Source organism: Achromobacter sp. UMC71, assembly GCF_014170305.1.
In the GTDB taxonomy this organism is placed as follows: Bacteria; Pseudomonadota; Gammaproteobacteria; order Burkholderiales; family Burkholderiaceae_B; genus Achromobacter.
The window spans coordinates 57672-112466 of the sequence record NZ_LZZT01000031.1 but is presented as its reverse complement, the minus strand read 5'-3'; the positions used below and the strand labels follow the sequence as shown (position 1 = coordinate 112466).

The 54795-nt window shown below is 64.9% G+C and carries 58 protein-coding genes and 1 pseudogene (2 of these 59 running past the window's edge); 19 read left to right on the top strand and 40 right to left on the bottom strand.

The annotated features are described in order from the left end of the window. The 4 genes from A9974_RS14685 to A9974_RS14670 all read right to left on the bottom strand — a co-directional run. A protein-coding gene (locus A9974_RS14685) for a dihydrodipicolinate synthase family protein (protein ID WP_183004903.1) crosses the window boundary here: on the bottom strand, positions 1-12 show its 5' portion. It extends 897 nt beyond the left edge of the window; the window shows 12 of its 909 coding nt (coding positions 1-12); its start codon is at positions 10-12; its stop codon lies beyond the left edge, outside the window. A gap of 10 nt (positions 13-22) precedes the next feature. Then, entirely contained in the window at positions 23-994 is a 972-nt protein-coding gene (locus A9974_RS14680; RefSeq protein ID WP_183004902.1) for an alpha/beta hydrolase, read from the bottom strand. Positions 995-1007: 13 nt separating this feature from the next. Continuing rightward, the gene (locus A9974_RS14675; protein WP_183005203.1) at positions 1008-1577 is read right to left on the bottom strand and encodes a VOC family protein; all 570 of its coding nucleotides are present in this window, start codon (positions 1575-1577) and stop codon (positions 1008-1010) included. An 81-nt stretch (positions 1578-1658) separates the two neighbouring features. Then, the gene (locus tag A9974_RS14670) at positions 1659-2585 is read right to left on the bottom strand and encodes a fumarylacetoacetate hydrolase family protein (RefSeq protein WP_183004901.1); all 927 of its coding nucleotides are present in this window, start codon (positions 2583-2585) and stop codon (positions 1659-1661) included. A gap of 163 nt (positions 2586-2748) precedes the next feature. Between A9974_RS14670 and A9974_RS14665 the strand changes: the two genes are divergently transcribed. Then, entirely contained in the window at positions 2749-3720 is a 972-nt protein-coding gene (locus A9974_RS14665; protein ID WP_183004900.1) for an NAD(P)-dependent oxidoreductase, read from the top strand. 55 nt (positions 3721-3775) lie between these two features. On the opposite strand, the gene A9974_RS14660 is transcribed toward A9974_RS14665, so the two are convergent. Together A9974_RS14660 and A9974_RS14655 are read right to left on the bottom strand one after the other, a co-directional pair. Then, positions 3776-4249: a VOC family protein gene (locus tag A9974_RS14660; protein ID WP_183004899.1), complete on the bottom strand. Its 474-nt coding sequence runs from the start codon at positions 4247-4249 to the stop codon at positions 3776-3778. Between the two features lie 50 nt (positions 4250-4299). Continuing rightward, positions 4300-5364 (bottom strand): porin, encoded by a 1065-nt coding sequence (locus tag A9974_RS14655; RefSeq protein ID WP_183004898.1) that lies wholly within the window; start codon positions 5362-5364, stop codon positions 4300-4302. A gap of 423 nt (positions 5365-5787) precedes the next feature. Between A9974_RS14655 and A9974_RS14650 the strand changes: the two genes are divergently transcribed. From A9974_RS14650 to A9974_RS14640, 3 genes are all read left to right on the top strand, one after another. Next, positions 5788-6444 (top strand): GntR family transcriptional regulator, encoded by a 657-nt coding sequence (locus A9974_RS14650; RefSeq protein WP_183004897.1) that lies wholly within the window; start codon positions 5788-5790, stop codon positions 6442-6444. A gap of 86 nt (positions 6445-6530) precedes the next feature. Continuing rightward, positions 6531-7256 carry a hypothetical protein gene (locus tag A9974_RS14645; protein WP_220805952.1) on the top strand — a complete coding sequence of 242 codons (726 nt, stop codon included), beginning with the start codon at positions 6531-6533 and terminating at the stop codon, positions 7254-7256. Positions 7257-7466: 210 nt separating this feature from the next. Beyond that, complete coding sequence (locus A9974_RS14640; RefSeq protein ID WP_183004895.1) at positions 7467-8612, top strand: alpha-hydroxy acid oxidase; 1146 nt, start codon at positions 7467-7469, stop codon at positions 8610-8612. On the opposite strand, the gene A9974_RS14635 is transcribed toward A9974_RS14640, so the two are convergent. Further along, a complete protein-coding gene (locus A9974_RS14635; protein WP_183004894.1) occupies positions 8613-9482 on the bottom strand; it encodes a LysR family transcriptional regulator in 870 nt (289 codons plus the stop codon). It abuts the gene before it with no gap. 111 nt (positions 9483-9593) lie between these two features. Here A9974_RS14635 and A9974_RS14630 point away from each other — a divergent pair, with 111 nt between their 5' ends. Together A9974_RS14630 and fhuE are read left to right on the top strand one after the other, a co-directional pair. After that, on the top strand, positions 9594-10622 hold the full coding sequence (locus A9974_RS14630; protein WP_183004893.1) for an NADP-dependent oxidoreductase: 1029 nt from the start codon (positions 9594-9596) through the stop codon (positions 10620-10622). Positions 10623-10737: 115 nt separating this feature from the next. Next, a complete protein-coding gene (gene fhuE / locus A9974_RS14625; protein WP_183004892.1) occupies positions 10738-12933 on the top strand; it encodes a ferric-rhodotorulic acid/ferric-coprogen receptor FhuE in 2196 nt (731 codons plus the stop codon). A 3-nt stretch (positions 12934-12936) separates the two neighbouring features. Here fhuE and A9974_RS14620 read toward each other — a convergent pair whose 3' ends face one another. After that, positions 12937-13356: a hypothetical protein gene (locus A9974_RS14620; protein ID WP_183004891.1), complete on the bottom strand. Its 420-nt coding sequence runs from the start codon at positions 13354-13356 to the stop codon at positions 12937-12939. A gap of 99 nt (positions 13357-13455) precedes the next feature. Between A9974_RS14620 and A9974_RS14615 the strand changes: the two genes are divergently transcribed. Beyond that, positions 13456-15369: a radical SAM protein gene (locus A9974_RS14615; RefSeq protein WP_183004890.1), complete on the top strand. Its 1914-nt coding sequence runs from the start codon at positions 13456-13458 to the stop codon at positions 15367-15369. A 29-nt stretch (positions 15370-15398) separates the two neighbouring features. Here A9974_RS14615 and A9974_RS14610 read toward each other — a convergent pair whose 3' ends face one another. Together A9974_RS14610 and A9974_RS14605 are read right to left on the bottom strand one after the other, a co-directional pair. After that, a complete protein-coding gene (locus A9974_RS14610; protein ID WP_370539639.1) occupies positions 15399-15935 on the bottom strand; it encodes a YSC84-related protein in 537 nt (178 codons plus the stop codon). Between the two features lie 160 nt (positions 15936-16095). Beyond that, positions 16096-16524 carry a VOC family protein gene (locus A9974_RS14605; protein WP_183005202.1) on the bottom strand — a complete coding sequence of 143 codons (429 nt, stop codon included), beginning with the start codon at positions 16522-16524 and terminating at the stop codon, positions 16096-16098. Positions 16525-16762: 238 nt separating this feature from the next. Here A9974_RS14605 and A9974_RS14600 point away from each other — a divergent pair, with 238 nt between their 5' ends. After that, the gene (locus A9974_RS14600; protein ID WP_255468174.1) at positions 16763-17218 is read left to right on the top strand and encodes a hypothetical protein; all 456 of its coding nucleotides are present in this window, start codon (positions 16763-16765) and stop codon (positions 17216-17218) included. Between the two features lie 315 nt (positions 17219-17533). Here the strand turns inward: A9974_RS14600 and A9974_RS14595 are convergent, their stop codons facing one another. Beyond that, the gene (locus tag A9974_RS14595; RefSeq protein WP_183004888.1) at positions 17534-17845 is read right to left on the bottom strand and encodes a hypothetical protein; all 312 of its coding nucleotides are present in this window, start codon (positions 17843-17845) and stop codon (positions 17534-17536) included. Positions 17846-18861: 1016 nt separating this feature from the next. Here A9974_RS14595 and A9974_RS14590 point away from each other — a divergent pair. Next, positions 18862-19944 (top strand): hypothetical protein, encoded by a 1083-nt coding sequence (locus A9974_RS14590; protein ID WP_370539635.1) that lies wholly within the window; start codon positions 18862-18864, stop codon positions 19942-19944. A gap of 88 nt (positions 19945-20032) precedes the next feature. On the opposite strand, the gene A9974_RS14585 is transcribed toward A9974_RS14590, so the two are convergent. Next, positions 20033-20692, bottom strand: a complete 660-nt coding sequence (locus A9974_RS14585) for a hypothetical protein (protein WP_183004887.1) — start codon at positions 20690-20692, stop codon at positions 20033-20035. A 224-nt stretch (positions 20693-20916) separates the two neighbouring features. Here A9974_RS14585 and A9974_RS14580 point away from each other — a divergent pair, with 224 nt between their 5' ends. Next, positions 20917-21126: a hypothetical protein gene (locus tag A9974_RS14580; protein ID WP_025136111.1), complete on the top strand. Its 210-nt coding sequence runs from the start codon at positions 20917-20919 to the stop codon at positions 21124-21126. Between the two features lie 96 nt (positions 21127-21222). On the opposite strand, the gene A9974_RS14575 is transcribed toward A9974_RS14580, so the two are convergent. The 6 genes from A9974_RS14575 to A9974_RS14550 form a co-directional block, all read right to left on the bottom strand. Further along, positions 21223-22080 carry an SAM-dependent methyltransferase gene (locus tag A9974_RS14575; protein ID WP_183004886.1) on the bottom strand — a complete coding sequence of 286 codons (858 nt, stop codon included), beginning with the start codon at positions 22078-22080 and terminating at the stop codon, positions 21223-21225. A gap of 72 nt (positions 22081-22152) precedes the next feature. Beyond that, entirely contained in the window at positions 22153-22887 is a 735-nt protein-coding gene (locus A9974_RS14570) for a transporter substrate-binding domain-containing protein (RefSeq protein ID WP_183004885.1), read from the bottom strand. Positions 22888-22964: 77 nt separating this feature from the next. Beyond that, positions 22965-23735, bottom strand: coding sequence for an MBL fold metallo-hydrolase (locus tag A9974_RS14565; RefSeq protein ID WP_183004884.1), 771 nt, complete (start codon positions 23733-23735; stop codon positions 22965-22967). 4 nt (positions 23736-23739) lie between these two features. Next, entirely contained in the window at positions 23740-24723 is a 984-nt protein-coding gene (locus A9974_RS14560) for a tripartite tricarboxylate transporter substrate binding protein (protein ID WP_183004883.1), read from the bottom strand. A gap of 29 nt (positions 24724-24752) precedes the next feature. Continuing rightward, positions 24753-25862, bottom strand: coding sequence for an Ldh family oxidoreductase (locus A9974_RS14555; protein WP_255468172.1), 1110 nt, complete (start codon positions 25860-25862; stop codon positions 24753-24755). 35 nt (positions 25863-25897) lie between these two features. Beyond that, a complete protein-coding gene (locus tag A9974_RS14550; RefSeq protein ID WP_183004882.1) occupies positions 25898-26893 on the bottom strand; it encodes a tripartite tricarboxylate transporter substrate binding protein in 996 nt (331 codons plus the stop codon). A gap of 110 nt (positions 26894-27003) precedes the next feature. Between A9974_RS14550 and A9974_RS14545 the strand changes: the two genes are divergently transcribed. After that, positions 27004-27903 (top strand): LysR family transcriptional regulator, encoded by a 900-nt coding sequence (locus tag A9974_RS14545; RefSeq protein ID WP_183004881.1) that lies wholly within the window; start codon positions 27004-27006, stop codon positions 27901-27903. Positions 27904-27984: 81 nt separating this feature from the next. Here the strand turns inward: A9974_RS14545 and A9974_RS14540 are convergent, their stop codons facing one another. The 9 genes from A9974_RS14540 to A9974_RS14500 all read right to left on the bottom strand — a co-directional run bounded on the left by A9974_RS14540 (position 27985) and on the right by A9974_RS14500 (position 38577). Further along, entirely contained in the window at positions 27985-29154 is a 1170-nt protein-coding gene (locus tag A9974_RS14540) for a CMD domain protein (protein WP_183004880.1), read from the bottom strand. Between the two features lie 20 nt (positions 29155-29174). Next, entirely contained in the window at positions 29175-30488 is a 1314-nt protein-coding gene (locus A9974_RS14535; RefSeq protein WP_183004879.1) for an acyl-CoA thioesterase/bile acid-CoA:amino acid N-acyltransferase family protein, read from the bottom strand. A 4-nt stretch (positions 30489-30492) separates the two neighbouring features. Continuing rightward, on the bottom strand, positions 30493-32064 hold the full coding sequence (locus tag A9974_RS14530) for an ABC transporter substrate-binding protein (RefSeq protein ID WP_183004878.1): 1572 nt from the start codon (positions 32062-32064) through the stop codon (positions 30493-30495). 77 nt (positions 32065-32141) lie between these two features. Beyond that, positions 32142-33212, bottom strand: coding sequence for an ABC transporter ATP-binding protein (locus tag A9974_RS14525; protein ID WP_255468171.1), 1071 nt, complete (start codon positions 33210-33212; stop codon positions 32142-32144). Continuing rightward, the gene (locus A9974_RS14520) at positions 33209-34243 is read right to left on the bottom strand and encodes an ABC transporter ATP-binding protein (RefSeq protein ID WP_183004877.1); all 1035 of its coding nucleotides are present in this window, start codon (positions 34241-34243) and stop codon (positions 33209-33211) included. Before A9974_RS14520 ends, A9974_RS14525 begins: the two co-directional genes overlap by 4 nt. Continuing rightward, positions 34240-35151, bottom strand: coding sequence for an ABC transporter permease (locus A9974_RS14515; protein WP_183004876.1), 912 nt, complete (start codon positions 35149-35151; stop codon positions 34240-34242). The genes A9974_RS14520 and A9974_RS14515 overlap by 4 nt, the downstream gene beginning before the upstream one ends. Further along, positions 35148-36122, bottom strand: a complete 975-nt coding sequence (locus tag A9974_RS14510; RefSeq protein WP_183004875.1) for an ABC transporter permease — start codon at positions 36120-36122, stop codon at positions 35148-35150. The genes A9974_RS14515 and A9974_RS14510 overlap by 4 nt, the downstream gene beginning before the upstream one ends. After that, on the bottom strand, positions 36119-37603 hold the full coding sequence (locus A9974_RS14505; protein WP_183004874.1) for an NAD(P)/FAD-dependent oxidoreductase: 1485 nt from the start codon (positions 37601-37603) through the stop codon (positions 36119-36121). Before A9974_RS14505 ends, A9974_RS14510 begins: the two co-directional genes overlap by 4 nt. Continuing rightward, complete coding sequence (locus A9974_RS14500; RefSeq protein ID WP_183004873.1) at positions 37600-38577, bottom strand: LysR family transcriptional regulator; 978 nt, start codon at positions 38575-38577, stop codon at positions 37600-37602. The genes A9974_RS14505 and A9974_RS14500 overlap by 4 nt, the downstream gene beginning before the upstream one ends. Before the next feature lie 473 nt (positions 38578-39050). Here A9974_RS14500 and A9974_RS14495 point away from each other — a divergent pair, with 473 nt between their 5' ends. Then, positions 39051-39242: a hypothetical protein gene (locus A9974_RS14495; RefSeq protein ID WP_183004872.1), complete on the top strand. Its 192-nt coding sequence runs from the start codon at positions 39051-39053 to the stop codon at positions 39240-39242. 27 nt (positions 39243-39269) lie between these two features. Here A9974_RS14495 and A9974_RS14490 read toward each other — a convergent pair whose 3' ends face one another. The 4 genes from A9974_RS14490 to A9974_RS14475 form a co-directional block, all read right to left on the bottom strand. Next, entirely contained in the window at positions 39270-39560 is a 291-nt protein-coding gene (locus tag A9974_RS14490; RefSeq protein WP_370539634.1) for a GNAT family N-acetyltransferase, read from the bottom strand. 47 nt (positions 39561-39607) lie between these two features. Then, positions 39608-39994 (bottom strand): hypothetical protein, encoded by a 387-nt coding sequence (locus A9974_RS14485; protein ID WP_183004871.1) that lies wholly within the window; start codon positions 39992-39994, stop codon positions 39608-39610. An 88-nt stretch (positions 39995-40082) separates the two neighbouring features. Continuing rightward, positions 40083-40355: a hypothetical protein gene (locus A9974_RS14480; protein WP_183004870.1), complete on the bottom strand. Its 273-nt coding sequence runs from the start codon at positions 40353-40355 to the stop codon at positions 40083-40085. A 67-nt stretch (positions 40356-40422) separates the two neighbouring features. After that, the gene (locus A9974_RS14475; protein ID WP_183004869.1) at positions 40423-40632 is read right to left on the bottom strand and encodes a hypothetical protein; all 210 of its coding nucleotides are present in this window, start codon (positions 40630-40632) and stop codon (positions 40423-40425) included. A gap of 86 nt (positions 40633-40718) precedes the next feature. Between A9974_RS14475 and A9974_RS14470 the strand changes: the two genes are divergently transcribed. Further along, the gene (locus A9974_RS14470) at positions 40719-40958 is read left to right on the top strand and encodes a hypothetical protein (RefSeq protein WP_183004868.1); all 240 of its coding nucleotides are present in this window, start codon (positions 40719-40721) and stop codon (positions 40956-40958) included. Between the two features lie 256 nt (positions 40959-41214). Here A9974_RS14470 and A9974_RS14465 read toward each other — a convergent pair whose 3' ends face one another. Together A9974_RS14465 and A9974_RS14460 are read right to left on the bottom strand one after the other, a co-directional pair. Then, positions 41215-42180 (bottom strand): 2-hydroxyacid dehydrogenase, encoded by a 966-nt coding sequence (locus tag A9974_RS14465; protein ID WP_183004867.1) that lies wholly within the window; start codon positions 42178-42180, stop codon positions 41215-41217. Between the two features lie 11 nt (positions 42181-42191). Then, a complete protein-coding gene (locus A9974_RS14460) occupies positions 42192-43187 on the bottom strand; it encodes a tripartite tricarboxylate transporter substrate binding protein (protein WP_183004866.1) in 996 nt (331 codons plus the stop codon). Positions 43188-43419: 232 nt separating this feature from the next. On the opposite strand from A9974_RS14460, the gene A9974_RS14455 reads away from it, so the two are divergent. Continuing rightward, the gene (locus A9974_RS14455; protein ID WP_183004865.1) at positions 43420-44298 is read left to right on the top strand and encodes a LysR family transcriptional regulator; all 879 of its coding nucleotides are present in this window, start codon (positions 43420-43422) and stop codon (positions 44296-44298) included. A 39-nt stretch (positions 44299-44337) separates the two neighbouring features. Here the strand turns inward: A9974_RS14455 and A9974_RS14450 are convergent. The 3 genes and pseudogenes from A9974_RS14450 to A9974_RS14440 form a co-directional block, all read right to left on the bottom strand. Beyond that, a pseudogene (locus A9974_RS14450) lies at positions 44338-44544 on the bottom strand (hypothetical protein); the annotation flags it as partial. 5 nt (positions 44545-44549) lie between these two features. Then, complete coding sequence (locus A9974_RS14445; RefSeq protein ID WP_183004864.1) at positions 44550-44933, bottom strand: DCC1-like thiol-disulfide oxidoreductase family protein; 384 nt, start codon at positions 44931-44933, stop codon at positions 44550-44552. Positions 44934-44974: 41 nt separating this feature from the next. Then, complete coding sequence (locus A9974_RS14440; protein ID WP_183004863.1) at positions 44975-45619, bottom strand: DUF2239 family protein; 645 nt, start codon at positions 45617-45619, stop codon at positions 44975-44977. A 207-nt stretch (positions 45620-45826) separates the two neighbouring features. Between A9974_RS14440 and guaB the strand changes: the two genes are divergently transcribed. Together guaB and guaA are read left to right on the top strand one after the other, a co-directional pair. Then, entirely contained in the window at positions 45827-47287 is a 1461-nt protein-coding gene (gene guaB, locus A9974_RS14435; protein ID WP_175192159.1) for an IMP dehydrogenase, read from the top strand. Between the two features lie 120 nt (positions 47288-47407). Further along, on the top strand, positions 47408-49000 hold the full coding sequence (gene guaA / locus A9974_RS14430; RefSeq protein ID WP_183004862.1) for a glutamine-hydrolyzing GMP synthase: 1593 nt from the start codon (positions 47408-47410) through the stop codon (positions 48998-49000). A gap of 120 nt (positions 49001-49120) precedes the next feature. Here the strand turns inward: guaA and A9974_RS14425 are convergent, their stop codons facing one another. Continuing rightward, positions 49121-49885 carry an AraC family transcriptional regulator gene (locus A9974_RS14425; protein WP_183004861.1) on the bottom strand — a complete coding sequence of 255 codons (765 nt, stop codon included), beginning with the start codon at positions 49883-49885 and terminating at the stop codon, positions 49121-49123. Between the two features lie 91 nt (positions 49886-49976). Here A9974_RS14425 and A9974_RS14420 point away from each other — a divergent pair, with 91 nt between their 5' ends. The 3 genes from A9974_RS14420 (at position 49977) to A9974_RS14410 (ending at position 52133) form a co-directional block, all read left to right on the top strand. After that, a complete protein-coding gene (locus tag A9974_RS14420; protein WP_183004860.1) occupies positions 49977-50693 on the top strand; it encodes a class I SAM-dependent methyltransferase in 717 nt (238 codons plus the stop codon). Positions 50694-50783: 90 nt separating this feature from the next. After that, positions 50784-51302 carry a lipocalin-like domain-containing protein gene (locus tag A9974_RS14415; RefSeq protein WP_183004859.1) on the top strand — a complete coding sequence of 173 codons (519 nt, stop codon included), beginning with the start codon at positions 50784-50786 and terminating at the stop codon, positions 51300-51302. Between the two features lie 210 nt (positions 51303-51512). Continuing rightward, positions 51513-52133: an alpha/beta fold hydrolase gene (locus tag A9974_RS14410; RefSeq protein ID WP_183004858.1), complete on the top strand. Its 621-nt coding sequence runs from the start codon at positions 51513-51515 to the stop codon at positions 52131-52133. A gap of 163 nt (positions 52134-52296) precedes the next feature. Here the strand turns inward: A9974_RS14410 and A9974_RS14405 are convergent, their stop codons facing one another. The 3 genes from A9974_RS14405 to msuE form a co-directional block, all read right to left on the bottom strand. Then, a complete protein-coding gene (locus A9974_RS14405; protein WP_183004857.1) occupies positions 52297-53325 on the bottom strand; it encodes a methionine synthase in 1029 nt (342 codons plus the stop codon). Between the two features lie 28 nt (positions 53326-53353). Then, complete coding sequence (locus A9974_RS14400) at positions 53354-54337, bottom strand: DUF1852 domain-containing protein (protein WP_183004856.1); 984 nt, start codon at positions 54335-54337, stop codon at positions 53354-53356. A gap of 77 nt (positions 54338-54414) precedes the next feature. After that, positions 54415-54795, bottom strand: the 3' portion of a protein-coding gene (gene msuE, locus A9974_RS14395; RefSeq protein ID WP_183004855.1) for an FMN reductase. The gene runs 201 nt beyond the window's last position; only the last 381 of its 582 coding nucleotides appear in the window; its start codon lies beyond the right edge, outside the window — the gene reads right to left on this strand; its stop codon occupies positions 54415-54417.

Sequence of the window (54795 nt, the reverse complement as noted above, 5' to 3'; positions counted from 1 at the left end):
AGGATGTGACATGGAAGGTTCCTCAGGACGAGCGTCCCGGCGCGAAGGCAGCGGGCGGGGAAGGGGGCAGGGCGGCCGTGTGGGCCGCAACGAAATCCAGCAGCGTCGCGTCGAAGCCGCCGTCGGCGCAGCCCAGGTGCGCGACGATGGACGTGTGGTTGTGCTTGGGCACCTGGACGAAGCGCGGCATCCGGCCCGCGGCGGTCACGCGCGCCGCGTACTGCAAGGCGTACAGATCCAGATAGGGGTTTTCGTGTTCGGCCACGGCGATCATCAGCGGCACGGCCATGGCGCCGGCGTGCGCCATCGGCGCATGGCGGCGCTGCTGCGCCGGATCCGCGCCGTAGTAGGCCACCACGCCCGCGGCATTGGGGTTGCCGGGCAGCGTATCGGCGTCCAGCCGGGCGCTGATCAGCACCGCGGCCGCCACGCCGTCGGCCTGGCCCTGGAAACGCGGATCGGTCAGATAGGTGGCGACGTGGCTGCCGCCCGCGGAATGGCCGATCAGCACGATGCGCCGCGGGTCGCCGCCCCAGGCAGCGGCGTGCCGGCGCAGCCAGTCCACCGCCGCCGCCACGTCTTCGGCGCCGGCGGGATAGGGCGCCTGCGGTGCCAGGCGGTATTCGAGGTTCACGCCGATGCAGCCGGCGCGCGCAAACCGCTTGGGCACGTTGGCGTAGATGTGCGGCGTGGCGTCCTTGCTGCCGCGCAGGAAAGCGCCGCCATGCACGAAGACCACGATGGGCCGCGCGGCGCCGTCGCCGGGCGGCAGGTACAGGTCAAGCTGCTGACGCGGGTCGTCGCCATAGGCTTGCGCGGGCACGGCGCGCAGACCATGCGCGGGCAGGGCGTCATGGACGGCGTCGTAGATCTCGCAGACCTGGCGCCGGTTGCCCTGGATATCGCCGGCCCAGTCCGGGCCCAGCGCCAGCATGGCGGCGCGCTGCGCGGGATCCAGCTCCGGAAACGGCGTCAGAAGGGAAAGGGGAGTCATTGTGCGCCTTGGGTCATTCCGGCTTGTCTTTCTTGCCGGGCGCGGGCCGGCCTTCCTTGGCCGCTAGGATGGCCGGGGACGGCTGCACCACGAAATGCGCCAGGCGGTGCCGGTCGAACGATTCCAAATCGCGGGCCCAGATCTGCGGTTCGTGCTTGGCGTCGGCGGCGATCTGTTCCATGTCGGTGTAGATCTCGACGTTGTTGCCGTCCGGGTCCTTGAACACCAGGAACCAGTTGCTGCCTGGCCCATGCTGGCCGATGCCGCGCTCGATCTGCACGCCCTGCGCGCGCGCTACGTCGACGGCGCGCTTCATTTCTTCCACCGATTCCACGTAATACGAGAAATGCTCCAGCCCGGGCCGCGTATAGCGCGGCAGGTCGTCGCGGTCGGGCGCGTCGGCCGGCAGGCGCGACAGGGCCAGATCGTGGTGGTCTTCGCCGGCGCGCAGGAAGACCATCTGGTCGGCGATGCGGTCCGATACTTTCAGGCCCATCACCTCGGTATAGAAGCGCGTCGACGCTTCCAGGTCACGCACCATCAGGACCAGGTGCCCGAGCTTGCGGGTCCGGATCGGCGGGATGCGTTGTGTTTCTGCGGCATTCACGGTTGTCTCCTCGCGGGGCTGTCCGCCCCGTCGTTATCAGGGTTGCGCGGTGGGGGCCTATCGGCCTTCCAGGGCGACCGGGTTTTCGATGGCGCCTATGCCTTCGACCCAGGCCAGCATCGTATCGCCAGGCTTGAGATACACGCCACGGCCCATGCCCACGCCGTCGGGCGTGCCGGTGGCGATCAGGTCGCCGGGCTGCAGCGTCAGGATGCGCGACAGGTAGGCGATCTGTTCGGCCACCGAGAAAATCATCTGCGAGGTGTTGCCATCCTGCATCGGCTCGCCATTGACGCTGAGCGTCATGCGCAGGTTCTGCGGATCGGCGATGCAGCCCGCAGGCACCAGCCACGGCCCCATCGGCCCGAAGGTGTCAAAGCTTTTGCCGCGGAACCAGTCGTGCTTGAAGGGGTAGTCGGTGCGGCGGTTCAGGTCGCGGGCGCTGATGTCGTTGAACACCGTGTAGCCGGCGATGACCGACAGCGCGTCTTCCACGGACACGTGGCGGCAGGTCTTGCCGATGACCACGCCCAGCTCGACTTCCCAATCCAGCTTTTCGGTTTCCGCAGGCATCAGCACTGTTGCCTTGGTGGGGATGGCGCTGGTCTGCGCCTTCATGAAGACGTAGGGCTGGCTTTCGGCGCGCGCCGCCAGTTCGGTACCCATTTCGTCGGCGTGCTCGTAGAAGTTCGACGCGACCCCGAAGATGCGGCGCGGCCGATAGGGAATGGCGTAGGCCGCCCCCTCGATGGCAGCCAGACGGCCTTGCGCGGCCAGGCCGGGCGCCTGTTCGGCCAGCGAGGCCAATTGCGGGTTGGCCAGGTCCCAGGCATCCAGCATCGCGCCCACGCTGGCGGCGCCGGCTGGCTGTTCCGCCTGGCAGGCGCGAGCCAGTTGCGCCAGGTCATACAGCGTGTTGTCGACCACCAGGCCGGGCTGCTCGGCGCCATTCAGTTCATAAGTTGCTAGACCGTGCCAGATCACGGGGATCTCCTTGTTGTTATGACGATGGAATTGCGAGGCTTCGGAAGATGTGTTTAGTTTCTTCGTTATGAATACTTTAATGGTTAAGTGTATACACGTAAAGAGGTTTGTGATAATTTTTGCCTCCCTGGTTTCACCCCCCTTGAGGAGGCAAAGCGCCGCCATGAACGGAACACCAAAAGAGAACGACACCCAGCAAGGCCGCGCGGGCGTGCCGCTGGTATTGACCCGCGTGCCGCTGGACGCGGACTGGCTGGCCCTCATGGCGCCTTGCTATCAGGTGATGCCCTGGGCGCAGGCCGACGCCGCCGCCCGTGACCGCGCCCGGGCAGTGGTCACCAACGGCTCCACGGGACTGAGCGCGGACGAGTTTGCGACGCTGCCCGCCCTGGAGTTGGTCGCCAGCTTCGGCGCCGGTTTTGAAAAGATCGATCTGCGCGTGGCGCAGGCGCGGCAGGTACGCGTCTGTCATGCGCCGGATGCCAACGGCCAGGTGGTGGCCGACCATGCATTGACCCTCATGCTGGCGCTGGCGCGCGGCATACCCGAGCTGGACCGCGGCGTGAAGGCCGGCGGCTGGGAGGCCCTGCGCGCGGCGCGGCCCGGCCTGCGCGGCAAGACACTGGGCATCGTCGGCCTGGGCAATATCGGCCACCGGCTCGCCAAGCTGGGCGCGGCCGTGGGCATGCAGGTGGCTTACTTGCAGCACGAAGGCACGCAGGGCGGCGAGTACGCCCCGTACGGCGACGCGGTGTCGCTGGCGGCCGCCTCCGATGTGCTGGCCTTGACGTGCCCAGGCGGGCCGCAGACGCATCATCTGGTGAATGCGCGCGTGCTCCAGGCGCTGGGACCGGCGGGGTTTCTCGTCAATGTGTCGCGCGGCACGGTGGTGGACACCGGCGCGCTGATCGAGGCGCTGACGCATGGCGTCATCGCCGGCGCTGCGCTGGATGTGCTGGAAACCGAACCGCTCGTGCCCGACGCGCTGCGCACGATGGATCAGGTCATCCTGACGCCGCACCTGGCCGGCCGCTCGCCCGAAACGCGCATTGCACAGCACGAGGCGCTGGCGCATAACCTGAACGGGTGGTTCGCGCAGGGCGCGCCAGCCCATCCCGTCCGTTTGCCGGCCTGATACCCGGCGGCAGGCCGGCGATGCCCCGCCGGGACATCGCCGCGCGGAGCCGGCCTCAGAGACCGCCGCGATCGGCCTTCAAGTCGGGATTGCGCAGGGCCGGGCCGGCCTCGCTGTCGCTGCCGCTGCGCGATGCGCCGCCCCAGCCGTGGTCGGTCAGGTCGATGATGATGCCGTTCGGGTCGCGGTACTTCACCTCATAGAAGATGTTGCCTTTCACCGGCACCTCTCCCATGTAGTAATTGCCGCCAGCGGCCTCGACCGTCTTGCGGGCCTGCACGATGTCTTCGACCCAGACGCCGATATGGTGCAGGCCGACGAAATCCTTGCCGCGGTCTTCGCCCGCCGCATGGTCGCTCTTGTAGTTCAGCAGCGCGATGCTGATGGTGCCGTCCGTCAGATAGACGCCGCGCGCAAGCGACGAATCCGTTTCGCCAACCTTGCGAAAGCCGAAGGCGTTCTGATAGAACTCCGCGGCCGCCCAAGGGTCGGGCACGGACAGGGCGATGTGGCGCAGTTTGTTGCTCATGGAGATGCTCCTGGTTGGAACCGGGTGGATGAAAGCGGTGGCGGGCGGCATCAGAACTTGTGCGTGATGCCCACCCCGAAGGCGGTCGCGGCATCGCCCGCCGTCAGTTGCGGCAGGGGATTGCCGGACAGGTTGTAGCGAGAGGTCTCGCCATTGACGAGCCGCGTGAACGACGTCCAGACCTCGGTGCGCTTGGACAGCGTGTAGCCGTAGCCCAGCGAAATCTGCCAGGCGCTGGAACCCGAGCCGGGCACGCCGATGCCGCCCACCGCCTTGGTCGTGTCGCCGTGCGCGTCGGCGCCATAGGTGTACGAGGCGCGCAGCTGATGCGGACCGAAGCTGTGGGTGGCGGCCAATTGCCAGGCATCCCGGTACACCGACTGGCCCGGTGTGGGCTGGTAGCGCAGGCGCTCGTAGGCGCCGCGCAACTTGGTGCCGCCAAACGTGTAGGTCACGGCCAGGCGGTCGGCATGGTCTGCCGATCCGTCGTAGAAATAGTCGCGGTGGTACTCGTGGCCCCAGGCCACGAACCAGTCGCCGCTGGCGTAGCTGGCCAGCCCGGACCACGCCATGGGATTGCCCGTGGGCATGCGTTCGGGCAGGGTCACGCCCATCTTCAGGCTGAAGCCGCGCCAGTTCGGCGTGGTGTATTGGAAAAGGTTCTTCTGGCGCCGGTCGAACGAGTGGGGCGCCATGCCATTGCCGGCCGTCGTGAAGCCGTTGCCCATGATCGAGTTCGACGCGAACACGCCCGCCGTGAATGGATCCACCGTATAGACCGACGCGAAACGCAACGGCATTTCCCATTGCCCCATCAGGAATTCGCCCCAGGGGCCACGCAGCCCCAGCCCCGAATTGCGGTCGGAGATTTCGGACGTGCCGCCGCCTGTCATGCGCAGATTGGTCTCGATCTGGAAGAACGTTTCCAGATCGCTGTTGATGCGCTCTTGTCCGCGAAACCCCAGCACCGACAGGTCGTTCGCCAACCGCGTGAGGGTTTCACTGCGGCCATTGCCCGACAGCCTGACCGTTTCCACGTCTTCCTTGATGAAGCCGTAGATCTGGACGCTGCTGCCCGACTGGGCCAGCGCCGGTCCGGCGGTGGCCGCCAGCATTGCCGCTACCACGACTTGTTTTTGCGCGGTCTGCCGACGCCTTGCTTGGCGTGGCCGGCGGGTCCTTGCGCACTGCTTTGAAGTGGGTGTCATGCCGTTGTCTCCCCTTGCCCTTTTGAAGTACATGATTTTTTCGAAGTGTACATTGATAGTTAAATGTATACATCAACGATTTAAAGAATTCCCTTTGGGGAGAACCCGGACGTTGGTTGGGCAGGAGAGGTTCGGCCGAAGTGCTTTGGCGAAGGACTGGCATGGCATGCCGGCGCCGGCTGTGGCATCACGCCATGGCGGTTGGATGTGTACAAAATAAGAGATATGAGCGCAGATGATTCGGACGGAACATCTTTCGTCCCTATTTCGTTCAAAAAATGGGGGCGTGTATAATTTTTTGCACTTTCGCCACGGATCCGAAGGACTTCAGTGCCTACCATCGCCGCCCAAATCAGCCAACAGCTCGCCGAAGACATCATCTCCGGCGTCCTGCCGCCCGGCGAGAAACTCGAAGAGCCCGCCCTGGCGCAACGATTCCAGGTGTCGCGTACTCCGGTGCGCGAAGCGCTGCGCCTGCTGGATGCGCGTGGCCTGATCGAACTGGTGCCGCGGCGCGGGGGCGTGGTCATCAACACCAGTCCCGAGCAATTGGTCGACATGCTCGAAGCCTTGTGCGAGCTGGAATCGCTCTGCTGCCGCATCGCGACGCAACGCATGAGCGCCATGCAGCGCCGCCAACTTGAGCTCCTGCACGAAGAGGCCGAATCGGTGGCCGACAAGCGCGATGCCGACGCCTATCTCGAGCTGAACTCGCGCTTTCATCAACTGATCTGCCAGGGCACGCAGAACGCCACGCTGGTGGCCGCCGTGGAAAGCCTGCGTGAACGGCTCGCGCCGTTCCGCGCGGCCCAGTCCGGCGTCGAGCGCCGCTTCGAGGTATCGCACCGCGAGCACCAGAAGATCGTCGAGGCCATCCTGGCCGGCCAGCCCGAACAGGCCTACCTGGCCATGCGCAGCCACACCACGCGTCTGACGCTGAATGTGATGGAACTGATCCAGGCGCAGCGCGCCGGCAAGGCAAGCTAGTGCGCTCTGCCGCGGCGCAAGTCCCCGCGCAGCCACAGGCTCCCGCCGGCCTTGAAGGCTTCTGGTTCGAGGCTGCCGAACCCTCCTTGGGTCTGGAACGATCCGGCAATACGGTCAGGCTGACGCAAGCCGTGCCGCCCTGGATCGTCGTCGATCAATCCATTGCCACCATCACGATCGGCAGTCATTGGCCCGGCCAGTTGTGGCGCGTGCGGGTCACGCAGCTGGGCGACATGTCGGGCCTGGTGGCGCAACCCGGATATTGGCGCGCCGCCGCCATTGAACTGCGCGAGGCCCTGCCGCTGTCGGCCCTGTTCGGCCCGGATGGCGCCGCGGTCGCCGGCCTGCTGGCGCAGATCGGCAATCTGTCGCGCGCCCAGGCCGCGCAGCTGGCCGCGGGTCTGCCGCCGCAGGCATGGCAGGCCTACGGCCGTGCATGGATGCGCTGGTCCGAAGACCGCGACGCGCTGGCGCCGCCCGTAACGGACACCGCGCAAGCCGAGTCCCTGCAAGCCTGGCGCGGCGTGCTCGCCGCAACGCGTCGCGGCGACAAGGCGCGGTCGCCTGTTCATTCCGGCTTGCTCCTGATCCACACCCTGCTGCGCCAGCGCGCCCAGGCCGTGGATGGCGACGACGCCTTCGTGCTGATCGAAGACGACGGTGAAACCGAGCAATGGCTGGCGCCGCTGTGGCGCGATGCCGCGGATGCCTTGCTGTACGCGGCCATGGCGTTGGGCGGCAAGCGATGGGTAGCGCCAGCGGATGCCGCCGAGTTGACGCGCGCCTGGCGCGGCGTGTTCGGCGAATCGTAGGCCGGGCGTCTTGTCCAGAGGCTGATCTGGCCCGCTTGCCATGCCGAATGCGCAAGCGGCGGGTATCTAAAATTTCGTGATGCCCTAGCGGAAATTTCGTGGCGCACAGCCCCCGGTTGGCGCGGGCTTTGGCGATATCATGGCGGCGCCATCGCGGCCGCACGCCTTGCGGTGCGATGAACTTTCCGCTGCGTTGATCAAGGTCTTCCGATGCGTCTGAATCAGTGCCAGAACTTCCACGACTTTCGCCGCATGGCCCGCCAGCGGCTGCCCGGCCCGATCTTCAACTACATCGACGGCGCCGCCGACGATGAGACCACCTACCGCCGCAACACCGGCGCTTTCGAAGCCTGCGACCTCGTGCCCGACGTGCTGCGCGGCGTGGCCCAGGTGGACACGTCCGTCACCGTGATGGGCCAGAAGCTGGCGCTGCCGGTCTATTGCTCGCCCACCGCCTTGCAACGGTTGTTCCATCACGACGGCGAACGCGCCGTGGCCGCCGCCGCCGGCAAGTTCGGCACCATGTTCGGCGTGTCGTCGCTGGGCACCGTCAGCCTGGAAGAGGCCCGCCAGATCAGCGGCGGCCCCCAGGTCTACCAGTTCTATTTCCACAAGGATCGCGGCCTGAACCGCGAGATGATGGCCCGCGCCAAGGCCGCCGGGGTCCAGGTCATGATGTTGACCGTGGACAGCATCACCGGCGGCAACCGCGAACGCGATAAGCGCACCGGTTTCGCCATTCCGTTTCGCCTGAACCTGGCCGGCATCGCCCAATTCGCCGCCAAGCCGGCCTGGGCCATCAATTACCTCACTCACGAACGCTTCCGGCTGCCGCAGCTGGACACCCACGTCGACATGGGCGGCGGCGCCATGTCCATCAGCCGCTACTTCACCGACATGCTGGATCCGGCCATGAACTGGGACGACGTCGCCGCGATGGTGGCAGAGTGGGGCGGCCAGTTCTGCCTGAAAGGCATCATGTCGGTCGAAGACGCCAAGCGCGCTGTCGGCATCGGCTGCACCGGCATCGTGCTGTCCAACCATGGCGGACGCCAACTGGACGGCTCGCGCAGCGCCTTCGACCAGCTCGCCGAAATCGTCGACGCGGTCGGTGACCGCATTGACGTCATGATGGATGGCGGCGTGCAGCGCGGCACACACGTGCTCAAGGCCCTGGCGCTGGGCGCCAAGGCCGTGGGGCTGGGCAGGTACTACCTGTTCCCCCTGGCCGCCGCGGGACGGCCCGGGGTCGAAAGGGCGCTGGACCAGATGCGCATCGAAATCGAACGGGCAATGAAGCTGATGGGCTGCAAGTCCGTGGCGGAACTGCAGCGGCGGCATCTTCGGTTCCGGTAATCAACGCCATCCCTGCAGGCTTTCACGCAGCAACGACACCGCGGCGCGGCCGCTGGTGTTCAGCCGCTTTGACGCATACATTCCGAATCGCGCGCTCAGGCTCGCCGGGCCGTCGGGGCCGTCGGGGCCGATCGAAATGATGCGCATGGTGTCGGGCCGCACGCATTCGCTGCTCAACACCGCGACGCCCAGGCCGTTTTCGACGGCGGCGATCGTGGCGCCCACATTGTGGCTGGTCAGGGACACGCGAAAGTCGCGTCCCGCCGCGGTCAACGAGTCAAACACCAGGCGGCGCCACGAGCAGGGCTCGGCGTACACGATCACGTCCAGCGGCGCGTCGGGATCGGGCGTGTCGTCGATGGCGCAGACCCAGTGCAGATCCACCGTCCAGGTCTGGATGGGCTCGTCCAGAAACGCGGCGCAAACGCCGATCGCCACGTCCAGCGTGCCTTCTTGCCAGCGGGCGGCCAGTCTTTCGCCGTCGTCCACCACGACCTCCAGATGCAGCTGGGGACAGGACCGCCGCAAGCGGCCCAACGCGGCGGGCAAGGCCGCCACGGCCACGTCTTCCGACAGGCCGATGCGCACGCTGCCCGCGACCGCGCGCTCGCGCAGCCGGGCCGCCGCCGCCTCGCCCAGCGCCAGGATGCGGTTGGCGTAGCTCAGCAGTAGTTCGCCTTCCGTCGTGGGGGCCATGCCGCGGCCGGTCCGGTGCAGCAGGCGCTTGCCCACCATCTCTTCCAGCCGGCGGATCTGCGTGCTGAGCGCCGATTGGGCCCGCCCGGCCTGATCCGCAGCGCGGCTCAGGCTGCCATGGCGGCAAACCGCCACAAACGTGCGCAGCAACGCGGGGTCAAAGTCGCCTGACATTATCAACCTGTTAAGTCTGGATTATCAGGTATCAGTCTACCTTTATCTCTGACGGATCCCTAGGATCGAGGTGTCGCAAATTCGCTGACCTTACCCACGGAGATTCTTCCCATGTCTGCCCCCCAAAACCTGCGTGTCGTCCTAGCCTCCCGTCCCGTCGGCCGGCCCACGCCCAGCAATTTCCGTTTCGAACATGCGCCCATTCCCGAACCCGCCGACGGCCAGGTGCTGTTGCAAGTCCAGTACCTGTCGCTGGATCCCTACATGCGCTGGCGTATCAGCGCGGCCAAGTCCTATGCGCCGCCCATCGAGATCGGCGAAGTGATCGTGGGCGGCACGGTCGCCCGGGTGCAGGCGTCCCGCCACCCCGGCTGGGCCGAAGGCGACCTCGTCCTGTCCGCGTCGGGGTGGCAGCACTATGCGCTGTCGGATGGCAGTGACCTGCGCCGGCTGGACCCGGCCATCGCCGCGCCGTCCACCGCGCTGGGCGTGCTGGGCATGCCGGGCTTTACCGCCTACGCGGGCCTGCGCAACATCGGCCAACCCAAGCCGGGTGAAACCGTGGTGGTCGCGGCCGCCAGCGGCGCGGTCGGCTCGGTCGTAGGCCAGATCGCCCGTATCCAGGGCGCGCGCGCCGTGGGCATTGCCGGCGGCCCCGAGAAGTGCGCCTTCGTCAAGAATGAACTGGGTTTTGACGCCGTCGTCGACCATCAGGCGCCCGATTTCGCGCAGCAACTGGCGCGGGCTTGCCCCGACGGCATCGACGTGTATTTCGAGAACGTCAGCGGCCACGTGTGGGACGCGGTGCTGCCGCTGCTGAACAACTTTGCGCGCGTGCCGGTGTGCGGGTTGATCGCCAATTACAACGATGACCCGGCGGTCAGGAGCGGCCCGGATCGTTTGCCGGCCACGATGCGCGAGATCCTGGCCAAGAGCATCACGCTGCGCGGTTTCATCCAGCATGAGTTCGTCGATGCGCAGCAGGAGGAATTCCTGCGCCAGGCGGCGCAGTGGATCAAAGCGGGCACGCTGCGCTGGCGCGAGGACGTTGTGGACGGGCTTGAGCAGGCGCCGCAAGCGTTCATCGGCCTGCTGGAAGGCAGGAACTTCGGCAAGGTGGTGGTTCGGCTAGGCGAGTGAATGAATAGGGCCGCATGTCGCGCAACATTGCAATCAATTTATAAATATATATGAGAAGCGTTTGCAATTACAATTCCTTGCGATTTGTTGTTCAATCCCGTGCAAGGAAACCACCATGCAAGACCCGCGGCCCGTCGGCCCCATCCTCTCCGTTCGTCCCCGCGCCGCCTTGCGGCGCACCACCAGCCTGGTGCTGATGGCGCTGGCCAGCAGCGCCGCGCTGGCCCAGCAGGACGGCGTCGCCACGCTGCCCGCCGTGCAGGTGGAAGGACAGGGCGACCTCACCACCACGGAAGGGACCGGCGCCTACACGCCGCGCGCCACCGCGGCCAGTACCGGCCTGCCCATGACCTTGCGCGAAACCCCGCAATCGGTCACCGTGGTCACGCGCCAGCGCATCGAAGACGAGAACATGCGGTCGCTGGCCGACATCATGGCCAGTACGCCCGGCATCTCGGTGCAGAACTACGACAGCGAGCGGTATTCGTTCAACTCGCGCGGCTTCGCCATCAGCAACTACATGTATGACGGCATCCCCACGTATTTCGACATGGGCTACGCGGGCGGCGAGTCGTCGCAGGACCCGATCATCTATGACCGCGTCGAAGTCGTGCGCGGCGCCACGGGCTTGTTGACCGGCGCGGGCAACCCGTCGGCGTCCGTCAACCTGGTGCGCAAGCACGCCACCAGCCGCGAATTCACGGCCGACATGAGCGTCAGCGCCGGCAGCTGGGACACCTACCGCGCCACCGTCGACCTGTCGTCGCCGCTCAACGCCAGCGGCAGCGTGCGCGGCCGCATCGTGTCGGCCTACCAGGACAACCATTCCTTCCTGGACAACTACCAGAATCGCAAGAAAGTCTTCTACGGCGTGATCGATGCCGACCTGACGTCGCGCACCACGTTAAGCGTCGGTTTCAACTACCAGGACAACCAGCCCACAGGCAGCAGCTGGGGCGGCTTTCCGCTGTGGTACGCCGACGGCGGCCGCACGGACTGGAAGCGTTCGTTGAACACCGGCGCGGACTGGTCCTCGTGGGCCAGCACCGCGCAGGGCGCCTTCGCCAGTCTGGAACACCGCTTCGACAATGACTGGCGCATCCAGACCACGGCGTCCTATTCCAAGAACGAAATGGACGGCAAGCTGCTGTACCTGTACGGGCTGCCCGACCGCAACACCGGCTCGGGCGTGAACGGATCGCCGGCCTGGTACTACGGCGACCGCCAGCAGAACAGCCTGGACGTGAAGGCCTCGGGCCCCTTCAAACTGCTTGGCCGCACCCATGAAGCGGTGTTCGGCGCCAGCTTCAACCGTCAATATGCCGACTTCCGCGGCCGCTTCCCGGTGGGCGCCGCCGCGCCGGTCGGCAATTTCTACGATTGGGACGGCTCGTATCCCGAACCGCAGTGGGGCGACTCGTCCATCGCCAGCCGCTATACCACCAAGCAGACCGGCTGGTACAGCGCGCTGCGCTTCAGCCTGGCGGACCCTCTGAAACTGATCGTCGGCGGGCGCTACAGCACCTGGAAAACGGACTCGGTGGGCTTTGGCGGCGGCAACAAACAGGCCTTCGACAAAGAAGCCTTCACGCCCTACGCCGGGGTGCTGTACGACATCAACGAGAACTACACCGCCTACGTCAGCTACACCGGCATCTTCAACCCGCAAAGCTTCCAGGACCGCAACGGCAGTTGGCTGGATCCGCTGGAAGGCAAGGCGTACGAAGCCGGCGTCAAGGGCGAATTCCTGGAAGGCCGCCTGAACGCGTCCGCCGCCGTGTTCCAGATGAACCAGGACAACGTCGCGCAGGTCGATCCGGGCCAATTCGTGCCCGGCACCATCAACCAGGCCTATCGCGCCGGCCAGGGCACCCGCAGCCGCGGTTTTGACCTGGAAATGTCTGGCGAAGTGACGCCGGGTTGGAACATTGCGGCCGGCTATTCACACTGGACCGCCCGCGACGGTGACGGCAACGGTATCCAGACCGACCAGCCGCGCAGCCTGGTGCGCCTGTTCACCACCTATCAGCTGCCCGGCAACTGGAACCGCCTGACCGTGGGGGGCGGCGTCAACTGGCAGAGCAGCGTGTATACCCTGGCCAGCGGCCCCAATGGCCAAGAGCGTGTCAGCCAGGGCAGCTACGCCCTGACCAACCTGATGGCGCGCTACAAGTTCGACCGCAGCCTGTCGGCGCAGTTGAACATCAACAACCTGTTCGACCGCAAGTACTACTCGCAGGTGGGGTTCTACAACCAGGGCGCGTGGGGCGCGGGGCGCAGCGCGACCTTGACGGTGCGGTATCAGTATTGAGGCTTATTCTTCGGCCCGCCATGATTTGCGCCGCCGCGCCCGCGGTTTGGGCACCACGCCCATCCGCGGATCCCGCGCCAGCGCAAGCGCGACCAGATGCGCGGCCCAGGTCTCAAATTGTTCGTCCGTTTGCGGCAAGTACAGCCACTTGCCCAACTGTGGATGCGGCACCAGGGCGGGAATCTCGTCGATCAGCGCTGCCTGGCGATCGTGCGAGGTGCACACCATGACCCCATTCCAGGGCTCGTCCCGGTCGGCCACGACCAGAAAAAGGGACCCATCCAGATACGCCGCGTCGCAGCCGAACATCTTGCGGTGCGTGAAATTCGCGTCCCGTTCCAGGGGCTCGATGATCCACAGCAGCGAATTCTGGCGTACAGGGCGCTTTTGGGGCGGGGCGAACGGGTCGGGGGCGTGGCGCATCGGACAAGTGTAGCCAATCGGACCGGCGCGGCGGGCAGGGCGCCGCACTGCCTATAATCCTCCCTGATCCCCGCTTTGACGGCAGCCTTGCCGTGCCTCATGTCCCCTTTGCCTTTACGCGTCCTGTCGGTCATTCCGCCGATGACGCAGCTCAACACTCCATACCCGTCCACGGCCTACCTGACCGGCTTTCTGCGTTCGCGCGAGGTTCCGGCGGTGCAAGAGGACCTCGCGCTGGCCCTGGTGCTGCGCCTGTTGTCCGCTGACGGCCTGCGCGCCGTCGCAGCCCAGATCGATGCGCTGCCCCTGGACAAGCACACCCCGCCCATCCAGGCCTTCATCGCCATGCAGCCGCGCTACCTGGCCACCATCGGCCCGGTCATCGCCTTCCTGCAAGGCCGGGATTCCACGCTGGCGCACCGCATCGCCGGTCGCAATTTCCTGCCCGAAGGGCCGCGTTTTGCCACGTTGGACGTGTACATGGACGAGGACGGTGGCGACCCGCTGGGCTGGGCCTTCGGCGCGCTGGGTCTGCAAGACCGTGCCAAACACCTGGCCACCCTGTACCTGAACGACCTGGCCGACGTGCTGCGCGATGGCATCGATTCGCGCTTTGAATTCGTGCGTTATGCCGAATCGCTGGCCGGCAGCCAGCCCACCTTCGACCCCTTGGCCGAAGCCCTGGCGGCGCCGCTGAACCTGGTCGACGACACGCTGCGCGACCTGACTCACGAAGCCTTGGAACGCCACCAGCCCACCATGGTGTTGCTGTCCGTGCCGTTCCCCGGCGCCGTCTACGCCGCCTTCCGCATCGCCCAGGCCATCAAAGCCCAGGACCCCAGCATCGTCACCGTGCTGGGCGGCGGCTTCGTCAACACCGAACTGCGCGAACTGAAAGACCCGCGCGTCTTCGACTACTTCGACTATGTCTGCCTGGACGCCGGCGAACGTCCCTTGCTGGCCCTGCTGGAACACGTGCAAGGCAAGCGCTCGCGCTCGCGTCTGGTCCGCACCTTCGTGCGCGACGCCGAATCCGGCGCGGTCCGCTACATCAACATGGTCGAGCCCGATGTGGCCTTCGCCGAAGTCGGCACCCCCACCTGGGATGGCCTGCCGCTGGATCGCTACCTGTCGCTGCTGGACATGCTGAACCCCATGCACCGCCTGTGGAGCGACGGCCGCTGGAACAAGCTCACCGTGGCGCACGGCTGCTACTGGAAGAAATGCAGCTTCTGCGACGTCAGCCTGGATTACATCGGCCGCTACGAAGGGGCGTCTGCCACCGTGCTGGCCGACCGCATCGAAGCCATCGTTCGCGAAACCGGCCAGACCGGCTTTCACTTCGTCGACGAGGCCGCGCCGCCCAAATCACTGAAGGCCCTGGCCACCGAACTGATCGAGCGCAACGCCGGCATCTCGTGGTGGGGCAATATCCGTTTTGAAAAGACCTTCAGCCCCGAACTATGCGAACTGCTGGCCGACAGCGGCTGCATCGCCGTGTCCGGCGGGCTGGAGGTCGCGTCCGACCGCCTGCTGAACCTGATGAAAAAAGGCGTGTCGGTCGATCAGGTCGCTCGCGTCACCCGCGCCTTCACCGACGCCGGCATCCTGGTGCACGCCTACCTGATGTACGGCTTTCCCACGCAAACGGTGCAGGACACCGTCGATGCCTTGGAATACGTGCGCCAGCTGTTCGAGAACGACTGCATCCAAAGCGGGTTTTTCCACCGCTTTGCCTGTACGGTGCATTCCCCGGTGGGCAAGAACCCCGAGGAATACGGCGTTACGTTGCAGCCGCTGCCCGAGGTCACGTTTGCCAAGAACGACATCGGCTTTCATGACCCGACCGGCGTCGATCACGACGCGCTCGGCCGGGCCTTGAAAAAGGCGATCTACAACTACATGCACGGCATCGGGCTGGACGAAGACGTGCGGACGTGGTTCCCGTTCAAGGTGCCCAAGACGACCGTGGCGAAGAACCGCATCAGCCGCGCGTTGAGCCAGCGGGGGTAGGGCGAGTCTCGACAACCCGCCCGAGGGGGCTACAGCAGCAACGGCGAAATCTTGCTGCCGTCCACCGACACCCCGGCGACCAGGCCGCCGTTGTTCAACACAAAGCCGACGATGGGCTGCTGGACGGTGTAGGAATCAATATTGCCGTTCACCCCCAGATTCGCCACGGCCACCGTCGCGTCGGCGCCCACCGTCCAGCCGCTGCTGTTGCGGAACTTGGCCAGGGCATCGTCCGTCATGAACATGACCACCATGGCCTTGGACTGCGCGCCGATCTGCAGGCCAATGGACCCGCCCGTGATGCTGTAGTACCCGGTGTCCTGGCCATTGACCCGCAGAACGCCCGACCCATGCTGGGCGCCCACGATGAAGCTGGCGCTCAACACGGCTGGAAACACCAACACCCCGCGCGCTTGCGCCACCAGCTGCTTGGATTGAGGCGCGGCCTCGTACAGCTTGGACAAGGTCGCCGTGGCGGCGGCATTCAATTCCTGGCGCTTGTCGGCGGCCGAGGCCGTCGATTGCGGTCCGGTGGTGGTGCAGCCGGTGAACAGGGCGCTCGCCATGCCCAGCGTCAACGCGGTCAAGGCGATGCGGCGCGATTTCGACGAGAGATCAAGCATGGCGGTTCCTTTGGGTCGGTAAGACCGTTGACGACTCTGCGAGCAGGTGCTCTGGGGCAGCATACTCCGGCTTTGAGGCGGATAGCGTTGATCGGCGCCGGTCTCAATAGCGGATATGCACCGCGGCCGCGCTGCGCTCGGACTCGCCGTGGAACACCGCTTCGATATTGTTGTCGTCCGGGTCCAGTACAAACGCCGCGTAATAGCCCGGATGGTAGTGGCGTTCGCCCGGCGGGCCATTATCCCGGCCGCCCTGCGCCATCGCCGCCTGGTAGAACGCGTCCACCATCGCCCGGTCCCGCGCCTGGAACGCCAGATGAATGCGGCCGGTCAGGTGGCCTGTCACCTCGTTGCTATCCGCCGTCGAGATAAACAGCTCGTCCGCCCAGAGATTGCGCTCGTCCGAGCCGCCGATGGGGATACTCAACGCGTTGAAAACGGCCGTATAAAAAGCCTTGCTCGCCGTAAAATCCCGCACGACCAAGCCGATGTGGTCGATCAGGCGGCCACGATAACGTTCCCGGTTCAGCATGCAACAGTCCTGGTCAGTGGGTTGAGGAATGCGCGGATGGGTCTGGCTGCCGCCTGTGCCGGCTGGCGTCCCGATCTGCGCCGATGCCGCTGGGGCTGGAAGCCGGCGGCCCGGCGCGGTGGAAATTGTAGAGCCAGGGCAGGTGTTTAGAACATATTTGGTTAAAACATCGCGGAACGTCTCGGTAGCGCCCCACGGTATCATTTCCAGCAGTTTCCAGGCCGACGGATGCACGGCCATGCGTTCGATCAGAACCAAGCGCCGCGCCAAGAAAACGGCCCAACAGACAAAAGAGATAAAAGGATCACCGGTGAAAAAAAGCCTCCCGCTCTTGCTAGGCATGTCCGTCCTGTTGACCGCGTGCGGCCCCGACAAGATCGTCGTCGATCTGCCGTCGCCCGGCGGTAAATATCACGTCCAAGTCCGCAAATGCCCGCAACCCGGGTCGCTGACCTGGACGGAGAAGACACAGGTTTCGATTTTGGAACGCGGCGTGTCGGAAGCCTGCCAATCCGCCGTCAAATCCCTGGCGCAATTTGATGCGCCTACGCCAGAAGATCAACTGCAACTGGAATGGCTGTCGGATACCGAGCTGCGCGCCTGGCATCCGTCATTCAATCCGGAATACGGACCGCAGTCCGCGAATTTCAAGCCGGGCTCGCCGATCAAGGTGGTTTACGCGCCGAAGAAATAGGGCGGGGGCGGCTGGATAGGCATTCGTCCGTCGGCCAATCAAGGGCAATGGCGATAGCAACGGCAATCGCAAGCAGCGCGAAGCCGGCGGCGGACGGTGGGGCTTGACCCGGCGCGGCACTCGGCCCATGCCGGAACTTTCCATTTTCAACGCCCGATCCGACCGACTCGACATGGCTCGCACCTTCCAGGCCGCGCGGTTCGACCAAGCTGTCGTTGTCTTAGTCGTGCATGGCGCTGCATGGCGTCTGCCGTTGACGGCTGATGTGGCCGCATGATCCCGCGCGGAGAAATCAACTTCTCACATCGCGCGGGTTCAAAGACCCCGCGCCAACCCCTGGGCCGTGTCCTCGAGTGACCGGCCTTCATTCACCGCATCCTTCAGCTCGGTCACGAACCAGGGCAGCACCAACTTCGTGTCGCTGTCCGACAGTCCGATTTGCAGCCGCTCCTTGGGGTCACAAGGCTCGGCGCCATTTTGCGGGGCGTTATCGCCCTGTGCCGCGGTGGACTTGGACAATCCGAGTGCCTGGGTGGAAAACACCGGATCGGTCGTGATGGCCGACGCGGTGGCCGCCGTGGCAAGCAGCGCAACGCCTGCGAGCAGTTTGATTCGGAAGGTCGGCATGGGGGCATCCTTTGAGAACTTGGGGCCTGCACGGGCGGCTCGCCAGGTGTGCGGGGGGGGCGCCGTGATGAAGGTATCTCGCTATTGTGCAGCCTGTTCAGACGATCAGATACGGAAGAGTTGTGATCGTCTGTGAAGATGTGCGCGGCGGCGGGTTGGATTGCCTGGCACGCAGATAAATCTACACTCCGCTGTGGCTACCAGACTGTCGCTCTTGATCGAGCCACATTCATCATATGCATAGAGGAGTGAACCATGACGAATCGTTGGGCCAGGCTTGTCCCTGAGCTGTTAGTCACCGATATCTCGGCCAGCTTGGCAGCCACTCTGCAGTTTTGAGCTGTCCAATTTGCGGGGGAAGGTCACAACACCATTTCTCGATAAGGCACAAGAGCACATGAAGAACGGGTCATTCTTACTCCTTCTTTTGACTGAGGGCATGGGACGTAAAAGCGTATCGCTTTTGACGTGCGCGCTGTCATTAACTCTGGCATCAGCGGCCCTTTCGTCGTTCGGACCCCTGCTGCTTGCGAAAGCAACAGACATCCTCGCCGGTAGGTCGGGCGTCGATGGCACGGTGAGCTCTGCAACATGGAACTGAAAGAAGCTGGGTGACGTGTATGAAAGGAGAATTCAAGTGATGCACAGGGGTTTATCGCTTCGCGGCATGATGGCCACGATTTTGCTTGCCCCATCGTCGTTGGTGCGGTCCGCCAATCGTTGTCCTGTCCGCGTTGCCGCTTGGTGAACGGAGTGCATCGGGGTCGATTCTCCAGCCTTCAGGTACTATTTCCCATCGATCGTGTCGCGTCCCCAAATTTCTGCCTTGGCCCAATTCGAACCCGCAAGGCAGGTCTTCAAGTGCGCTGCCGCCCATTGCCGCGACAGCGGTTGGCGGGATCGGCTTGCCCCAAGGGGGATCACCCACACGTCAAACCCACCATGAAAAACGGAGAAAGTTGATGCGCTTAAAGGCCCTTGCACTTTGCATGCTGGCAGGATTTGGATCTTCCGCTGTGGCACAGGACAGCACGCAATCCTTGCAACAGGCCTTCAAGCAGCTACCGCCGATGGTGCTCGGCGCTCCCGAAGCGATGCAGGTTTTCTTCATGGACGTGCAGGCCTGGCGGGGGCTGGAAAAGACCGGGCCGTCGCCCGAAGGCCTGCGCAGACTGGCTTTCGCCCCGTTCATCCGCCCGCTCGAATCTCTCGGGTACGGTCTGGACCCGTGGTCGCTGAACGCGAAGGTCTCTTTCGATGACGTTTCCTATTTCGCGGGATTCGGCCAGGCGCCTGCCAATATCAGCTATTGGGGATTGAAAGATAAGCAGGCCGTCGCCAAGTTGGTTGCCGATCTGAAGCAGGGCGATTTCGCTGCGGTCGACGGTGACGTGCCGGGCCTGATCGCCAACGGTGCGGCCGGCGCCATGGATATGAAAAAGGGCAACCCGAAGGATCCGTGGCGAGGGATGATGGGCAAGACAAGCTTTGTCTTGCCGCGGGACACGGCGTTGATCCAGGCGTCGTCGGCTGCGGACATGAAGCGACTGGCACAGCCCGCCCCCTCGGTTGCGGACAACGAAATCGTCGCCGCCGCTGTTGCCGGTTTGAAGGAAGGCGTGCCGGCGGACCGCGGCCGCATTGTGCAGGCAGTGGTCATCTCGCCTGTCATCGGCCTTGCCGCGATTGATCCCGCGAAAGTGCTGCTTGCTTCGGGCGCCGATATCAATACGGCAAAGCAGAATCTGCAAGCCGCGGCCGAAGCGAATGGCCGCGGTATCCCGCCTTACTTCGGGGGGATCATCGCGGACGCCCAGATCGACAATCTGCCGGCGGTCGTGGTGTCGCTGTCCTACGCGGATTGCGCCACCGCCAAGCAAGCGGTTGATGGCATCGGCGCCGCCTGGAAGGAAAGCATGGCCGCGGCGGTCGAGGCCAAGATCTCCGGACGTACGGTGGAAGCGGGCAAGCTGTGCGCGGCGGTCGTCAACCTGACCTCGCCCAAGGCGGAGAATGCCGGAAATCCGATTCTGGCTCAGGTGATGAACCGTTATATGCGGCGTGAATTGACATTGCTGCAGATCGGCACGCCGCGCTGATCCAGAGCAAGGGGGGCGAGTCCTGCCAGGCACGGATGTCAGACTACGGTTCGATGAAATGCCGGGTCGTAGTCTGGCGCTTCGGTTGTCAGACTCGGCCCATTTGCCAAGCAAGCGATACATGAGTGGTTCGCTGCAACGGCAAAGCAATATCCGCAAATCGCGCCTCGATGCGGTCGCGCTCGCGGGCATCGACGCGTTCGCCCAGTGCTAGCGGCAGTTGCCGGCAGCGGTTCAGCGCGTCGGCCGCGTTGATATCCAGCAGGTCGGCGGTCGCCTTTGCGGCAGCCAGCAGGCGGTCTGCCGGGCACGCGATCAGTTGCAGGTCGTATTCCGCGTAGAGGTCGCGCGACAAGCCAGGCGTCAGTTCGGGTTCGTTGCCGCCGCTGTAAAACTCGCCACGGTCCAGAAATGCATCCTGCTCGGCATAGTGTTCGAGCGCGGCGGCATAGTCTTCGAGCCGTGACAACGGCTGCTGACGTTTTTGCACACTCAATACGTCGGCAAAGGTGGCGGCTTCAAGATAGCTGACCAGCCCGTGCGCGATGGCGAAGGCGGGATGTTCCTCGCCATCTTCATCGACGGCGGGGTCATCTTCGTCTTCGCGGGTCGACAGATAGAGTCGGGCATCGACCAGCGGCACGTCATCAGTCACGTAAACCCAGCAATAACGGTCCCAGACATCGCTGTCGTCATGGCGCGCGGCAATGGCTTCGATGCCGTCGCGAAGGCTCAGGAGTTTGCGCATGGAAAGTGATCCGCCGAAAAGGGCGATGATGCCAGATTCCGATACCTGGGCGGTAGGCCGGCGCGAAGATGCAGGACCCTGCTTGCAATGATTCAGACGCCCGCCACCAGGGTACGGCCGTGTCTTTCATTGATCTCCCCGGTGTTTGACACCATTTTTTACTGCGTTTCGCGGCCGTAGCCCTCATCCTCACCCGTACACTACCGGGAACCTCAAGGAGCAATATGTCGATTCAAACGTTGGGCCGTTACGGTGTCGTGCTGTTTCTCGCGGTGCTCAGTTCGGGCTGCGCCAAGGTCGTTGGCGAATGCGGCTGGGTCCGCAGCAGCTGCATGTATGACGGCAAGTATGAAGAGGGCGAGGAAGACTACGCCGAAGCCGAAGCCAAGCGGCTGAACAAGCAGTCCACGGATCGGCTGCGTCGCAGCAATTGATCCCGGCGCGGGCATTCAAGCGGTCGAGGCCGCGGGGCTGCCCGTGCGGCCATGACTCAAAAAAAGCGAAACCTGGGATGGGTTTCGCTTTTTGCTTTATGCCGCCACCACCGGTTCCGGCAGGAAAAACCGTTCCTTCAATTCCTGCAGGCCGATCCGGTCCAGCATCTCGGTCAGGCGCTCGGCCGGCTTTTTGCGCGGCAGGTTCTTGTACTGCGCGATGATCAGCTCGTTTTTCATCGAGTGTTCCCACCCGACCAGCTCGGTCACGCTGACCTGGTAGCCGTGGGCTTCCAGTTGCAGGCAGCGCAGCACGTTGGTGATCTGGCTGCCGAATTCCCGCGTATGCAGCGGGTGGCGCCAGATTTCAGCCAGCGGATCGGCCAGGGCGCGGGCCTTGTTCTTTCTCAGCACCGAGGCCACTTCCGCCTGGCAGCAGGGCACGACGACGATGTACTTGGCTTTCTTTTCCAGCGCGAAATGAATCGCATCGTCGGTGGCGGTGTTGCAGGCGTGCAGGGCAGTGACGACGTCGATGGTCTTGGGCAGCTTGTCCGAGGTGATCGATTCGGCCACCGACAGGTTCAGGAACGACATGCCGTCAAAGCCCAGGCGCCTGGCCAGTTCTTCGGATGACTTGACCAGTTCTTCGCGGGTTTCGATGCCGTAGATGTGCGAGCCGTTCTTGGCCGCATCCTTTTGTTCCTTGAAGAACAGGTCGTACAGGATGAAGCCCAGGTACGACTTGCCCGCGCCATGGTCCGCCAGGGTGACGGCGCCGCGTTCCAGCTGGACGTCCTTGAGCAGGGGCTCGATGAACTGGAACAGGTGGTAGACCTGTTTCAGCTTTCTGCGGCTGTCCTGGTTCATCTTGCCGTCGCGGGTCAGGATGTGCAGGGCCTTGAGCAGTTCAATCGACTGGCCGGGGCGGATGTCGTGGGTTTTTTCGGACATGGGGCAAGGCAATGCGCCCCGCGGGCAGCGGGGCGCAAAAGAAGGCGGGAAAGCGTCAGTTTAACGAAATCCCTAGGCCGCAGGCGCGACCGCGGCGCCCTCGATGCCATGGCGGGCCAAGGCCTGCTCGACGAATCCGCTGCGTTTCATGTCTTCGACGAAGGTGGCCAGCACCCGCTGCGCGGCCTCGCCGCGACTGCGGGGCAGGCCCATGGCCTGGCGGATGGTCATGAAGCTGCCGGGCAACAGGCGCAGCCCGCCCAGGCGGGAGGCATCGGCTTCGAGCTGTTGACGCACGCCGGCGGCGACTTCCGTGCCTTGTCCCAGGAAGGTGTCGACGACGGTGGGCGAGGTGGCGGCTCGGGTAATAGTGGCGCGTCGCAGTTCACGCGTCAGGTACAGGTCGTAGGCGCTGCCTTGGCCGACGGTGACGCGGTGGCGCACATCGTCGACCTGGGCCATATCGTGCAAGGGGGAGTCTTGGCGCACGAGGTAGGCGCCTTCGATCAGCACATAGGCGTCAGTGAAAGCGATGTCGGTGGCGCGCTTGGGGTCGATGGCGAAAAAGCCGATGTCGGCGTTGTTCTGGCTGACGGTGTCGACGGCCTTGCCGGCGCTGTCCAGCACGACCAGGGTCAACGGCACGCCCAGTCTGTCGGCGAAGGCTCGGGCAAGGTCGACCGAGACGCCGGCGGCGGCGCCGTCTGCGTCGCGTCTGGCCAGAATGGGGTTGCCCAGGTTGATGGTGGCGCGCAGGTTGCCGGTGGGGGTGAAGGCCTGGAGGATGCGGGGGTCGATAGCGGTCATGGTGGTGAGAAAAAAGCAGAAGGGATCGGGCTAATCAGAGACAGAAGCACAAGCCAACAGCGGGCGTGCGGTGGACATCAGACACGGTGGCGCCCCGCCGTCCCGCCACAACACAGATCAATCCGCGTGGGCTGAAGATCTTCCCCAAACCAGGCATTGATCGCGGCGCGGCGCTCGCCGACGTAGACGGGCGCGCCGCTGTCATCCAGCGTCATGCCCAGGTCATGCCCCGGCACCAGCAAGGTTCCGGGCCGCTTGCGCCACCACGCCCAGATGCGTTGCAGGCTGGCGTGGCTGGCTGCCGCATCGGCAGTGTCGGCCACTTGGCCGGAAAGCAGCTCCGCGCGGTTCTTGGCCGCGTCGCCGGTGAACAGCACCGCCTGGCGGGGATCGTCGACGTAGAACAGCAGATGGCCGGGCGTGTGACCCGGCGAGGCGATGGCGGTGATGCCGGGCAGGAAGGTGTCGCCGTCGTGGATACGGTGCACGCGAGCCTGGCGGTTCAGTTCCTGCACATACAGCTCGGGTAAGGGGTTGAATCCCGGCGGCTGCGCGGCGGCCCATTCCAGTTCCTGCTGGCCGATCCAGACGGTGGCGTTGGGAAACAGGGTGAAGTTGACCGCATGGTCGTAGTGGGCGTGGGTCAGCACGACGTCGGTGATGTCGGCGGGCGCGACATCACAGGCTTGCAGGTGCTTGGCCAGTTGATGCCGCACGCCGAAGGCGCCGACGTCGACCAGGATCTTGCGGCCGGCCGAGCGCAGCAGGGTGCTGGTGCTCCAGCCCAGGCCGCCGTGGCAGACGGCGCGTCCCGGGTAGCCCTGGATCAGGATGTCGATCTGGTACATGGCGTTATTCCGCGGTGAGGTGAGCGTCGGTGATCAGCTTGCGGTAGCGCTGCAGGTCGTCGCGCAACTGGCGCGAGAAATCCTCTGGCGTGCCGGCGACGATTTCATTGCCGCCCTCCGTGGCCAGTTTGCGGATCACGTCGGGGTCTTGCACGGCCTGCATCACGGCCTGGTGCAGCGTGGCGATGATGCGGGGATCGGTGCCTGCCGGCGCCAAGAGGCCCTGGAACTGGGTGACGACGAAATCCTGGTAGCCGAGCTCCTGCAAGGTGGGGATGTCCGGCAGGCTGGAGGCCCGCCGCGGCCCGGTGACGGCATAGGCGCGCAGCTTGCCGGACTGGATATGCGGGGTGGCGGTGACGGTGGTGTCAAAGGTGAACGTCAATTGGCCGCCCAGCACGTCGGTCAGGGCCTGGGCGTTGCCCTTGTAGGGCACGTGCGTCATCTGGGTGCCGGTCTGTAGCGCCAACAGTTCGCCGGCCAGGTGGCCGCCGGCGCCCAGGCCGGCCGAGCCATAGGTCACGGCGCCGGGCTCCTTGCGGGCGGCGGCGATCAAATCGTCAAGGCTGTGCACGGGCGATTGCTGCGGCACGACCAGCGCGTACTGGTAGCTGGTGATCTGGCTGACCGGTGCGAAATCCTTCAACGGGTCATAGGGTGTTTTCCTGTACAGCGACGGGTTGACGACCAGCGGTCCGCTGGCGTCGAGCAGCAAGGTGTAGCCGTCGGGCGCGGCCTTGGCGACGAAGTCGGTGCCGATCATGCCGTTGGCGCCCGGCTTGTTCTCGACGACGATGGTGCCGTTCAGCGACTTGCCCATGTGCGCGGCGACGACGCGCGCGGTGATGTCGGCGGCGCCGCCGGCCACGTAGGGCACGATCAGCCGGATGGGCTGCTTGGGGTAGCCGGGAGCGGCATCGGCCGCGCGGGATGCCGCAGGGGCCAGGGCCGTCATCAGCCCCAGCGCAAGGAAGGCTAAGCCTTTCATGATGTCTGTCTCCTGGATGCGCCAGCGGCTCAGCCTTGGGACGGGCCGGCGTGGCGGTGCAGCAGCGCCAGCACGTCGGCATCGATGTCGATGCCGTGCTGGCGCTGGCGGGCCAGTTTGGCGAGTTCGATTTCACCAGGCTGGATCACGGGGCGCTGCGCGTCGGCGGGCGGGCTGCCGTGCAGGATGGCGGCGAAGTCGTTCATGCGTTCGGCCAGCCATTGCGTCGAACCCAGGCGGCGGGTGTCGATGAGCAGGAAGAAGTGGCCAAGGTTCTGGGGTTCGTCGGGAGCGTCCACCCAGGATTTGACGTGGGTCAGGTACGCAGCGTTGGACAAGAGGCCGGCGAACAGGTCCACCATCAGCGCCAGGCCATAGCCTTTGTGGCCGCCGATCGGCAAGAGAAAGCCGTCCAGGGCCTGCTTGGGGTCGGTGGTGGCCTGGCCCTGGGCGTCGGTGGCCCAGGTGTCGGGGATGGCTTGCCCGGCCTTCAGGGCATTGCGGATCTTGGCGCGGGCGACCACGCTCATAGCCATGTCCAGCAGGAAGTGCTGGCCGTCCGGGTTGGGCACGGCAAAACCGATGGGGCTGTTGCCGACGCGCGCGTCGGTGCCGCCCCAGGGAGCGATGGTGGTGGTGGCGTTGCTGCCGATGATGCTGGCGTAGCCGGCTTCGGCGGCGATCAGGCCGTAGGGCGAGATGGGGCCGAAGTGGTTGCTTTGGCGGGCGAAGGCGATGCCGACGCCGCATTCGCTGGCGGCCTGCATGGCTGCCCGCAGCGCGTGCATGCCGACCAGCGGGCCGACGCCGTTGTCGCCGTCCACCAGGCGCAGGGCGGGCGCGGGGCTTGTCACCTGGATGCGGGCCTGGGCATTGATGCCGCCCACCTGCAGGCGTTCGCCATACGATTCGATGCGCGACAGGCCGTGGGTGGACAAGCCGAACAGGTCCGCCAGGACCAGCACGTCGACGACGTCGGCGGCATCCTGACGGGGCAGGCCCAGTCCTTGGAAGGCGCGCAGGCCCAGGTCGCGCAGCTCGGCCTCGGCGATGGTGGTCTTGCCGGCGGGGCCGGTCCCGGTGGATTGGGTATCGGTGGAACGGGCGTCGCGGGGCGTGACGCCGATAGGGGCAGCCATGGTCAAAAGTCCTTTAAGAAAACAGAGGGATAGCGCTATTCGGCGGAAACGTGGGCGTCGCGCACGACCTTGCTCCAGCGGCGTTCTTCGGCGTCGATGAAGGCGGCGAATTCGGCGGGGCCGGCGCCGGATACTTCGGCAGCGTCGTGGGCCAGGCGCTGGCGCACGGATTCGCTTTTCAGGGCGGCTTGGGCGGCGGCTTGCAGGCGCGACACGGCGGTGGCCGGCGTGCCTGCGGGGGCCAGCAGGCCGAACCATTGCGAGCTTTCGAAACCCGGGAAGCCCTGTTCGGCGACCGTGGGCACGTCGGGCAGGATGGACAGCCGGTGTTCCGAGCCGACCGCCAGGATCTTGATCTTGCCCGCCTGGGCATGCGGCAGCAGGCCGGGAATGCCGGCGGCGGCGGCGTCGATGTTGCCCGCCAACAGGTCGGTGACCTGCGCGCCGGTGCCTTTGTAGGGCACGTGCACCACATCGATGGCGGCGGCAGTCTTGAGCATTTCGAAGGCCAGGTGGCCGGCGCTGCCGTTGCCGGCCGAACCGTAGTTCAAGACGCCGGGCTTGGCGCGGGCCAGGGCGACGAATTGCGGCAATGTGGCGGCCGGCACCTTGTCGCCCACGGCAAACACCATGGGCAGCTTGGCCAGCAGGATGATGGGGGCGAAGTCGCGGCGCGGGTCGTACGCCAGGTTGGGCATCATGGTCGGGTTGACCGCCAGCGTGCCGACATGGCCCAGGATCAGCGTGTAGCCGTTGGGCCGGGCGCGGGCGACTTCCTGGGTGGCGATGGTGCCTTGGCCGCCGCCCTTGTTTTCGACGATGACCTGCTGGCCCAGGTCGCGCGACATTTCCACGGCCACGGCGCGGGCCACGACGTCGGAGCTGCCGCCCGGGCCATAGGGCACGAGCAGGCGGATAGGGCGCTGCGGCCAGGCGTCGGCGGCGTGGGCCCGCGGCATCGCGGACAACAGCAAGGGGGCGGTCGCCAAGGCCAACGCGGTGCGCAGGCAGGCTCTCCGTAGCGGCTTCATGGGGGGTGTCTCCTGGTCTGGGCCGCTATTGGTTGCGGCTGGAAGACATCTTGCTTGGCGCCCGGTATCGAGTAAAGTGCAAAAATTAGTTCAATTCTTGATGAAAACGCATGAATTTCGATCTCGCGGATCTACGCGCCTTTCTGGCCGTGGCCGACCTGGGCAGTTTTCGGGCGGCGTCCGAGGCGTTGCACCTGTCGCAGTCGGCGCTGTCGCGGCGCGTGGACAAGCTTGAGGCCGCGCTGGGCGTGCAGCTGATGACGCGCACGACCCGCAAGGTGGAGCTGACGACCATCGGCAGAGGCTTCGTGCCCAAGGCGCGCAGCGTATTGAACGAACTGGAAAGCGCGTTGATCGGCATCCGTGACGTGGCCGAACGCTTGTCGGGCATGGTGACGATTGCTTGCGTGCCGTCGGCGGTGGCGTATTTCCTGCCCGACGTCATCCGGGAATATCACGCGCAATACCCACGCATCCGCATCCGCATCATCGACGAGTCGTCGTCGCAGGTGTTGACGGCGGTGGCGCGGGGCGATGCCGATTTCGGCTTGACTTACATCGGCGCCAACGATGCCGAGATCGAGTTCAAGCCCTTGCTGGAAGAGGCTTTCGTGGCGGCCGTCAGCCGCAAGCATCCGCTGGCGCGGCGCAAGTGGGTGCAGTGGGCCGATCTGGAAGATTACCCATATATCACGCTGGCCCAGGGCAGCGGCAACCGCTTCCTGATGGACCAGGCGCTGGTGCACAGCGGCTGCCGACCGCGCCACTTCTGCGAAGTGCAGCACGTGCCGGCGCTGGTCAGCATGATCGAGGCGGGCCTGGGCGTGGGCGTGGTGCCGCGCCTGGCGATGCCGGGGGAGGGCCATGGCACCCTGGTCAGCGTGCCGCTGCGCAACCCCGTGGTCACGCGCACCATCGGGCTGATCCATCCGCGCGGCAAGGCGCTCAATCCCGTGGCGCGGTTGTTCTATGACCTGCTGGCGCAACGGGTGGAGGCGCGCCAAAAATAACAGGCCGCCCGAAGGCGGCCTGTGTCTGCGGTGCCGGGTGAGAAATCCAGCTCGATTTCTACCCGACTCGCATCGGCGGCATCATGCCGGAAAAACCGGCTCGCCCAGATTCAGCATCAGGCGGTTGGCCCACGCAAAAATCGCGTCCGAATGCAGCAGGTCCAGCACCTCGCCTTCGCTCAAGCCCACATCCTTCAAGGCCTGGATGCTGTTGGCGTTCACGGACGCAGGCGCCTCGGTGATCTGGATCGAGAACTTGCCGATCGCCAGTTCGCGCGCGGTGGTGCCGGCGGTGGCGGGGTCTTCGAATACCTGGGCGATCACGTCATTGCGCTTGGCCAGCTGCTCGAAGCGCTGCGCATGCACCGACGCGCAGTAGACGCAGCCGTTGATGCGCGACACGACGGTGGCGCCCAGTTCGCGCTCGGCGCGCGACAGGCCGCCCGGCGCATACATGATGGCGTTGAATGCCGTGGAGCGCTGGCGCAGGATTTCCGGCTGGTGCACCAGGAAGCGGTAGTAGTCCGAGACCTTGGCCTTGGGGTGGCTTTCTTCCAGCACGGCGATTTGGTCGGGCGTAGCCTTGTCCAGGTCGATGACGTCGAGCCAGGCCTTCCATTCCAGCGATTCGTTGGTGAAGCCGTGGTTCTTGATGACGTCGCCGGGCGCGGTGGCGGCGGTGTTGGGCGGGAAGGGCGCGGCGGGCGTGCCGGTGGGGTGGCCGGGCTGGCCTTCCAGCGACTTCATGGCGTCCAGGCCCGCGACCAGGCGCACCTGGTACGACAGGAAGGCGATCAGCTGCGACAAGGTGACGACGGCCGGCGTGGACACGCCGGCAGCGGGCAGGGTCTTGAGCGCGGCTTCGTCGCCTTCGACGGGCTTTTCGATCAGCTTGCGGGTGAATTCCAGAATGGCGGCCAGGCGCGGGTCGGTGGCGTCCGCGGGCTTGCCGGTTTCGGCAACCTGGATGTCGGCGGCGCTGGCGCCGGCGTCCACCAGGCGTTGGCGATAGTGGGCGGCCAGAGCCGGCGACGGCGTCAGGCGCGAGGCGTACAGCGCGACCAGCAGGCGCTCGGCCAGCGTCAAGCCGGGCAGCGCGGGGTCGAACAGGGCGTCGTAGCTGCCTTGCGTGGCGGCCGCGACCTTGTCGCGCTGGTGGCGCACGGCGTAGGTATTGCTCTCGGCCTTCAGGCCGACGAGCTGGTCAACGAGGTCTTTCGCGGCGTCGTAGACGATGGGTTGTTGTGCCATTGAGAGTGTCTCCTTGGATGTCATTGAGCCGGTTTGGCGGCCGCACTGGCCTTCACCGCCGCGTCCAGGAACTTCAACACGCCTTCCCAGGATTCCTGGTCGGCGCGGGCGTTGTCCTTGGGGTTGCCGCCGCTGGTGCTGATCTTGCCGGACACGGGGTGCGCATAGACCAGCTGCGTGGTCGGCACATACGGGAACAGGATGGAATGCCCGCCGTTCTCGTAGTCCAGCCACTTGACCGGATACGGGTGCTTCACCTCGGCCAGCTTGTCCCGCACCATCTTCGAATACAGGCTTGAAGGCCACGAGCCGTCATCGGTGGCGGACAGCAGCATGACCGGGCCCTGGATATCCTCGACCCGGATGCGGGCCCGCGCCACGGCGTCGGGGTCCTGCAAGGCGGTGAGAATGGCCTTTTCGTGCCGGTGCGGGTTGGGGCCTTCGTCGAACGGCGCCCAGGTGGCGGTGCGGTTGTTTTCCCAGACGTGGGGCAACGGCTTGCCGCCCAGCAGCCAGGTCGGGCCTTCGCGGCCGATCTTCGGGTCGCAGGCGTTCTGGCCGCTGTGGACGACGGCGCCGGGCACGTAGGCGACCACCGCCGACACTTCGGTGGGGAAGGTGGCGCCCAGTAGCAGCACCAGTTCGCCGCCGCGCGACTGGCCGCTGATGGCGACGAAGTCGTGCTTGGGCTGGACCTTCTGGCGCAGCCAGCGCAGGCCGGTCTGGAAGTACTCCAGCGGGGTGTTGGAGATGTAGTCGGACAGGCCCGGCGCCTTGAAGTAGGCCAGGGCAAAGGCGGCGTAGCCGCGCGAGGCATACAGCGCCGCGCGCGGTTCGTTGATGCCGCCGCCCGAGCCGTTCAGGATCATCACGGCCGGGTGCGAGCCGGGCGTGGCGCCGGCCGGCAGGTACAGCGTGCCGACCAGGCCTGCTTCGCGCACGTCGATGCGGGTGACGCCGTCGGCGGCCAGGCGCTGGACGAAGCGGCCCTGGGCCTGTGCCCCGGCGGCGCGCACGACGATGTCGGTGACCAGCGCGTCGGTGACCGGATGGTTGAAGTGTTCGCGGCTGGGCGAGTCCACGGGCGACTGCGACCACACCAGGCCCATGGGCGACACGCCGGCGTAGTCGCCCGAGGCCGGGGCGTCGCGCGACAGGTCGACCACGCCGTCCTCGCCCGCCACGAACGCGGCGTGGCTTTGCCACAGCACGCCGTTGCGGCGGGTCAAGGCGGTGATCTCGACCGTCTGGCCGGGCGCGACATGCTCGACCCGGATGTGGCGAGGCACGTCGATCAACGCGTCTGCGGGGGAGATGGAAAGGGTCGGGACCATGGCGTTACTTGCCCGCGTCCTTGGTGACCATCATGGCCGCGGTGCGGTCGCTGGTCATCGGGGTGACCTTCAGGCCCTTCTTGGTGGCCCAGATGTTCTTGTAGTGGTACAGCGGGATGATGCCGACGTCGTCGGCCACGATCTTGACCGAGTCGCGCAGGATGGCTTCGCGCTTGGCTACGTCGAATTCCGAGGTGGACTGGTCCAGCGCGGCATCGACCTTCGGGTTGCTGTAGTGGCCCCAGTTGGAGGCGCCCAGGCCCTTCTTGGCGTCGACGGTGGCCAGGATGTTGACCAGCGCGTAGCTGGCTTCACCCGTGCCGTTGCCCCACGCCAGCATGCTGACGGCGAATTCGTTCTTGTTGGCGCGGCCCGAGTACACGGCCCACGGCACGACTTCCACCTGGGTCTTGACGCCGACGCGGGTCCAGAACTGCGCCACCGCCTGGGCGGTTTCCGGGCCTTGCGGGTAGCGGTCGTTCGGCACGTGCATGGTCAGCTTGAAGCCGTCGGGGTAGCCCGCGGCGGCCAGCAGCTTCTTGGCCTGTTCGACATCGTTGGGGATGTCTTTCACATCGGGGTTGTAGCCGAAGGTGCCCTTGGGCATCCACTGGTTGGCTTCGGTGGCGGCGCCTTGCAGGATGCGGTCGGCGATGGCCTTGCGGTTGATGGCCAGGTTCAGGGCCTGGCGCACACGCACGTCCAGGAGCGGGTTCTTGTCCAGCGGCTTGCCGTTGTTGTCGGTGATGTACTGGTTGGGCGCGGGGTTGAAGCTGGGCTGCAGGATCATCACGCGCAGGCCGTCATAGGGATAGACGGACACGTTCGGGGCCTTTTGCAGCTTGGCCAGGTCGGACACCGAGACCTTGTCGATCACGTCCACGTCGCCGGCCAGCAGGGCGGCGGTGCGGGCGGCGGCGTTGTTGATGTAGCGGTAGTTGACCTTGTCCCAGGTGGCCTTCTCGCCCCAGTAGCCGTCGTTGCGTTCCATGATGACGCGGTCGCCGGGGGTGTAGGACACGAATTTGTACGGGCCGGTGCCGATCATGGCCTTGCCCGAGTTGTAGTCTTCGGTGGTCGATTTTTCACCGACGTGCTTGCTGACGACGTGGACCGATGCCAGGTTCAGCGGCAGGTCGGGGTTGGGGGTCTTGGTCTTGACGATCAGCGTCAGCGGGTCCTTGGCGGTCATCGTGTCGATGGTGCGCAGGTAGCCGGCGTAGGTGGCCACGCTGCCGGGCACGGCGCGGGCGCGGGTGTACGAATAGATCAGGTCGTCGGCGGTGAACGGCGTGCCGTCCTGCCACTTGACGCCTTCGCGCAGCTTGAATTCCCAGGTGGTGCTGTCCAGCGGCTTCCAGCTGACGGCCAGGCCGGGCTGCAGCTTGTTCCACTTGTTCTCGATCAGCAGGTCCCAGAAGTGCAGGGCCACCGAACGGTCGCCGGCATGGTTGTTCAGTTGCGGGTCCAGCGACGACAGCGGGTCGGCAAAGCCGATGGACAGGTTGTCGGCCGAGGCCGCGGCAGACACGCCCAGGATGGCGGCGGTCAGGGTCGAGAGAATCAGGCGTTTCATGTTCGGAGTCCTTGGTGAGGGGGAACGAGCAGTAAAGGTTCCATGGATCGCGGCGCAGGCGCCGCGGTCCGCGAGCGTCAGGCCATGTCGTTCAGGTGACAGGCGCTCAGGTGGTTGATGGCGATTCCCTTCAAAGTGGGAACCTCGGTTTTGCAGCGCGGCATCGCATGCGGACATCGCGGATGGAAGTGGCAGCCAGAGGGCGGGTTCAGCGGGCTGGGAATCTCTCCCTTGATGGCGGTAAAGGTCTTGTGGCGCGATTTCAGGTTGGGAATCTCGGCCAGCAGCGCCTGGGTATAAGGGTGGTTGGGGCGCTGGAACACCTCGTCGACCGTGGCCGTTTCCACGACACGGCCCAGGTACATGATGACCACGCGGTCCGACAGGTGCTCGACCACGCCCAGGTCGTGGCTGATGAAGAGATACGTCAGGTTCAGCTGTTCGCGCAGGTCCATGAACAGGTTCAGGATCTGCGCCTGGATGGACACGTCCAGCGCGGCCACGGCTTCGTCGCACACCAGCATCGACGGCTGCACCGCCAGGGCGCGGGCAATGCCGATGCGCTGGCGCTGGCCGCCGCTGAACTGGTGCGGATAGCGCTGGCGCAGCGCAGGGTCCAGCCCGGCGCGCTGCAGCTGGGCGCTGACGTAGTCGTCGAAGTCGCCGTTGCCCACCAGCCCGTGGATGCGGGCCGCTTCGCCCACGATCTCGTCCACGCGCAGGCGCGGGTTGAGGCTGGCGTAGGGGTCCTGGAAGATCATCTGCACTTTCAGGCGGGCGGCGTGGGCTTCGGCCGACGTCATCTCGGCCGGACGGCGGCCGTTGATCAATACTTCGCCGCCGGACGGCGTGAGCAGGCCCGCGGCAATGCGGCCCAGGGTGGACTTGCCGCAGCCGGATTCACCGACCAGGCCGACCACTTCGCCGGGGTTCACGATCAGGTCGACGTGGTCGACGGCGCGCGTGACGGCCGGCGGTTTGGACAGGCCCAGGCGCTGCAAGGCGCGGCCGGCGGCGCCCACGGGGCGTTCGCCAAAGCGCTTGCTGACCTGGCGCAGGTCGATCAGGGGCGTGACGCCGGCTTGTGCGCCGGCCGGCGTGTCAGGCTGCGCTTGCAACGGCGTGCCGATAGCGGATTGCTGGCTCATGCCGCCACCTCGCGCAGTTGAATCGTCGGGTGAAAGCAGCGCACCTGGTGGCCGGGCAGCACGTCGGTGATGGGGGGCGCCTGGCCGCACTGCGCCGTGGCGCGCGCGCAGCGCGCCGCGAACGCACAGCCGGCGGGCAGGTTGAGCAGGTTGGGCGTCATTCCGGGAATCTGGCGCAGGCGCTGGCCGCGCTGGTTGTTGCTGGGCAGGCTGTCGATCAGGCCTACCGTGTAGGGGTGCTGGGGGCGGTCCAGCACGTCGTCGACCTTGCCGTGTTCGACGATGCGGCCGGCATACATCACGGCCACGTCGTCGGCCAATCCGGCTACCACCGACAGGTCGTGGGTGATCCAGATGAGGCTGGTGCCGTGCTGCTGCGCGAGCTTCTGCACTTCGGACAGGATCTGCGCCTGTATGGTGACGTCCAGCGCGGTGGTCGGTTCGTCGGCGATGATCAGGTCGGGGCGATGCAGCATGGCGATCGCAATCGCCACGCGCTGGCGCATGCCGCCGGACAGCTGGTGCGGGTAGGCCAACAGGCGCTCTTCGGGGCTGGGAATACCCATCATGCCCAGCGTGTCGCGGGCCAGTTCGCGGGCCTGCGCTTTGCTCATCTTGTTGTGGGCGCGCACCGTTTCGATCATCTGCACGTCCACCCGCAAGACGGGGTTCAGCGTCATCATCGGATCCTGGAAGATCATGGCGATGCGGTTGCCCTGCAGCTTGCGCAGTTCGCGCGGAGCCAGCCGGGTCAGGTCGCGGCCCTGGAACAGCACCTGGCCGCCCACCACGCGGCCGGGGGCATCGACCAGGCCCATGATGGAAAAGCCCGTGACGGATTTGCCCGAGCCGGACTCGCCGACCAGGCCCAGGATCTTGCCGCGCTCCAGCGTGAAGGACACGTCGTCCACGGCGGGCAGTACACCGTCGCGGGTGAAGAAGTGGGTGCGCAGGTTGCGCACTTCCAGCGTGGCCGGGGCGGCCGGATTCGATACGGCGGCCGGCGCCGCGGCGGGGCGGACGGCGGTCATTTGTGGGTCCTCGGGTTCAGCACGTCGCGCAGGCGGTCGCCCACCAGGTTGATCGCCACGATAGTGACGAGCAGCGCGATGCCGGGGTAGAAGCTGATCCAGTATTCACCGGACAGCATGTATTGGAAGCCGTTGGAAATCAGCAGGCCCAGCGACGGTTCGGTCACCGGCACGCCCAGGCCCAGGAAGCTCAGCGTGGCTTCCAGCGTGATGGCGCGCGCGATCTGCAAGGTGCCGATGACGATCAGCGGCGGCAGGCAGTTCGGCAGGATGTGCTTGAGCATGATCCGCCAGTTGGGAATGTCCAGGCAGCGGGCGGCTTCGACGTATTCGCGGCGGCGCTCGACCAGGGCCTGGCCGCGCGCGGTGCGGGCGTAGTAGGCCCATTCCAGGATCACCAGCGTCAGCACCACGTTGCCCACGCCCTTGCCCAGGTAGGCCAGGATCATCATGGCTACCAGGATGGACGGGAACGACAGGATCAGGTCGACCAGGCGCATGATCAGCGCGTCGACCTTGCCGCCGGCATACGCCGCCAGCAGGCCGAGCAGCGTGCCGATGACGCCGGCGATCAGCGCCGAGCCCACGCCTACCATCAGGCTGATGCGCAGGCCGTACAGGATGCCCGACAGCAGGTCGCGGCCCTGGCCGTCGGTGCCCAGCCAGTAGTGGAAGGTGCCCAGGCCGTTCATCGAGCCCGGCGTCATGCGCGAATCCAGCACGTCGATCTGCAGCAGGTCGTACGGGTTCTGCGGCGAGATCCATGGCGCCAGCACGGCCGCCAGAATCAGCAGGGTGGCGATGACCAGGCCGAACACCGCGGTCTTGGACGACAGGAACTCGGTCAGATTACGGCGCCAGGGGGATTCACGGCGCAGAACAGGGGTCGGTGTCGAAGTGGCGCTCATGCCGAGGCCTCCAGCCGCACCCGGGGGTCCAGCACTTTATAAAGAATGTCCACGATCAGATTCAGCGTCACGAACAGGCACACCACCACGATCAGGTAGGCGACGATCACGGGGCGGTCCAGCGCGTTCAGGCTGTCCAGGATCAGCTTGCCGGCGCCGGGCCAGGCGAAGATGCTCTCGGTGATGACGGCGAACGCGATGGTCGAGCCCAGTTCCAGGCCCAGCACCGTTACCAGCGGGATCATGGTGTTGCGCAGTACGTGCACACCGACCACGCGCAGCGGCGACAGGCCTTTGGCGCGCGCGAACTTGACGAAGTCCAGCGGCATCACGTCGCGCACGCCGGCGCGGGTCAGGCGGATCACGAGCGAGATCTTGAACAGCGACAGGTTCAGCGCCGGCAGGATCAGGTGGCGCCAGCCGTCGGCCGTCAGCCACGACCACTGGAAGCCCAGGAATTCCACCGTCTGGCCGCGGCCGCTGGCCGGCAACCAGCCCAGCGACACGCTGAAGGTCATGATCAGCATCAGCGCGACCCAGAAGGTCGGCAGCGAAAAGCCCACGATGCTGCCCGCCATGATCAGTTTGGAAAAGCGGCTGTCCGGATACAGCCCGGCCAACAGGCCCAGCGGCAGCCCGATGACGACCGCCAGCAGCAGGGCGGCGATCGCCAGTTCCAGCGTGGCCGGCAGGCGCTGGATCACCAGCTCGATGGCGGGGATGTTGTAGACGAAGCTGTTGCCCAGGTTGCCATGCAGCGCGCCGTTCAGAAAGCCCAGATACTGCTGCCACAGGGGCTTGTCCAGGCCGAGCTCGGCGATGATGCGGGCGCGGTCGATCTGGTCGACGTCCTGGCCGATCAGGATGTCCACCGGGTTGCCGATGGCGTGCAGGCCCACGAAGACGATCAGCGTCATCAACAGCACAACCACCGCGGCTTGCGCGATGCGGCGTAGCAGCCAACCGGTCATTGCGCGGTCTCCGCTTGCCTGGCCGCGCCGGGCGCCGGGGCCGGCGTCCATTCGTCGCCGAACACCTCGGGTTCCGAGAACGCTTCCATGTTGGCGTAGTGGATCGCCACGTCTTCGCGGTAGAACAGGCCAGCTATGCCTTGCGCCAGGCGCTTGGCGCCTTCGCTGATGGCGGGGATGTCGCCCGACACGGTGCCCTGGGTCAGCGCGGCCGGGTACGAGAAGCAATGCACCCGGTCCAGGCCCGGACAGGCGCCGGCGGTCTTTTCCTGCAATTCGAACACGGGGCCCAGGTCGGGCGAATCGTGCAACTCCTGATCTTCTTCGCCGGCTGGCGGGGTGTAGCGGTCGCCCCAGGCGCGCACGTGCGGGGCCAGCGCCGCGAATTCCGGACGCACGGTCCAGTCGATGCGAAAGCCCGTCGAGAAGATCAGGAAGTCCAGCGTGAACACGCCCTTGGGGGTGCTGACGCGGATGTCATCACCGGCTTGTTCCACGTCCTGCACGCCGCAGCCCAGGTTGAAATAGGCATTGGGGTGGCGTGATACGCGCAGCGTGCTGCCGCGCGGCGGTGGCACTTGGGCGGCGTTGATGTAGTGGCGGATCTTCCACTTCCAGTCGTCGGGCAGGTTCAGGTGGCCGTGGGTCAGGCCCGGATTGCCGGCGCCCTTGCCCTTGTTGATGCGGGGAATGTCGTTGCGGCGGATCAGCAGATCGACGCTGGCGGCGCCGGCTTCCAAGGCGGTGGCGGCACTGTCCATGGCCGAGGCGCCCGCGCCTACCACGCCGACGCGCTTGCCGGCCAGGGTGGCGTAGTCCATCACGTCCGACGAATGCGCCCAGCGGTCGCGCGGCAGCTTGTGCGCAAAGGCGGGCACATAGGCGCCGCCCAAGCCGTCGCGGCCGGTGGCCAGCACTACGCGGCGCGCCAGCACCGTGCTGCGGCCGGCGGGCGATTCAATATCCAGCTGCACCAGCTGGTCGGCGCGTGGCAGCACGGCCAGGATGCGGTGCTCGTTGCGCACGTCCAGGTTCAGCACGCGGCGGTACCAGCGCAGGTAATCCATCCATTGCAGGCGCGGGATCTTGTCCAGCGCTTCCCAGGCCTGCAGGCCGAACTGCGCTTCGAACCAGGCGCGGAAGGTCAGCGCGGGCAGGCCCAGCGCCGGGCCCGTCAATTGCTTGGGCGAGCGCAGCGTTTCCATGCGGGCCGTGGTGGCCCAGGGGCCTTCATAGCCTTCCGGGGCCTGATCGAAGATGGGGGCATTGATGCCCAGGTGCGTCAGCGACGCGGCCGCGGCCAGGCCGGCCATGCCGCCGCCCACGACGGCCACGTCCAGCACCGGCTGGCCATCGACCGTGCGCGGGGTGACCCAGTTCTTGGCGGGGATCTCCAGCCAGGACAGATCCTGGCGCAGGCGGGCCTCCAGGCTGGCCAGGCCTTGCGGCGCGGTGGCCGGGGTGGCAATGGGCAAAGTCATAGTGCGGGGGTATCCGTAAGAGGGGCGTCATCACCGTAGATGGACTGCAGCAGCGCGCCATGCTGGCAGGCGTCGTGCATCACGAACCCGGGCAGGAGCGCCGCGGCGGCTTGCGCCAGGGCGTCGGCCAGGGCCTGGCAGGCAGGCGTCAACGCTTGCGACTGCGGGGTGATGACCCCGAAGAAAAAGGGGATGTCCAGGTCGATCGGCCGGATCGCCACGCCCGCCATCGGCGCACCGTAGGCGGTAATGGGTTCCAGCACCGACACGCCCAGTCCGGCGCGCACGGCGGCCAGGGCGTTGACGGACGAATTGGTTTCAATGGCGCCCAGCGGATGGCCGTTGGGCGGCAGCGCCGCGTCCAGGCGGCGGCGCAGGCGGTAGGGATTGGCCATGGTGATCACGCGGCGTCCGGCCAGTTCGGCCACGGGCACCACGGCATGGCGGGCGGCCGGATCGTCTTCCGGCAACGCCACCACACAGGGCGCCTGCCCGATCCAATGCACGGTCAGGCCGCGATGTTCCAGCGGCAGGCTGGTCGCGCCCAATTGCGCCGTGCCGCTCAGCACCGCGTGCACCACGCGTTCGGGCGAAGCGCTGCGCAGTTGAATGCGCGCGGCGCCGGTCTGCGCCTCGATGCGCTTGAGCGCGTCGGGCACCAGCCCGGCGGCCAGCGCCGAGGTGGCCGCCAGCAGCAGCGGTTGGGCTTGGCCGCGGGCGATTTCCTCGGCCCGGCCGCGAATCTGCTGCAGGCTGGACAGGGCCCGTTCCACATCGTCATACAGCAGGAAGCCCTGCTCGGTGGGCGTTACGCGCGGTCCGCTGCGGGCGAACAGGGCATAGCCGATCTCCGCTTCCAGTTCTTGCAGCAGACGGCTGATCGCCGGTTGCGAGCGGCCGAGCAACCGCCCGGCAGCGGTGACGCTGCCTGTGGACATGACGGCCGCGAAGGCCTCGAGTTGGCGAAGTTCCATCTGGGGTGCTTTATGCTCAGGACGAATTCTTGCGCACTCAGTATGCGCTTTACAAATAATTAAAGGGCATAAGCAAATTCCCTAATGGGGATTTCCTGATGTCTTTTCATTACGGCAAGTTATTTCAACGGCTTACGGGATTTCTCGTAAGCCACCACTCGCAAGCGGGGGACTTTTGGCGGGGCTTCCCGTTGGTGCAGGTCCCGCGGGCGCCCAATCGCTGAACACCCTTGGTGGCGGGGTGGCGCCCAGTGACGCAGGGATCACCGGCCGAGCAAGCGGCAGCGAAGAAGCGGTGACCGTTTCGGGGCCGGATTCGACATGGCCCCTTTCCGCTGCGAACGGCTTGCGGACCGGCGGCCGCCTTTTGGATCAGAAAACGGAAAAGTGTTTTCCATTTCCTGATATATTGACGGAGTGTAAATCCGGCCCCAATTCCTCGCGGAATGCGCATGAGCAGACATAGAGTTGCCTTGAGCAGAATGTTTCGCGTGGTGCGCAAGCACTGGCGCCCCTTTGTGTTGGGGGTGCTGATTGTGTTCACTATCGCGACGACCTGCTATCTGTACGCCCACGGTGCTGACCGAGGCGAGCGCGCCGCGCTTGCGATTGGGGGTACGCTGGTCGGCATGCTGGGTATCGCCGCCTGGGTCTGCCGGCGCTGACAGGCCAGGCCCGCTCCCGGTATCGAACTACCGCAAGCGCGCCATGCTGTACACGTCCGCATAGCCGCCGTTCCGGATGGCGTAGTCGCGCAATTGCCCTTCGACTTCAAAGCCACGCTTGCGATAGAGCGCCACGGCGGCCTCGTTATCGCAATAGACCGAGAGCTCGACCCGGCGCAGTTTCATCCAGTTGTCGGCGATGCCCAGCAGCGCGCCCAAGAGGCGGCTGCCGGTGCCTTGGCGGTGCCAGGCGCCGGCCCCCCTCATGCCGATGGCGCCGCAATGGCGCGGCTGCCCACGATAATCGCCGTCATCCACGCCGCTAGCGTCATGCCCGATTCCTCGATGCGCTATATGAGTAGCGGTCAACGCCGCTTTTCCGGACGCCGCGGTGCGGGCAGGGGCGTGCCGACGTGGCTGGCCAGCCAGTGTTCGATCTTGTCGTCGCGCCGGGCGGCCCAGTCCCGGCCCAATTCCAGCACCAGCATGTTGCGCGTATCCCCATAGTCCTGGCCCGGGGCCTTCTGGAACATCGCCTGCCAGATTTCCGAGGCCACCAATTCCGTGGTCAGCAGGACGCCGATGCCCTTGGCGTCGATCCACAGCGGCGCCGCACGTTCGTCGACGTGGGTTTTCAGGTTTTCGAGCAGCTTCTGGGCCATCGACGCGTTGTCTTTCGAGGCGGCAATCAGGACCAGGTACTGGCGCCGGTTGCTGGACGGTTCGTCCGAGTCGCCAAAGGGATTTTCCATGGTCGTGCCTTAATGGGAATGATCTGGGGCGGCGGCCGGGAGTCGGCCGCCATTCCCGCACCTTATCATCGCAAGCCGGGGGACCGGTTCAGGCGGTGCTTTTTTCGCGCGAGGCGAGCCACGCGCGGCCTTTGTCGGTGAGCATCGCGACGGCAGGCCCGAGGGCGCCGGCATCGCCGCGTGTCAGGTCGACCAGGCCGTTGGCGGTGGCGTCTTCCCAGGCCGACAGCCGGGGGCAGGACGTGCGCCAGGCGTCCATGATGTCGGCGTAGGTGCGGGGGCGTTCAGCCACCCAGATGAGGAATTGCGCCAGGTTGCCCAGTTGGGACGCGCTGGCTTCGATGACGGGACTGTCGGACATGGCCGGCTCCGTGTGCGAGTTGCCGGTAATGACGATACTCCCGCCTTTCGCGCGTTGCCACTGGGCTTCAGGCGAGGACGGATATCGTGTCGCCCGGCCGGGCCAGCTCGTGATAGATGTCGTCCAGGTACTCGGCCAGCTCGCCGGCTGTCAATTCCGAGGGAATGACCAGGCCGGCAGCGCGTACGCGCTTGCCGGCGCCGCCCTGGTAGCAGGCCCAGGCGGCGCCTTCGCGGACGATTTCCAGTTGAAAGCGGTTATAGATATTGAATCGCATGGAGGTCGAGGCGCATCGATGTTGAACTGCACGGCAGGGGCCCGATGAGGCTACGATGGCCACCACCGGTTAACCAAGGAGCCATTATGGAAGAGCTGGACGGATTTCAGATCACGCGTGGCGCGGTGCAGGTGCAGGATGGCTTTGTGCCGGTCATTGAAGCGCATGGCCCGGCAACCGACGGCCGGATATTGCGGGGCGCGGTGACGGTGACCGAATACGGCGTCTTCGACGATCAGGAAGAGGCGATCAATGCGGGGTGGACGATCCGCGTGCGCTCGATCGTGGCCAATGGCGACGGATTATCGATACGGATCGACGAATAAAGCAGGGCGAGAGCCCTGTCTGATAATGCCCCTGAGGGGGCGTTTTGTTTTGCGGCGAACCCTGCCAGGCAAAAAAAATCCGGCCCGAAGGCCGGAAAAAATTACAACAACAAGCACAACGGCTCGCCGGCACGAGCCAGTGCGATGAGAAATTTATCAGATATGCGATAGATTTCAAGGCCTGGTGTCCATAAGTCGGACACATTCCGTTCAACGAGTTCGATTTACCCGGGGCGGCCGTTTGGGCAGTGCGGGTTTATACGACCCGCGTCACGGTTTTGCCGTCGCGGAACCAGCCGTCCAGATTGGCCAGCATCAGTTCCGCCATCGCCCGCCGGGTTTCATGGGTGCCGCTGGCAATATGCGGCAGCATCACCACGTTATCCAAGGCATTTAATTCGGCGGGCGTGGCCGGCTCGTGTTCAAACACGTCCAGCCCGGCGCCGGCGATGCGCCGCTCGCGTAGGGCGGCCACCAGGGCGGTTTCGTCCACCACGGTGCCGCGGGCGATATTGATCAGCCAGCCGTGCGGACCCAGCGCGTCCAGCACGGCGGCGTTGACCAGATGCCGCGTGGCCGCGCCGCCCGGCACGGCCAGCACCAGGAAGTCGCTTGCGGCGGCCAGTGCCAATACATCGGCGTAGTAGCGGTAATGGGCCGGCGCGTCGGCGCGCGGCTTGCGGCTGGTGTACAGGATGGGCATGTCGAAGGCTTCGGCCCGCCGCGCGATCTGCAGTCCGATATTGCCCAGGCCCACGATACCGCAGCGCTTGCCGCTCATGCGGGTGCCCAGGCCAAAGCCTTCCTGGGGCCAGCGGCCCGCGCGCACGAACCGGTCGGCTTCGGCGATGCGGCGCGGGGCGGCCAGCATCAGCGCCAGCGCCGTGTCCGCCACGCAGGCGTCCAGCACGCCCGGCGTGTTGGTGACGAGCACGTTGCGCGCCTGCGCCGCGGCCACGTCGATGGTGTCGTAGCCGACGCCGAAACTGAATACGCCTTCCAGCGCGGGCAGGGCGTCGATCAGCGTGCGCGGGGCGCCGAAGCGGCCGCTGGTGGCAATGCCGCGGATGGCCGGGCCATGTTCACGCAGCAAGGCGGCCTGGTCCGGCGCATCCCACCAGCGATGCACGCGGTAGCGCGATTCCAGGTCGGCGGTCAGTTCGGGCAGCAGGGGGCCGACCATCAGCAGGTCGGCGGCGGGGGTGTTCAGGGCGGATGTCATGGGTGTGTTGCCTACTGGACTTGTATATGGCGGGTCTTGATGATCTGGCCGTAGCGTTCGCGTTCGCTGGCGGCCAGCGCTTCGAGTTCTTGAGGGGTCGATCCATGCGCCACGGCGCCTTGCGATTCCAGCTTGGTCTTCATGGCAGGGTCGCTGGCGACCTCGCGGATCGCGGCGGATAGCTTGTCGATGACCGCTTGCGGCGTGCCGGCAGGCGCTAGCACCGCGGTCCAGGACCCCGTCTGCGCGTTCTTCACGCCGGCTTCGTCGATGGTGGGCACGCCGGGCAGGGCGGGCGAGCGCGTGGCGCCGGTCACGGCCAGCGCGCGCAGTTTGCCGGAATTGACGTAGGGGATGGTCTCCAGCACCGACGCGAACAGCATGTCCACCCGGCCAGCCATCAGGTCCGTCATCGCCGGGCCGCCCCCCTTGTAGGGCACGTGCATCAGGTCGGTTCCCGTGGCTTGCTGGAAGATCTCGCCGGACAGGTGCGGCGCGCCGCCGGTGCCCGAGCTGGCGTAGGTGTGTTTGCCGGGCTGCGCACGCGCCAGCGTCACCAGTTCGGCGACGTCCTTGGCGGGCAGGCTGGCGGGCACCACCAGCACGAACGGCAGATCCGAGAACAGCGACACCGGCGCGAACGCCTTGGCCGGGTCCGAATGCAGCTTGTAGATCCACGGATTGATGGCCAGCATGCCGGAATTGGCGAACAGCAGCGTGTAACCGTCGGCGTTGGCGCGCGCTACCAGGTCGGCGGCGATCTGGCCACCCGCGCCGGGGCGGTTGTCGACCACTACCGACGCGGACAGCTTGTCGCCCAACGCCGCCGCCAGCAAGCGCGCCGAGATGTCGGTGCCGCCGCCAGGGGCGAAGGGCACGATCAGGTTGATGGCGCGTTCCGGGTAGGGGGCGGCCTGCGCCGCGCCCGGCAAGACGCTGCTGGCGGCCAGGGCCAGCAGCGCGGCGATAAGCCGGATGCGTAGGCGCGCGGGGTGATTTGTCTCCATGGATTTTCTCTTTGTGGTGGATGCAGCGGGACGAAGGTCGGGCGATTCCGTCCGCGAAAATGCGGCGGCGGCTCGCCTCGAGGTTTTGAGGGCAGGGTCCGCCGACACGGCACGGGGCCTCCTTTTGTGTCGACGAACCTGGGTCTACCCCTTGCGGCCGAGTATAGGAAGGCGAGCCGATGCATGACTGTTCGAGCTATAAATAGCATTGATCAATTCAAGGATTGAATCGATGGAATTCCGCCAGCTTGAATGCTTCATCGCCGTGGCCGAAGAGCTGCACTTTGGCCGAGCCGCGCTGCGGCTGTGCATGACGCAGCCGCCGCTATCGCGCCAGATCCAGCTGCTGGAGCAGGACCTGGGCGTGACGCTGTTTGAACGCAGCAGCCGGCAAGTGGAGCTGAGCGCGGCGGGCCGGCGCTTCCTGCGCGATGCACGTCACCTGCTGGAGTATTCGGCGCGCGCCGCGGCCACCGCGCGCCGCACGTCCGGCGGCGAAGCGGGCCACATCACGCTGGGATTCACGGCGGTGGCGTCGTATCGGCTGATGCCGTCGCTGGTGATACGGGCGCGCAAGCGGCTGCCCGGCGTGGAAATTCAGCTGCGCGAAACCGTCAGCACCGACCTGTCGCGTCTGCTGGTGGCGCGCGAGGTGGACGCGATTCTGGCGCGCAGCGTGCCGCAGCAGGCCGGCATCGAGGCCCGCTTGATCGAGCGCGAACCGCTGGTGCTGGCGCTGCCGGCGGATTCGCCGCTGTGCGCGCACGCGTCGGTGCCGCTGCGCCTGCTGCAGGGGCAGCCGTTCGTGCTGTATTCGCCGCGCGAAGGGAAGTACTTCTACGATCGCATCGTGGGTGCGTTCGGGCTGGCCGATGTGCAGCCCGACTACGTGCAGCGCGCCGGCCAGACGCATACCTTGCTAGCGCTGGTGCGGGCGGGTCTGGGGGTGGGCATCGTGCCGGATTCGGCACGCGAGCTGCGCCTTGAAGGCGTGGTGTTCCGGCCGCTGGCCCAGCGCGATTTCTATGCCGACATGTACCTGGCCTGGCACGCCCAGCACGACAATCCAGCGCTGGGCGCTTTCCTGACACAGGTAGCCGAAACGGGTTAGCGCGACACGGCCTGCCTTCGGCCGTGCCAGCCTTTGGCTTTACCAGCGATGCGTGTACATCGCCGTCAGCACCGTACCCGCGGCCGGCAGGCGGCTGCTGTTCAGGCTGTTGCGCATCAGCTGGCTGTATTGCGGGTAATAGTCGCGATTGAACAGGTTTTCGACGCCCAACGTCAGCGTGTCCTGCTTGCTCAATTCGTAGCGGCTGATCAGGTCCACCGTGGTGTAGCTGCTGACCTCGCGGCGCGTATTCAGGCCGGCATCTTCTTCTTGCCCATCAGCGCCAGGGTCAGCGCGCGGCCGCGGCGCATGAAGGGGTACAGCGCGGCCGACAGGCAAGGACGGCGGAACACCGCGGCGTTCAGCTTGTTGAACAGGTCATTGCCGGTGCTGATCAGCGCCAGCCGGTTGATGCAATCGGCGCCCCAATACGTTTTGCCGTCCAGGCGCAGCAACATGCCTTCGTTCAGGTCGTAGCCCTGCTTGCGGAAGGCCGCGGCCAAATCCGCGTGCTCGCGCATGTTCAGGAGCGCGACCGGGCCGACCGCTTTCTGCAGCTGCATCATCTGCACATAGTTCGTGCAGAAGGGACAGTCGCCGTCGTACAGCAGGAAGTTCTGGGGAACGGTTTCCATAAAGAAAGCTTACCAGCAACACACGGCGCGTCGCATGCCGCCTACGCCGCCGGGTCCGCCCACGCCAACCCCATGGCGTAGTCGCGCACGTCTTGCGGCCAGTCGGCCAACTGCCTGGCGAAGCGCTCGCGGTCGTTGGCATAGAGTGCGCGCGTGGCTTCTTCGAACCCCGGCAGGTTGCCCGCCATGCTGGACATGAAGTGGTAGGCGGCTTCCTGGCGCTGGCGCTGCTGGTCGCGCGCGTCGTTGTCGCGGCGCGCCTGTTCCACCAGCTTGCGCAGCGCCACCGAGGCGCCGCCGGGCTGCGCGCCCAGCCAGTCCCAGTGGCGCGGCAGCAGCGTGACTTCACGCGGCACCACGCCCAGCTTGGGCCGCCCGCGGCCGCGCGGCGCGGCGTCGACGGCATCGGATTCATCGGCGGGGGCGGATTCCGTGTCAGCCTGCGGCTGATAACGCTGGCGGATCTGCGCGTCGTCGCCGCGCAGGTCCAGGTCCACCTGCTTGCCGGACGGGTCGGCGAACACCAGGATCGCGGCGTCGCCGCCCGCGGCCATGGCCTGCCGGACGGCCAGCGCTACATCGGCAAGGGGACCGCGTGCCAGCAGGCGATGGCCTTCAAAGGCGGTATGCAGGGCGGCGGCGGGGGCCGCGGCCGTGGGTGCAGCGGTAGGAGAAATCGAGGTCATGACGGGGATGGCAATTTTGCCCGGGTAAATATAATGGAGGGCATTGTGGGGTGTCACAAATCTCTTGTCAATATAATCCGGGTAAAAATTATCGCACTCGCGCCACGCCTATGAAAAAAGTCGCAAAAATTGCACGCCGACCTAGGGTCAACACCTAGTCAAATCACCCAGGCGGCGTATAATCTTGCTTTGCGCCCGGAGTTACCCATGCGTCTCGTTCAAAAAGCGCTCACCTTCGACGATGTGTTGTTGGTGCCTGCGTATTCCGAGGTGTTGCCGCGCGACACCTCCCTGGCCACGCGCCTGACCCGCAACATCAGCCTGAACATCCCCCTTGTGTCCGCCGCCATGGACACCGTCACCGAGTCCCGCCTGGCCATCGCCATGGCCCAGGAAGGTGGCATCGGGATCATCCACAAGAATCTGTCCGCCGACGCCCAGGCCCGTGAAGTCGCCCGCGTCAAGCGCCACGAATTCGGCATCGTGATCGATCCGGTCACCGTCACCCCCCAGATGAAAGTGCGCGACGCCATTGCGTTGCAGCGCCAGCATGGCATCTCGGGCCTGCCGGTCGTCGAAGGCCGCAAGCTGGTCGGTATCGTCACCAACCGCGACCTGCGCTTCGAAGAAAACCTCGATCAGCCCCTGCGCAACATCATGACGCCGCAGGAACGTCTGGTCACCATGAAAGAAGGCGCCACGCTCGATGAAGCGCAGGCCCTGATGCACAAGCACCGCCTCGAGCGCGTGCTGATCGTCAACGACGGCTTTGAGCTGCGTGGCCTGGCCACCGTCAAGGACATCGTCAAGAACACCGAACATCCGCTCGCCAGCAAAGACACCCAGGGCCAGTTGCGCGTCGGCGCGGCGGTCGGCGTGGGTGCCGGCACCGAAGAGCGCGTGGAAAAGCTGGTCGCCGCCGGCGTTGACGTCCTCATCGTCGACACCGCCCACGGCCACTCCAAGGGCGTGCTGGAAGGCGTGCGCTGGGTCAAGCAGAACTACCCCAAGGTTGAAGTCATCGGCGGCAACATTGCCACCGCCGCCGCCGCGCGCGCGCTGGTCGAGTACGGCGCCGACGGCGTCAAGGTCGGTATCGGCCCCGGCTCGATCTGCACCACGCGTATCGTCGCCGGCGTCGGCGTGCCGCAAATCCATGCCATCTCCGAAGTCGCCAAGGCGCTGGAAGGCACGGGCGTGCCCCTCATCGCCGACGGCGGCATCCGCTACTCGGGCGACGTCGCCAAGGCCCTGGCGGCCGGCGCGTTCTCGTGCATGATGGGCGGCATGTTCGCCGGCACCGAAGAAGCGCCGGGCGAAGTCGTGCTGTTCCAAGGCCGTTCGTACAAGTCGTACCGCGGCATGGGCAGCCTGGGCGCCATGACGGACGGCTCGGCCGACCGCTACTTCCAGGACCCGGCCAATAACGCCGACAAACTGGTCCCCGAAGGCATCGAAGGCCGCGTCCCCTACAAGGGCAGCGTGCTGGCCATCATCTACCAACTGGTCGGTGGCATCCGCGCCTCGATGGGCTACTGCGGCGCCGCTACCATCGACGACATGCGCACCAAGGCCGAATTCGTGGAAATCACCTCCGCCGGTGTCCGCGAATCCCACGTGCACGACGTACAGATCACCAAGGAAGCGCCCAACTACCGCGCCGACTGATCCCCGTACAGTCAACTACAATGTCATGCATCACGCACCGGCAGAACCGCAAAATCAGTCAGCGGGTCTGCCGGTGCGGTTTTATTTACAGCGATTTCATTCATTACCGGTAGAGTCTCCATGCACCAGCGCATCCTCATTCTCGACTACGGTTCGCAAGTCACCCAACTGATCGCCCGCCGCGTCCGCGAAGCCGGCGTCTATTCCGAAGTGCACCCGGGCGACGTCGACGACGCCTTCGTGCGCGACCAGATGGCGCAAGGCCTGAAGGGCATCATCCTGTCGGGCAGCCACGCATCGGCCTACGAAGAAGGCTCCATGCGCGTGCCCCACGCGGTGTTCGAACTGGGCGTGCCCGTGCTGGGCATCTGCTACGGCATGCAGTCCATGGCGCAGCAATTGGGCGGCGTGGTCAGCTTCTCCGACCACCGCGAATTCGGCTACGCCGAAGTCCGCGCCCACGGCCACACCAAGCTGCTGGAAGGCCTGGAAGACTTCACCACCGCCGAAGGCCACGGCATGCTCAAGGTCTGGATGAGCCACGGCGACAAGGTCACCGAGCTGCCCCCGGGCTTCAAGATCATGGCGTCTACGCCGTCGTGTCCCATCGCCGGCATGGCCGACGAAGACCGCCGCTTCTACGCGGTCCAGTTCCACCCCGAAGTCACGCACACCGTCCAAGGCAAGGCCATGCTGGCCCGCTTCGTGAACGAGATCTGCGAATGCCAGGGCGACTGGAACATGCCCGACTACGTCGCCGAAGCCGTCGCCCGCATCCGCGAGCAGGTCGGCACCGATGAAGTCATCCTGGGCCTGTCCGGCGGCGTCGATTCGTCGGTGGCTGCCGCGCTGATCCACAAAGCGATCGGCGACCAGCTCACCTGCGTGTTCGTCGACCACGGCCTGCTGCGCCTGGACGAAGGCAAGCAGGTCATGCAGACCTTCGCCGAGAACATGGGCGTCAAGATCATCCATGTCGACGCCACTGTCCAGTTCATGGGCAAGCTGTCCGGCGTGGCCGACCCCGAAGCCAAGCGCAAGATCATCGGCCGCGAATTCGTCGAAGTGTTCCAGGAACAAGCCGGCAAGCAGCAAAGCGCCAAGTGGCTGGCCCAGGGCACGATCTACCCCGACGTCATCGAGTCGGCCGGCGCCAAGACCGGCAAAGCCACCTCCATCAAGTCGCACCACAACGTGGGCGGCCTGCCGGACACGCTGAACCTGCAGCTGCTGGAACCCCTGCGCGAACTGTTCAAGGACGAAGTCCGCGAACTGGGCGTCGCCCTGGGCCTGCCGCCGCAGATGGTCTACCGTCATCCGTTCCCCGGCCCCGGCCTGGGCGTGCGCATCCTCGGCGAAGTGAAGCACGAATACGCCGAACTGCTGCGCCGCGCCGATGCCATCTTCATCGAAGAACTGCGCAACACCAAGGACGAAGCCAGCGGCCTGACCTGGTACGAGCTGACCTCGCAGGCGTTTGCCGTGTTCCTGCCAGTGAAGTCGGTGGGCGTGATGGGCGATGGCCGTACGTATGAATACGTCGTGGCCCTGCGTGCGGTGCAGACGTTTGACTTCATGACGGCCGACTGGGCCCCGCTGCCGCATCCGCTGCTGGCTCGGGTGTCGTCGCGCATCATTAACGAGGTGCGTGGGATCAATCGGGTGGTGTACGACGTGTCGAGCAAGCCGCCGGCGACGATTGAGTGGGAATAAAGCCGCGGTCGTTTTGCGGTAAATGAAAAAGGGCGCTTCGGCGCCTTTTTTCATGGCCGCAGATAAGTACGTCTTCGCGCCCGTGCGGGGTCCTCGGCGGCAAAAGCTGTCTCGTAGCTCTCAATGTGGCAACTTGCTCTGCGTCGGTGGATGACCAAACTTACGTGAAAACGCGCGAGAAAATGCGGCGGCACTACCGAAGCCGACCATTGCAGCCACGACCTTGACGCTTCGTCCGGAGAGCAAGTGCGCGCGCCCTAGCGCTAGACGCCACCCATTCAAATATGCGCCGGGCGACTGGCCAACGGTCTGTTTGAAGGCTGCGATAAACGGCCCGCGCGACATTTCCGCCAGGGCCATCAAATCAGCAATTTTCCAATTCCGCGCAGGATCATCGTGCATTGCAATGAGGCTTACGTGCAGCTTGGGATGGGCAAGCCCCGCCAGCAATCCCGCATTGACAGTACCAATGGCTATTGCTTTACGGATCGCCAGAACCACAATGACCTCGCACAATCGCGCTCGGATGGAACCTCCACCGCAACGCGCAACTTTCACCTCGGCCACGATCAGCTTCGACAATTCGAGCAATTGCGGATCGTCAGCCAATGAGAAACACAACTCATCAGGCAAAGCACCGACAAGCGGATTTGCATTGCCACCAAAATCTATTGTCGTAGCAGCGCACACAACGACTCCTTCCGGCAGCGTTGCCTTGGATCGTGCGCGGTAGAGCAGATGGGTGGGCTCACCCGAATCTTCAACATCGACGATGAGGAGATTGGCGTGCTCTATTGATTCGCAATGCGCGGCGCTTAGCGAAAAGGCTTTCAGAAAGGCGACCAACCGATCATGCTTTCGGTCTCTTTTGGAACTTTCGATCATGATTTTTAAAGATAAATTGATCCTAAGTCTTTTATCATGATGTGCAGTGGTGCGCTAGCCCACTACTCAAACACGACACGCAAGAGGCTGTATGACGCAGAATTCCGCCCGAAAATTCGATGCTGATCGCGCAGGAGAATATGCATCCCAGAGTCGGATCGCACTCGCGGGCTATGACGCCTGCCATGAGCTTTCCGCCTGCATGCTGTCGGCCGCCCTGGGCGATGGAAAGCCTGCACGGGTCTTGGTGGTCGGCGCCGGTGGAACCGCAGGTGAAATCATCGCTGCCGCGCGGTTGGAGCCCGCATGGTCTTTTGTTGCTGTTGATCCATCACCGCCCATGTTGGAGCTGGCGCGCGCGCACCTGGACGCTGCAGGTATTTCTGATCGCGTGAAGACTGTTCTCGGTACTGCCGAAGACATTGATCCAACTCTCTCCTTCGATGCAGCCATCATGATCGGCGTGCTGCATCACCTTTCCGGGAATGAGGCGAAGCAGGAAATTTTGACGCAGATTGCGGCGCGCTTACTACCGGCTGCCCCCGTGGTCATTGCCGGAAATTATCGGCCTTATGCTTCGCAACCCTTGCTTATGGATGCCTGGGCTGCCCGTTGGCGGATGAACGGTGCGAATCCGGAAGAAGTTCAATCCAAGATGAACAAGATCCTGCATGGGGCAGAGCCGCCCCAGTCGGAAGAAGCCGTGTTTTCTCTGCTGGAGAAAGCGGGTTTCGTGCAGCCGCTTCGCTTCTTTGCCAGCCTGTTTTGGGGGGCGTGGTTGGCTCGACGCGCGTCAACGGCGATATAGCCAACCAAAGACATGTGGTCGCGATGCCGACTGCAACAACAGTCTCGATAAAGCCTTGCCAACAACCTGAGTAACGGAGCAAAGAAGATCATGAATGGGCAGAAAATTCTCAAGTACGGTTTCATCAGTGCCATTTTTTTCACCAGCCCGCTATTGACGGCGGTTGCACGTGCTGACGCAACGACGGTCGTCCCCTCGATGGTGGGAACATGGACACTGGTCGCTGCGGATGTGCAGCACTCGGATGGCTCGCGGGCACGCGACTATGGCGCTGCACCCAAGGGCATGTTGATGATCGACGCGCAAGGACATTACTCACTGCAGATTTTCAAGGCTGAACGTCCCAGGTTTGCGTCAGCCGACAAGAGCGCTGCAACACCCGATGAGTACAAAACGGCTGTCATGGGTTCCAGCACGCACTTCGGCACGATCAGCGTCGATCCGGCCACCGCCACGCTGACTTTCCGCATCGAAAGCGCATCCTTCCCCAACTGGGAAGGACAGCAACAAAAGCGGACCTATGAGCTTAAAAACGGCGAGCTGAGTTATCGCGTCGTGCCGCGGCCCAATGGCGATGTACCGATTTCTGTGTGGCGCAGAGTGAACTAAAACTGCGTGAAGGCTGTTTGCCATACTGCCGCTTAGGTACGCGCAAATCAAAAGATATTCCGTGGATAACTGAAGTGGTCTTTCACATCCAGGAAGATCACTGACATGCCTGCCTGAGTTCGGCCCTTAACGGACAATTAACGAGACGACACGGATGCCTGACACTCTGCACTCGAAGCCATCAATCTCAGCAGCAGGCGGGCAACCGTAATGCAGCGGCCCACAAAATTACTTTTTCTTCCCGGAGCATCCGGCAGCACCGCGTTCTGGCAACCGCTTGCGAATCTGCTTGAATATCGCGCAGAGAAACAGATCGTTTCTTATCCGGGATTTGGCACCACACCTGCCGACCCCTGCGTCGACAGCATCGACGATCTGGTTCAACGCATCGTCAAAGATATCGATCAGCCGACGGCGTTGATCGCTCAGTCAATGGGGGGCATTCTTGCAGTGCGCCTTGCGCTTGAGCTGCCGAATCTTATTACCCATCTGGTACTGAGTGCGACCTCCGGCGGATTGGATACGCGAGCGTTGGGGGCTACAGACTGGCGCCCCGAATTCGTGAAGGCGAACCCCTGTCTCCCGCCGTGGTTTCTGTCGTTCGAATCGGATTTATCGAGCGAGATCGGTCGTATCTCTCAGCCCGTGCTATTGCTATGGGGGGATGCCGACCCGTTTAGTCCCGTGGCCGTTGGCAAGAAGCTTTTAGCGCTGTTGCCAAATGCTGAATTGCGGGTCATCAACGGCGGGCATCACGATCTTGCCCACGAGTATGCAGGTGAACTGGCACCCATCGTCAGAGAGCACCTACTGCGCGCGTACTGCGATTGAGCAACCGGGTATCCAGGGCCTCTTCCGCCGTCATGTGCGGCGCCGTGCAGCTCTGAAAGTCGTCTTGGGCGTCAACCTGTTGCAGGAGGACGGGTCATGGATGGGTCTGGAGGACCAAGCTGCCGCTTCAATCCCGCCACACCCATCCCGCTTCGGCCTGCGATCAGGCTAGCAGTTCCTTGCGGACAATCTCGGCGCCTTCACTCAGCGCCAGCAGCTTGCCCTTGGCAATAGCCCGCGACAGGGGCGCCATGCCGCAGTTCGTGCACGGATATAGCTTGTCGGCATCGACAAACTTCAGCGCCTTGCGCAGCGTATTGGCCACTTCTTCCGGCGTTTCAACCTTGTCGCTGGCCACGTCGATGGCGCCGACCATGACCTTCTTGCCGCGAATCAGTTCGAGCAGGTCGATCGGCACGTGCGAGTTGTGGCATTCCAGCGAGATGATGTCGATGTTGGATTGCTGCAGCTTGGGGAACGATTCCTCGTACTGGCGCCATTCCGAACCCAGGGTTTTCTTCCAGTCGGTGTTGGCCTTGATGCCGTAGCCGTAGCAGATATGCACGGCGGTTTCGCATTTCAGGCCTTCGATGGCGCGTTCCAGGGTGGCGATGCCCCAGTCATTGACTTCGTCGAAGAAGACGTTGAAGGCCGGCTCGTCGAACTGGATGATGTCGACGCCGGCGGCTTCCAGTTCGCGGGCTTCCTGGTTGAGGATCTTGGCGAATTCCCAGGCCAGCTTTTCGCGGCTCTTGTAGTGGCCGTCGTACAGCGTGTCGATCATGGTCATGGGGCCAGGCAGGGCCCATTTGATGGGCTGCTTGGTTTGCTGGCGCAGGAACTTGGCGTCTTCCACGAAAACCGGCTTCTGGCGGCTGACGTCGCCCACGACGGTGGGCACGCTGGCGTCGTAGCGGTCACGAATGCGGACGGTTTCGCGTTTTTCGAAATCGACGCCGCTGAGGTGCTCGATGAACGTGGTGACAAAGTGCTGGCGGGTTTGCTCGCCGTCGCTGACGATATCGATGCCGGCGTGCTGTTGTTCTTGCAGCGCCAGGCGCAGGGCGTCTTGCTTGCCTTCGGCCAGTTCTTCGTCTTGCAGCTTCCAGGGCGACCAGAGTTTTTCGGGCTGGGCGAGCCAGGAAGGCTTGGGCAGGCTGCCGGCGGTCGCGGTGGGCAGGAGTTTTTTCATGATCTGTGGTCTTGTGTGTAGCGAGTGATTAGAGGGAGCAGTTGGCCGCCCAGCTTTCGAGCGTCTTGGCGTAAGGCTTGATGAAGTGCTCTTCCGTGAACTTCCCCTGCTTGACGGCCAGCTGGCTGCGTTCTTCGCGGTCGTAGACGATCTGCGTCAACGAGTAGTCCTGGTTCTTCAGGCTCGGTTGATAGAGTTTTCCTGCCGCGGAATTGGCGTTGTAGATCTCGGGGCGATAGATCTTCTGGAACGTTTCCATCGTGCTGATGATGCTGATCAGCTCGAGCGTGGTGTAGTGACCCAGCAGATCGCCCTGGAAATAGAAGGCCAGCGGCGCGGCGCTGCCCGGGGGCATGAAGTAGCGGACCTGCAAGCCCATTTTTTCGAAGTACTGGTCGGTCGACGAGAACTCGTTCTGCTGATATTCAACGCCCAGGATGGGGTGCTGATTTTCAGTCCGGACATAGGTCTTGCTGCTCGACGCGCTGATGCAGATGACGGGCGGCTTGCTGAAGTGCGCTTTGTAGGTGTCGGAATTGACGAAGTGCTTGAACAGCTTGCCGTGCAGTTCGCCGAAATTGTCCGGCGTGCTGAAGGTAGGCTTATTGTTGTTGTGCTCGGGCAGCAGCACGCTGAAGTCGTAGTCGCGCACGTACGACGAGAAGTTGTTCCCGACGATGCCTTCGATACGCTCGTTGTTCTTCTTGTCGAGGATGTTGGTCTTCAGAATCTCGATCAGCGGAAAGGCCGCATTGCCGCCTTCGGCGCCAAGGTTCATTTCAACGGAGATGATCTCGAGTTCGACCGAGTAGCGGTCGCCTTTGGGATTGTCCCAATGCGCGAGGTTATTGAAGCGCTTGTCGATCATCTTCAGGGTGTTGCGCAGATTTTCCTGGCGACTCGCACCCCGGGCCAGATTGGCGAAGTTGGTCGTAATGCGCGTGCTGTCAGACGGCTGATAGTTTTCATCAAAAATAATGCTTTTGATGCTGAAGGTGAACGCGTTGCTCATTTTGATTGGGTGTGCCAGTTTTTATAAAAAGTCTGCAGGGTGAAAAAGCCGGGTCCGGCTGTTTGATTGGCCGCGTTTCAGGCCGCGACCGCTTCTATTGCGGTGGCGGCGCGGGGATCACGCGCCAGTTCGATGAAGGGCAATGCCCGTTCGACGGCCAGTCGGGTCCGCTCGATCAGCGCCGGGTCCCGCAGGCGGTAGTCCACGAAATCCCTGTCCGTGGCGTAGACGCCCAGCGGCAGGGTGCGCGCCTGAAAGAAGCTGAACAGCGGCCGCAGTTGGTGATCGATGATCAGGGCGTGGCGTTCGCTGCCGCCGGTGGCCGCGAGCAGGACGGGCGTATCGACCAAGGCGTCCTGGTCGATGAAATCGAAGAAATGCTTGAACAAGCCCGTGTAAGAGCCGCGGTAGACCGGGGTGGTCACGACCAGGATGTCCGCTTGCTCGACGATGCTCAG

Bases quoted from the DNA above. Each gene is read 5' to 3' on its own strand.
- A9974_RS14680 (WP_183004902.1), bottom strand. From the start codon at position 994: ATGACTCCCCTTTCCCTTCTGACGCCGTTTCCGGAGCTGGATCCCGCG.
- A9974_RS14665 (WP_183004900.1), top strand. From the start codon at position 2,749: ATGAACGGAACACCAAAAGAGAACGACACCCAGCAAGGCCGCGCGGGC.
- A9974_RS14660 (WP_183004899.1), bottom strand. From the start codon at position 4,249: ATGAGCAACAAACTGCGCCACATCGCCCTGTCCGTGCCCGACCCTTGG.
- A9974_RS14655 (WP_183004898.1), bottom strand. From the start codon at position 5,364: ATGCTGGCGGCCACCGCCGGACCGGCGCTGGCCCAGTCGGGCAGCAGC.
- A9974_RS14640 (WP_183004895.1), top strand. From the start codon at position 7,467: ATGCGTCTGAATCAGTGCCAGAACTTCCACGACTTTCGCCGCATGGCC.
- A9974_RS14635 (WP_183004894.1), bottom strand. From the start codon at position 9,482: ATGTCAGGCGACTTTGACCCCGCGTTGCTGCGCACGTTTGTGGCGGTT.
- A9974_RS14630 (WP_183004893.1), top strand. From the start codon at position 9,594: ATGTCTGCCCCCCAAAACCTGCGTGTCGTCCTAGCCTCCCGTCCCGTC.
- fhuE (WP_183004892.1), top strand. From the start codon at position 10,738: ATGCAAGACCCGCGGCCCGTCGGCCCCATCCTCTCCGTTCGTCCCCGC.
- A9974_RS14620 (WP_183004891.1), bottom strand. From the start codon at position 13,356: ATGCGCCACGCCCCCGACCCGTTCGCCCCGCCCCAAAAGCGCCCTGTA.
- A9974_RS14615 (WP_183004890.1), top strand. From the start codon at position 13,456: ATGTCCCCTTTGCCTTTACGCGTCCTGTCGGTCATTCCGCCGATGACG.
- A9974_RS14610 (WP_370539639.1), bottom strand. From the start codon at position 15,935: ATGGCGAGCGCCCTGTTCACCGGCTGCACCACCACCGGACCGCAATCG.
- A9974_RS14605 (WP_183005202.1), bottom strand. From the start codon at position 16,524: ATGCTGAACCGGGAACGTTATCGTGGCCGCCTGATCGACCACATCGGC.
- A9974_RS14600 (WP_255468174.1), top strand. From the start codon at position 16,763: ATGCGTTCGATCAGAACCAAGCGCCGCGCCAAGAAAACGGCCCAACAG.
- A9974_RS14595 (WP_183004888.1), bottom strand. From the start codon at position 17,845: ATGCCGACCTTCCGAATCAAACTGCTCGCAGGCGTTGCGCTGCTTGCC.
- A9974_RS14585 (WP_183004887.1), bottom strand. From the start codon at position 20,692: ATGCGCAAACTCCTGAGCCTTCGCGACGGCATCGAAGCCATTGCCGCG.
- A9974_RS14580 (WP_025136111.1), top strand. From the start codon at position 20,917: ATGTCGATTCAAACGTTGGGCCGTTACGGTGTCGTGCTGTTTCTCGCG.
- A9974_RS14575 (WP_183004886.1), bottom strand. From the start codon at position 22,080: ATGTCCGAAAAAACCCACGACATCCGCCCCGGCCAGTCGATTGAACTG.
- A9974_RS14570 (WP_183004885.1), bottom strand. From the start codon at position 22,887: ATGACCGCTATCGACCCCCGCATCCTCCAGGCCTTCACCCCCACCGGC.
- A9974_RS14565 (WP_183004884.1), bottom strand. From the start codon at position 23,735: ATGTACCAGATCGACATCCTGATCCAGGGCTACCCGGGACGCGCCGTC.
- A9974_RS14560 (WP_183004883.1), bottom strand. From the start codon at position 24,723: ATGAAAGGCTTAGCCTTCCTTGCGCTGGGGCTGATGACGGCCCTGGCC.
- A9974_RS14555 (WP_255468172.1), bottom strand. From the start codon at position 25,862: ATGGCTGCCCCTATCGGCGTCACGCCCCGCGACGCCCGTTCCACCGAT.
- A9974_RS14550 (WP_183004882.1), bottom strand. From the start codon at position 26,893: ATGAAGCCGCTACGGAGAGCCTGCCTGCGCACCGCGTTGGCCTTGGCG.
- A9974_RS14545 (WP_183004881.1), top strand. From the start codon at position 27,004: ATGAATTTCGATCTCGCGGATCTACGCGCCTTTCTGGCCGTGGCCGAC.
- A9974_RS14540 (WP_183004880.1), bottom strand. From the start codon at position 29,154: ATGGCACAACAACCCATCGTCTACGACGCCGCGAAAGACCTCGTTGAC.
- A9974_RS14535 (WP_183004879.1), bottom strand. From the start codon at position 30,488: ATGGTCCCGACCCTTTCCATCTCCCCCGCAGACGCGTTGATCGACGTG.
- A9974_RS14530 (WP_183004878.1), bottom strand. From the start codon at position 32,064: ATGAAACGCCTGATTCTCTCGACCCTGACCGCCGCCATCCTGGGCGTG.
- A9974_RS14525 (WP_255468171.1), bottom strand. From the start codon at position 33,212: ATGAGCCAGCAATCCGCTATCGGCACGCCGTTGCAAGCGCAGCCTGAC.
- A9974_RS14520 (WP_183004877.1), bottom strand. From the start codon at position 34,243: ATGACCGCCGTCCGCCCCGCCGCGGCGCCGGCCGCCGTATCGAATCCG.
- A9974_RS14515 (WP_183004876.1), bottom strand. From the start codon at position 35,151: ATGAGCGCCACTTCGACACCGACCCCTGTTCTGCGCCGTGAATCCCCC.
- A9974_RS14510 (WP_183004875.1), bottom strand. From the start codon at position 36,122: ATGACCGGTTGGCTGCTACGCCGCATCGCGCAAGCCGCGGTGGTTGTG.
- A9974_RS14505 (WP_183004874.1), bottom strand. From the start codon at position 37,603: ATGACTTTGCCCATTGCCACCCCGGCCACCGCGCCGCAAGGCCTGGCC.
- A9974_RS14500 (WP_183004873.1), bottom strand. From the start codon at position 38,577: ATGGAACTTCGCCAACTCGAGGCCTTCGCGGCCGTCATGTCCACAGGC.
- A9974_RS14485 (WP_183004871.1), bottom strand. From the start codon at position 39,994: ATGGAAAATCCCTTTGGCGACTCGGACGAACCGTCCAGCAACCGGCGC.
- A9974_RS14480 (WP_183004870.1), bottom strand. From the start codon at position 40,355: ATGTCCGACAGTCCCGTCATCGAAGCCAGCGCGTCCCAACTGGGCAAC.
- A9974_RS14475 (WP_183004869.1), bottom strand. From the start codon at position 40,632: ATGCGATTCAATATCTATAACCGCTTTCAACTGGAAATCGTCCGCGAA.
- A9974_RS14470 (WP_183004868.1), top strand. From the start codon at position 40,719: ATGGAAGAGCTGGACGGATTTCAGATCACGCGTGGCGCGGTGCAGGTG.
- A9974_RS14465 (WP_183004867.1), bottom strand. From the start codon at position 42,180: ATGACATCCGCCCTGAACACCCCCGCCGCCGACCTGCTGATGGTCGGC.
- A9974_RS14460 (WP_183004866.1), bottom strand. From the start codon at position 43,187: ATGGAGACAAATCACCCCGCGCGCCTACGCATCCGGCTTATCGCCGCG.
- A9974_RS14455 (WP_183004865.1), top strand. From the start codon at position 43,420: ATGGAATTCCGCCAGCTTGAATGCTTCATCGCCGTGGCCGAAGAGCTG.
- A9974_RS14445 (WP_183004864.1), bottom strand. From the start codon at position 44,933: ATGGAAACCGTTCCCCAGAACTTCCTGCTGTACGACGGCGACTGTCCC.
- A9974_RS14440 (WP_183004863.1), bottom strand. From the start codon at position 45,619: ATGACCTCGATTTCTCCTACCGCTGCACCCACGGCCGCGGCCCCCGCC.
- guaB (WP_175192159.1), top strand. From the start codon at position 45,827: ATGCGTCTCGTTCAAAAAGCGCTCACCTTCGACGATGTGTTGTTGGTG.
- guaA (WP_183004862.1), top strand. From the start codon at position 47,408: ATGCACCAGCGCATCCTCATTCTCGACTACGGTTCGCAAGTCACCCAA.
- A9974_RS14425 (WP_183004861.1), bottom strand. From the start codon at position 49,885: ATGATCGAAAGTTCCAAAAGAGACCGAAAGCATGATCGGTTGGTCGCC.
- A9974_RS14420 (WP_183004860.1), top strand. From the start codon at position 49,977: ATGACGCAGAATTCCGCCCGAAAATTCGATGCTGATCGCGCAGGAGAA.
- A9974_RS14415 (WP_183004859.1), top strand. From the start codon at position 50,784: ATGAATGGGCAGAAAATTCTCAAGTACGGTTTCATCAGTGCCATTTTT.
- A9974_RS14410 (WP_183004858.1), top strand. From the start codon at position 51,513: ATGCAGCGGCCCACAAAATTACTTTTTCTTCCCGGAGCATCCGGCAGC.
- A9974_RS14405 (WP_183004857.1), bottom strand. From the start codon at position 53,325: ATGAAAAAACTCCTGCCCACCGCGACCGCCGGCAGCCTGCCCAAGCCT.
- A9974_RS14400 (WP_183004856.1), bottom strand. From the start codon at position 54,337: ATGAGCAACGCGTTCACCTTCAGCATCAAAAGCATTATTTTTGATGAA.